Source organism: Novosphingobium sp. BL-S-24 (assembly GCF_055521575.1).
Genome location: NZ_CM145487.1, coordinates 632,035 through 689,705, shown reverse-complemented (window position 1 = coordinate 689,705; position 57,671 = coordinate 632,035). Strand labels below are relative to the sequence as shown.

Here is a 57,671-nt window from a genome sequence, read left to right as displayed (position 1 = left end):
GACGGTGGCGCGTTCATCTGGCCGCAGCATATCGGCTTCGCGCAGGCGAAATGGTTCCTGCTGACCGGCGAGCACATCGAAGCGCCTCGGGCGGTCGAAATGGGTTTGATCAACAAGAGCGTCCCGCTCGATCAACTCGACGACGCTGTCTACGCGCTGGCCGACAAGCTGGCGAACGGGCCCACCCAGGCACTCAACGCGACCAAGCGCAGCATCAACATGTTGCTACGCAAGCAGGTCGAGGGCGTCATCGAAGCCCATCTGGGCCTGGAAATGCTCACGGTATTCACGAAGGATCACAAGACGGCCGTGGCCGCTTTCCTCAACAAGGAAACGCCGACGTTCCAAGGCGAATGATCGTTGGGGGCTTGTTAGCGAGCCCCCACTTCTACTGAACATCATCCGAGGTGGCCGCTTGACCAACAAAAGCATCTTGCCGCGAAATCGCGAGGTGGATCCCGCCTCGCTTGCCGAGCGGGCCGACTGGATCAGGCTGGAGACTATCCGCCTGATCGAGATCGCCAAGAGCGGCCATTACTCGAGTGTTTATTCCTGCGCCGAGATGTTCGCGGCGCTCTATTACCACACACTCCGGCTCGATCCTGCCAATCCACGCTGGCCGGACCGGGACCGATTTCTACTGGGGAAAGGCCATGCCGCGATCGGGCAATATCCGGTCTTAGCAGACCTCGGGTTTTTTCCCGTCGAGTGGCTCGACACCTATACGCGTTTGGGCAGCCCGCTTGGGGACCACCCTGACATGAACAAGGTTCCCGGCTGCGATTTCAGTTCGGGCTCGATCGGCCACAATCTTTCAGTCGGTGTCGGAATGGCGCTCGGCGCGCGCATGCAGAAGCGCGACTTTCTGACCTGGGTGATGCTTGGCGATGGCGAACTGAACGAAGGTCAGGTCTGGGAAGCAGCGATGGCTGCCGGCCATTATCGCTTGTCGAACCTGATCGCGATCGTCGATGCGAACGGCATGGGCCTGGATGGCGACATCGAGGACGTGATGGGCATCGAACCGATCGCGGCCAAGTTCGAAGCTTTCGGCTGGTCAACGGCGGAGATCGATGGCCATGCTGTCTCAGCGGTGGTCGAAGCGTTCGACGTCGCGCAGGACGCCGACCGTCCGCACGTGATCGTCGCGCGGACCAAGAAGGGCAAGGGCGTCGGGTTCATGGAAGTATCGCCGCACTGGCACCTTGGCTATCTGGGGCCCAAGGACAAGGATGTGGCGATCGCGGAGATCAAGGCGAGGATCGGCCGATGATCGAACCACTCGACTCCGCCAGCTGGAACATCGAGACATCGCTCGCGAAGCTTCCGGCGCTCACCATGGGCGACGAGCTTTCTGCGATGGCGGCAGAGCGCGACGCCATTGTCGTGCTGACAGCCGATCTCGCCTCATCCAACGGACTGTCGTTGTTTAGGGACCGCTATCCCGATCGCTTCGTCAACACCGGCATCGCTGAGCAGAACATGATGTCGGTCGCCGCCGGGCTCGCCACGTGCGGCCTGATCCCCTATGTTTCGACTTTCGCTTCCTTTGCCTCACTCCTGTGCGCCGAACAGCTGCGGACGGATATGGCTTATACGAAGATGCCGGTGCGCATCCTCGCGCATCACGCCGGCATTTCGATGGGATTCTACGGGACGTCGCACCATGCCGTGGAGGATCTGGCGATCACCCGTGCGATGGCGCACATGACCGTTGTCAGTGCCGCCGACGGCAACGCCGTGCGCGGCCTGCTTCGCGCGACCATGGATGTGCCTGGCCCTGTCTACATCCGGATCGGCCGGGGGGCGGAGAAGGAAGTCTACAAGACCGTCCCCCGGTTTGAAACCGGCCGCCTCGTTAATCTGCGTGATGGGGATGCCTTGACAGTGATCGCGACAGGCATCGGCGTTAAAGCAGCGCTCGATGCCGCCGACATTTTGGAGGGCGAAGGAGTCTCGATCCGTGTCCTCGACGCCGCCTGGATCAAGCCGATGGATGTCGGCGGAGTACTGGCGGCAGCCAAGGAAACCGGCGGGATACTGGCCGTCGAGGAGCATAACCCCAATGGCGGTCTGGGCAGCGCGATCGCTGAGATCTTGGCTGAGAATGGCTTTGCCACCCGGTTCCGGCGCCATGCATTGCCTGACGATTATGTCCTGGTCGCGCCGCCCACGCACCTTTACCGACATTATGGATTGAGCCCGGACGGCATCGCAGCCGCCGTGCGCGAAATGATAAACGCTTGAGGGAGATGATATATGCAGGACTACAATGGCAAGTGGTTGTCAAACCCGGAACTGATCCACTTCAACGTGGCCGATCGCATCGCTACCATCACGCTTAACCGGCCCGAGAAGCGCAACGCGCTTAGCCCCGCCCTGCTTCAGGAAATGCACGACGCGATGATCGAGGCGGATGACCGCACCGACGTCAACGTCATCGTGCTGCAAGGGGCGGGAAAGGATTTCTGCGCCGGTTATGACTTGGCGGGCGCTTATGCTGGCCGTGCGGCTGACGGCGCCGTAGCGGGCGAGGGCATCCCGTATCGCAGTAAGATCGCCAATTTCGATGACGATGCTTGGAACGTCGAAAGCCAGCAGAAGCTGACCGTCGTCATGTTCGACTTGCACAAGCCGGTTATCGCCAAGGTGCATGGCAACTGTCTGGCTGGAGGCACCGACATCGCCTTTCATTGCGACCTCGTGATCGCATCGGACGACGCGCGTATCGGTTTTCCGGCCACGCGCGCCAATGGCTGCCCGCCCAATCAGATGTGGCTTTATCATATGGGACCGCAGTGGACGAAGCGCCTGCTGTTCACCGGCGACACCCTGTCGGGCAAGGACGCGGCGAAGATCGGCCTGGTGCTGGATTCGGTACCGGCGGAGCAACTGGATAGTTATGTCCTCGAGCAGGCGAGCCGCATCGCCGCCGTCGACGCGGAGTTGCTGTCCAGCCACAAGCGGATCGTGAACATGGGCCTCGAGTTCATGGGCGCAAAGACGCTGCAACGAATGGCGGCTGAGAACGACGCCCGTGCCCATCTTGCAGCTGGTCCGCGCCGGACGCAGTTCAAGGCCGACATGAAGGAGCATGATCTCAAGACCGCGCTCAAGAACCGCGATGCGCCATTCGGCGACGGCAGGATCACGCTTAGCGCGCGGGGATAATGAGCCGTAAGCCCATGGAAGAGGACTTGTGCCCTTCCGCCAATCTGGGCTGGAGAGGTGCGGGGCCACAGCCCCGGCCTTTACGCCGCCCTTTAAAACATAGGAGAGGATCCCGATGACCATCGAAGATTATGCAGCGCCTCCGGAGTTTCGATATGGCCAGGCTTTGATCTTTGGTGGAAGCGGTGGCCTGGGTATCGCCATAGCGCAGGCGATCGCCGCACGTGGATGCGGGGTCGTACTGTCGTACCAGAACGGCCAGGCCGCCGCCGAATCCGCAGCGGAGACGATCCGGCAGAGCGGTGGTGAGGCGGTCGCGCGGCAGGCATTCATAGAAGATGCCAGTTCCGTAGCCGCCTTCGTCGCCGCAGCAGCCGCTGACGGGCCGATCCACACGGTGGTCTCCGCTGCGGGGCCTCATATCTATCTAGAGCCGCTTGTTAAGACCGATCTCAATCGCCTCCGTGATTATGTGCTGGCGGACATCATGGGTTTCGCGACGATCGCGCAGGCGGTGAGTCCGCACCTGCGGGCCAATCGAGGGTCCATTACGGCGCTGGTCACTTGCGGTGTCGAAACGTGGTTGCCGCACGACGTGCTCTCCATCGTTCCCAAGGCTGGCGTCTGGGCGCTGGTGCGTGGGCTTGCCGCCGAGGAAAGCCGCAAGGGTATGCGCGCCAACGCGGTTGGAGTGGGCGTCATGGACGCGGGTATGACGGTGCGCGACAAAGAATCGGGTGCCATGGACGAGCGCTTTGTCGAGAGCGTCACGAACATGACCCCGCTGCGCCGCTTTGGTCGGCGCGAGGACATTGCCGAGGCAGTAGCCTTCCTCGCATCGGACCGCGCGAGCTTCATCACCGGGCAGTTGCTGAACGTCGATGGCGGCCTGGCGAACTGATCGCGAGCGAACTGTCTAGGCGACGAGCCCCAAATCGATCAGGCTTTGTGCGGTTGCAACGACTGCTTCCTGCGTGCTGCGCGGGTGCCAGTCCAGCAATCGCTTCGCCTTATCGGATGTTGTGTCGCGTCGGATGCCAATTTGCGGTGCCATCAGGGGCGGCACCTGCTCATCGGGCATTGTGCCGGTAGGCAGTCGATCCCGGAAACCGGGGAAAGCTTCGCGCAGGATGTCGGCAAGTTCAAGAATGGAAAAGTCGCTGCCGGAAGTCGCGATGAAACGCTCTCCTGCCGCTTGGTCGGACAGCATGGCGCGCACATGCAAGTCCGCCAGGTCGCGAATGTCAACGATACCGAAATAGATACGGGGTACGACAGGCATATAGCCTGCGAGCAAGTACCGGATCAGCGAGATGGAGGTCGACAACGGTTCTCCCAAAACCGGGCCGTAGATACCTACCGGTGCGATCGTGGTGAGTTCCGTCGCGGAATCGTCTTGCGCGATCAGGTCCCACGCCGCGAGTTCGGCCAGCGTTTTCGAATGGGTATAGGGATCGGCCTCCGGAGACGACAGGTTCGTCCAGTCGCGCTCGTCATAGGGACGGCCGTCGACCTTGTGACCGTAACTCACCGCTGCCACGGATGAGGTCAGGACGACTCTTTTTACGCCCGCGGCAATGCTGGCGCGCAAGACGCGCAGCGTGCCATCCCGCGCCGGACGGATAAGATCTTCAGGGTCTTCGGGCTTTTGGGCAGGAAAGGGCGAGGCCACGTGCAACACATAGTCGCAACCCTCCACGACATCGTTCCAGCCAGCATCGGATATCAAATCAGCTTCGAGCAATCGCAGCGAACCTGCGCGTTCGATTCCGGCGCGCTCGAGCATTGCCTCGACATCACCCGCCCGAGCCTGGGAGCGAATAGTGCCACGCACGTCATAGCCCCGCCCAAGCAGATTGGCGATGCAGTGAACGCCGACAAAGCCTGTGGCACCCGTTACAGCAACTGTCGTCAAATTCCGTATCCTTTTCTATTGACTATGCATAATGAAGCTAGGAGGCAAACAGCGCCATGCTTCGTTGGATAAGCCTTACGACCTCGGCTTGTCGGTTCAGGCCTGTTTTTTGTGAAGGATGTTCTTCGAATAGCTGGCACGCTATTCTCCGTGATGCCCATCTTGGCAGCGGCCTCACGTAGCGTCAGCCCCTCGCCAAGCAGAATGGCGAGCCGCGCCTCCGCCGGCGCCAATCCGAACAGCTTGGCAACCATTGCCGGAGAGGCATGAGCGGTGGTGCGCAAGTCGTGAAGGTAGATCATGACGTTGGCAGGAATGGCCATGTCGAAGACATTACGGGCATCGATCGGCATGAGCAGCGCCGCGAGCCGCGAACTCTGCTTGCCCAAGCCCAACACCCGATCCTCGACTGGTAGCGTGTCTACCAGATGCGGTTGAGCGGCAAGCCGCGCCACGAACCTTGCTTGAGTAGAATCGTGAAGAACCAGGCGATCCTGCCTGATGGACACGGCGTCATTGCCCTCAATCAACTCAAGCGCCAGGCGATTGGAGAAGAGCACCCGACTGCTCCGGCTGATCGCCAAGGCACCGAACGACAAGCGATTGAAGATCTTGGCGAAAAGTTCGGGTACCCGTTGGCTCAGGCGAAACCGCGAAAAGAGGGCCACGGCCCTGTCCGCATGAGGTAAAAGCCCGGACAACCAAGCGCTGTCCGCCGGTGCAAGGCCGCGGTGTTCCTTACGCACCCAAGCCAGGTGGGCCTTGGGTCCGTCCTGCCAGCCGATCTTCACGATCTCCACCGTCCCGAGCCCCTCAGGCTTCAGGTGCTCCTGATAGAGAACGCTGTCCGCCAGCTGCCCGCCAGAAATAAAATCTTCCAGGCGATAGACGCGATGAAAGATCATCGACCGATAATTAAAAGGATTGTTCGCGGTAAAGTGCGTAAAATAACGCTCGCTGAAGGCTTGGATGTCGCCTTGAGAAGCCTGGATCTGCAGCGAGTCCTCATCCTCGCCACGCAGTCGAAAGGCGAGGAAAACCGAGTCGACGTCCAAACGGGGGCGGATGATCGCCAGGAAATCCTGCCACGCATCGGCGCGAAGCGGAGCATCGTACAGCGCCTCGATTGCCTTGAGCCCGTCTAGGTCGAGCATGGCCGGATCGGTCGGCGCTTTCGCCATCACTCTTCCCAACGGCGAAATTGCGCCTTTTCTACAGGGAGATATCGACACAGGGCAACCTCCTCTAGGCGGAACATTAGCACGAAAACGGCGCGGCGCTGCAACGTCTAAGTCTGTCCTGCGTCCCGCCCTCTTAATGAGCCAGCCTGCGGAAATCGGCGGCATCCTCGTCGGTGACCCAGCGCATGCAGCGATTGAGTGCCCAGAAGCCGTCGTGAGGAGTGCCGAAGCCGCCCGCCATGGCTTGGCCGAGGTCAGTCACGCGCTGCACTCCTGCATTGGCGAGTCCGTCGCGCAAGGCTGCCTTACGGGCCGAAGGATAAACGCCCACAGTCGCAGTCGCGACAGTGGCGAAGTCAGTCGCTTTCTCAAGCGACGAAATCGGCACGACGTTGACGATCTTTCCTTCAGGATGAAATTCGACCGGTTCGAGCGATCGGATCACGAGACCCGACCCATCATAGCTGCCCCAAACGCGATGTTCCGGCTCCATTTCGCGAAGTGCGCTAATCTCGTCCCGCAGTTCGCCCCCGATCTTCGAACAGAAGGCAGATGTCGTCCGCCGCTCGCGCGCCAGGTTCTGCTGGAGCAACTCACAAAATCGGTCGATCTCGTCAAGCCTGCCCTCGATGAACTGGAAGCGTGAGCATACGCATCCTTCCTGATTATAATGGGTCGCGTCGATTGCCGCCAATTCGGCAGCTTCAGCCAAGGTGGCGGGATTGGCGAAAGCTTCACGCCCGATCAGTGATATGGACGTCTTGGGATCGAAGCTGACCAGTTCCAAGCCGGGGCCGGTGTAGGTCTTGATGCCGCGAATAGCCGCTTCGCCGCCCCAGGCGACCACCTTGTCGAGTATTGTGGCCGGCAGATCCGGCTTTCGACCGATTTATCGCCGCCGCGCCAATACACCGCCGAGAAGGAACGAACCAAAGGATGCCCGGGCGCGACTGCATTCATCGTCCGTAGGATCGCAGGTGCGGTGTACAGATCGTTAGAAGGCATCTTGAGCAGATGGACGCCCTTGGTCAGAGCCGCCTGTGCGATGGTCCCGGCCGCGACGCTGGGGACGTTACCGCCAAGGACGTGCAGCAACCGCGGCGGGTAGGCGCGTAAGCGCAGCGTCCGTCCGTCCGGCCGCTGCACCTCGCGCCAACCGTCGAGCACATCCGTGCCGCCGAGTTCCTGCTTGATCATGAACTCGAGCGAGGTCCGGTCGGTAAATATCTGGACGATGTCTTCATAGCAGTTCTCGACGATGCGCCGCTCCAGCGTGCAAGTCCGCGCCATGTTCTCCAGCGCTTCAGCCATATACCCGTCGGGATCGCTGCGCATCCGCTCACCAGTGGCGACGAGCAGATCGAGAATCTCGGCCGTCGAGACTTCAAAAGCTGGCCCGAGCTCGCGCCGTGACCATACCAGGGTGTCGATATCCAGATGCGGAGTAACGAAGGTACCATCGCCGCTGCCGAAGACGATTTTTGCGCCCTCGACGACCTCGCCCTTGATAATATGCGTGACCTGCGCGGCGCTCTGAGCGGCACCTGAGGCTGGAACGATGATGTTGGTGTTCATTCCGTGATAGCTCCACGGATATAGGACTCGATGGTCCCGGCGCAGCCGATCTTGTCGTCCTCGCCGGGGCCTGTGAAGCGCGAGATGTGGGGCAGGATCACCGGGCCCGGCCGGCCGCAGCTGCAGGTCTCGGCATGATCCATGATGACCTTATCGCCCGAGATGAGGCCGCCCCAGCGAGAGCCGTACGACAGGTCGAGAAATGCGAAACGGCCTTCGGACTTGCCATGTACCGGCTGAACGATCTCTTCGCCGGACCCGTCAAGGATGAACGGCATGATCCACGGCACGATATGATACTTTCCGTGTTCGCACGCGGGATAGCAGGTCGACATCTCGCTCATACCATAGACGTTGAGCACGTGATGGACCGGGCCCAAAAATTTCCATGTCTGTTCTTGGTAGTCGGGCGGAAGGACGAGCCCCTTGGTTCCGCCGCCGGTCGCGATGACCGAACCGGGATGCATCGATCCCTCCCGAATGCCGCGCACGCGTGCGCGTTCGACCAGGCGCCAGAGCATGCCCCATTGCGCCGAGAGCAGCATTGGCTTGTCGAAGTTGTCGATGATCTCGTCGGCGATGGCGTCGAACTCGGCAACGGCTTTGGCCTGCTGCGACAGCACCTCTGCCTCGAACGCGGCAATCTCGCTGGGGCTGACAGTTCCATCGCCGATGCGCTGCCGCATTTCAGCCGCGCGCATAAGCGATTTGACGCTCAGACGATCTTCGGACAAATATTTCACCTGTCCCGGAATGGCGAAGCGTGCGGTCATCCGGTCGGACGTGCACATGATGATGTAATAACCGTCCTTGGGCGTCATCTGGTAATAGCGCATGGCTTCCTGCGGCGACGGCTTGGGCCAGCAGAAGTTGTCATCGATGATACTTTGGTAGACCTCGTAATCGGCGTCGGCGCGGGCGAGGATCGATACCTTGCCGGATGTGCCGCTGCTGGTGAACACCTTGTGCCCTGCATCCCACAGCCGTCCAAGAAAGCCGTCAATATCCTCCACGCCGTCCAAATCGACCGTATCGACGGGCAGGGCGGTCAAGGTGGAGTACCATTTCAGCAAGCGACCCCATTGCCCCTTGCTGATGAAGCTGGCCGGATAGGATTTGTAGACCGAGTGTGCGAAGAGCAGGGGAACGATGTCGTCCTTGCCGCCGATCTCGTCGATCCCGGTATCCTCCGCCCGTCGCTTGAGGACCTGGACCCGCCGACGCTGGGCTGCGAACACTTCACGCGCTGCCTGCAGTTGGAGCTTCGGCAGCTCGTCGCCCGCGGTGAGGAGGAAATCATCTTCGTCCAGCGTTGCCAATAGACGTTGCAGCGTCGGGCTGCGGTTGAATTCCGCTGCTGGATGCATCAAGGCTGGCTTGGCGGCCTGTTGTGGGATGGCGTTCATGACCTCTCCTCGATCGTTTCGGCGCAAGTTCTAGTGTCGGGCAGGCCTTATGGGATATCACCAAATGGTGGTGCTGCGTCGGGCGCGAAATGGCTTATCCGGCTTGATGCGCGTTTCGTGGCCAAGGTCCACAATTCAGTTGTGCTTCGACGGAAAAGATCACTAGCTGAAAGTCAGGGCTCAGCGCTTCGCGTGAGCCGGATGGGAGGAAGAATGGTGCAAAAGATGTTCCCCGATGCCGCGAGCGCGCTTGAGGGGCTACTGACCGACGGCATGACCATTGCCGCGGGTGGTTTCGGCCTGTGCGGCATCCCCGAGACGCTGATCGAGGCCTTGGTTGCTAGCGGTATCAAAGATGTGACGGCGGTTTCCAACAATGCCGGTGTCGATGATTTCGGTCTCGGCAGGCTATTGCGCATGCGTCAGATCCGCAAGATGATCAGTTCCTACGTCGGCGAGAACAAGGAATTCGAACGCCAATATCTGGCCGGCGAACTCGAAATCGAATTTTGCCCGCAGGGGACGCTCGCCGAGCGGATGCGCGCCGGCGGCGCCGGAATCCCAGGCTTCTATACCCGAACGGGGGTCGGTACGCTGATCGCTGAAGGAAAAGAAACGAAGATCTTCGACGACGAGGTCTATGTTCTCGAGCGGGGGATCGTCGCCAACCTTGCGATCGTCAAAGCATGGAAGGGCGACCCCTATGGCAATCTTGTCTACCGAAAGTCCGCCCGCAACTTCAATCCCATGGCGGCAACCTGCGGGCGCGTGACCGTTGCGGAAATAGAAGAACTGGTCGAGCCCGGCAGCCTGGAGCCCGACAGCATCCACACGCCCGGCGTATTCGTGCAGCGGCTCATCCTTGCTACGTCGAACGAGAAACGTATCGAGCAACGCACCTTGCGGAAGGAGGCAGCATGATGCCTTGGACCCGTGATGAGATGGCCGCCCGGGCGGCTAAGGAACTCCAAGACGGATTCTACGTCAACCTGGGAATCGGTATCCCCACGCTTGTCGCGAACCACATCGACCCCTGCATCGACGTCACGCTTCAGTCGGAGAACGGCATTCTGGGTCTTGGTCCATTTCCGACCGAGGCTCAGGTGGATGCCGACATCATCAACGCCGGCAAACAGACGATCACCGAGCTGGACCGGACGAGCTATGTGTCGTCAGCCGACAGCTTCGGCATGATCCGTGGCGGGCATATTCATCTGTCGGTGCTTGGCGCGATGGAGGTGTCCGAACAGGGCGATCTCGCGAACTGGATGGTGCCGGGCAAACTCGTTAAGGGACCCGGCGGAGCGATGGATCTGGTGGCCGGCGTTCGGCGCATCATCGTGTTGATGGATCATGTGGACAAGAACGGTAAGCCAAAGTTCCGTAAGTCCTGCACTCTTCCGCTTACTGGCAGGAATGTCGTCGATATGATCATCACCAATCTGGCGGTGTTTCGGCGCGCCGATCGCCAGAGCGCATTCGAGCTTATCGCGCTGGCGCCTGGCGTAACGGCACAAGCAATACGCGAGTGCACCGAAGCCGATTATCAAGACATGTCGGGACCGACATACTGACGATCGGCTGCGGTGCGGAAGGCGATCAGCCGAGCTTTCGCAATGCCGGTATGACGGGGATTACCGCCGCCATACCGCCATCGACCTCGATCACCGTTCCGTTGATGTACCGCGACTCGTCCGATGAGAGAAACAGGATCGCCGCAGCTTGATCGCGCGGCTCGCCGATGACGGGCGACATGGTGAAATCTTCGTAGATTGCCAAAGCCGCCGCGTCAAAATGCCCCCTGACGCTTGGGCTGAGCGTCAGACCAGGGGCTACGGCATTGCACCGGATGCCCCGCTGCCCCCACTCTGCGGCAATGGATCGGACCAGCGCGTTGACGCCCGCTTTCGTGACGTCATAGGCGGGATGGATGCCGCTTCCGAAGCGATGCGCCATCGACGAAACCATCACAATCGAACCGCCGCCCTGCTCAAGCATATGAGGTATGGTGCAGCGGCTGGCCAGCATCGCACCGGTCAGGTTGACGCGGATGCTTTCATCCCAGACGGCGAGGTCCGTCTCGACGATATTTTTGTCGCACGCGACAAGGTGAACGGCCGCAGCATTGTTGACCAGAATATCAACGCGGCCATGCTTTTCGATCACCGAAGCGATAAGCGCCTCGATTTCATCCTGAGACCCCATATCGGCGACGGCCGACCCGGCGTGGCCACCGTTAGCGCGGATGGCCTGTGCCGTTTTTTCCGCCCCCTTGGCATTGCGATCAGCGACGATGACGTTCGCGCCCTCGGCGGCAAGGGCGTAAGCCGCGGCCTCGCCGATGCCTTGGGCTCCGCCAGTTACCAGGGCGACCTTGTCCTTCACGCGTCCTGTCATGATATCCTGCTCCTTCGCTCATGTTTTTTGTTTTTTAACTAGAGGTTCTATGGGGTGGCAGCCTCCCTGAAGCGTCTCCGATCAGTTGCGATCCGCGAGGATCAACTTCGATGCTCTCCAGCTAGACGCCATGATCGGTCCGTTGGTGTTCGCCGACACCATGGTGGGGAACATGGATCCATCGACCACGCGCAAACGCTCAACGCCGCGCACACGTGCTCGCTCGTCAAGCGGCGCATCGTTGCCGCCCATGGCGATGGTACCACAGGCATGATACCCTGCGTTGCCGCGCGCCTTGAAGGCCTGGATGATCTCCTCGTCACTCTGGACCGCAGCACCCGGTGAGATTTCCTCCGAAATCACCTCGGCCAGTGCCCGCTGTCGCGTAAGTTCGCGCATCATGCGGAACATGCGAACGGTGACTTCGCAATCATACGGATCGCTGAGGTAGTTCGGTCTGATCGTGGCGGGCACCTGAGGGTCCGCCGATTTTATCCGGATGGAGCCCTGGCTTCGCGAACGCAGCGGATAGCCGAACATGTGGAAACTGTGATCACGCAGGACCACCGGCTCGCCCTTTCTGTTGAAGCCGTATCCCCAGGGTGCCATCAGCAGTTCCACGTCGGGACGACTGATACCTGCATCGGTCTTGAGAAATGCACCCACGTCATAGGAGCCGGCGGCCAACATGCCCTTGCCCCGCAGGAAGTAGCGGAGCGCGTTTTTGACGAGGCCGAGCCCCTGCAATTCGCGATTGCCGCTGATCGGTCGATTCAGGCGATAGTGCATCATCAGCAAGCGATGCTCGAGCAGATTCTCGCCGACGCGAGGGCTATTGTGCACCACCGGTATGCCTAGCCCCTTGAGCAGATCCGCATTGCCCACCCCCGATCGTTGCAGGATCGGAGGACTGGCCAAACCGCCAGCGCACAGGATGATCTCACCGGCGGTACGGAAGTCGACATCCTGCCCGTTCTCGGTGGCTTTGAGGCCAACGGCACGTTGCCCCTCGAACAGTATCTTTTCCACCCATACGCCCGAGCGAACCGTCAGGTTCCGGCGGCCCAGCGCCGGCTTGAGAAAAGCCTTCGCCGCGCTTTGACGCCGTCCGCGATAGATGGTCCGGGTCGCGTAGGCAATGCCCTCTTGATCGGGATGGTTGAGGTCCGGGACGCGCGGAACGCCCATGGCGCCCGCCGCCTCGATCACTCTATCGCCGAGTTCGCTGTGGTCGGGCGATACGCTTACCCGGAGTGGACCGGTGGTGCCCCGCCCGCCACCTTCACCCAACTCGTGATTTTCGATCGCAGCGAAGGCATCGCTCATCTGGTCCCAGCCCCAGCCGCGCGCGCCAAGACCCACCCACTCGTTATAATCTTCCGGATGGCCGCGGAAATACATCATCCCGTTGACGGAAGATGAGCCTCCCAACAGCTTGCCGCGGATCCAGGTCTCGGATGGAATGCCGTCGGCCTCCTCAGTCGGCAGGTACCATACGTTCCTGGGGTTCGCGATCAGCTTGCCGAAGCCCTTGGGCATATGCACGAACATGTGTTCGTCCGTGCCGCCCGCTTCCAGCAGAAGCACGGTGCTGCGTCCGTCTGCGGACAGTCGATCGGCCATGACGCAACCCGCCGATCCCGCGCCGACGATGATATAGTCAAATTCCATGCTAACTCCGCCCGCGGCCCTATTTGAGATAGGCGTCAAAGAAGGTGATGGCCGCGCCGATGGACTTTTCGCGTCCGTCAGGCTTGTAGCAATCGAGCTGGTCTATCGGGATCGAGAAGATCTCCTTCGGCTCCCCGGCCCCAGCATAGGCCGTCTGGATCGACTGATTGGGATGATACACGTCATGCCCCGTCAGTTGGACGATGCAATAAGGCCGCGGAGCGATCTTCGCCGCGGTATGAACGGCGCTGAATTCCATCACCCGCTCAAAACTTTCGATTGTCATTACCGGCGCGGTGTGCATGAGCATGTCACCGGTTTTCGCGTACCAACCCATGACATCCTCGATCATCGCGGGATCGGCCGGCATCGGGACAAACCCGTCTTCGCGCTGCTCCGCCGCGGCGAACATGGGCTCTCCACCGTCCCGCTTGCGCGTGCGACGGGCCTCGAGCAGATATTTCCGCACTGCCAGATAATCGGCTTCGCGATTGAGTGAGCGTATCCAATGGTCGCCGTCAAGGATCGGCGCCTGCGCGACACAGGCCTTTACGCGCAAGTCATAGGCCGCGACATGCGTGACGATACCACCGCCAAAGCTGGTGCCCCAGATGCCGATGCGGTTCGGATCGACACCTGGCTGGGTCTCAAGCCAGTCGATAGCCGATTTGAAATCCTCCGTTTCCTGAAAGGGCCACAAGCGCCCGCGAGGTTCGCCTCCACTGCCGCCAAAATGCCGATAGTCGATCGTAAGTACGACATAGCCCGCACGCGCGAAAAGTAGCGATTCCTCGACCAAGCTCGAGCGCGACACGGTAAAACCATGTCCCAAGACAAGGGCAGGGTAGGAGCCGGTGGCATCGAAGTCCGCTGGCAGTACCAGATCGCCTTCGCAGGTCACACCCTCGGACTGGAACTGGATAATACTTGTGCTGGTCATGAAGCTTTCCCTCAATCGAACCGAACGTAGAGTTTCTGTGGCCCGCGCAAGCTGAAACCAGTCACTTCCGGAGCCGGAGACCTATCATCCGCACGAAGCTTGGGCAGCCGGTCGAGCAAGGCATTCAGAGCATTCGCCATTTCCAGGCGTGCAAGATGCTGGCCGATGCAGATATGCGGACCATAGCCGAAAGCCGCATGCGCGCGAGAGGCCCGGCTGATGTCAAACTCGTCGGGTCGATCGAAAGCACCCTCATCGCGATTGGCCGCCGCGAGCATTACCGACATATGATCGCCTGGTCGAATGACCACACCAGCCATCTCCAACTCATGGTGCGGCGTGCGCGCGATCATCGGCACGGGGCAGTTCCAGCGCAGGCCTTCCTCGATCGCCGCCGCGACAAGACGTCTATCCTGCTTCACCCGCTCGAACTGATCGGGATGATTGAGCAGGGCGCACAGCACGGTCGAAAACCCGTTGTAGCTCGTGTCACCCCCAGCGTTCATCAGCTGGCGAAAAAAGCTGATCACCACATCGTCGGGCAGTCGCTCTCCATCGATCTCCGCGGTGGAGATGATCGACATGAAGTCGTGCTCGCGTGGATTGGCACGCCGATCAAGGATGACCGCGGTCAGATATTCTTTCAGCTTGGCGATCGCGTCCATGCCATGCTCATGGTCGAAGGAAATGGCGATCTGACCGAAGGCAAGCCTCTGGAATGTCTCCCGATCATCCATCGGCAGGGCCATCAATTCGTGAATGAAGTGAAAAGGGAAGTAGAGCGTGAATTCCCCGACCAGTTCGGCATGTCCCCGCTCTTCAAAATTGTCGATCAGCTGATTGATCAGGCGGGGGATGATCTCCTGGCCCCACTTCTTTACTCCGCTGGGAGAGAAGGCGGTCTGAAAGAGGCGGCGGAAGCGACTGTGTTCCGGATTGTCCATCGTCGTGACAGAGCGTCCGAAGGCTACACCGAGATTGCTGCTATAGATGGTGTTGGAAAAGTTCGCGGTTTCCTGAAGGGCGCGGGTCACTTCCTTGTGCCCCAAAATGCTGACCTTGCGCGCATGCCGCAGAGTGAGGTCGCCTGGGAGCCCGAAATATTCCCGGACATCTCCGTCATAGACGGGGTTGCTCTGCCGAAGCGCCTTGAGTTGAGGGTAGAAGTCGCGCACACTGCCTTCGCCACCAAGATCCTTCATCGCCGTAAAAGGATTGTAGTGGACGTCGTCATAGTCGCGGATTTGGGGGATTGCGTTCATCTCTCCGGCTCCTCTGTGAGCGTAAATCACTTGCCCGCTTTGTGCTTCGCACAGCGAAACTGGCTTGTATCCCGCAATTAGCCTCTTCAAAATTTCTCCGCAACCACTATGATAGTGGATACTTAATAAGAGAGGATTTTGTGTGGCCACTCAGCTAAAGCCGACTCCGGGCGCGCCGCGCGTGTCGCGCGAGAACTACCTGTCCCGCGACTTCCTCCAGGGTGAAAAAGATCATCTTTGGCCCAAGGTTTGGCAGGTTGCCGGTAGGGTTGAGGAGGTTCCCAATGTTGGCGATTACCTTACCTACGATATCGCCGACGACTCGATTACCGTGGTTCGCACTTCGCCGGAACAGATCAAGGCCTACTTCAACTCATGCCCCCATCGCGGGCGGACGCTCACAGAAGGTTGTGGCCGAGCCAACCAGTTCCGGTGCAAGTATCATGGGTGGACCTTCAACCTCGAGGGGAAGAACGTGTTGGTTCAAGACCGGCACGACTGGGATGAGACACCGCTGCAGGATGACGAGCTCGGCTTGCTGCCAGTACATGTGGACGTATGGGGCGGGTTCATTTGGATCAACATGAGTAAGGATCCCGAGACGCTTGCCGAGTATCTCGAAACCGTACCGCAGTTTCTCGATCCGTTCGAATACGAGAACATGCGTTTCCGCTGGTACCTGGAGCTTAAGCTGCCGTGTAACTGGAAGGTCGCGCTCGAGGCGTTCATGGAGGGCTATCATGTCGCCGCCACCCATCCACAGCTGCTGCCGGTTCAGGGCGATGATTACACACAAAGCTACGCGCATGGGAAGCACGGTCATTTCGGCTATTTCAAGGCTGTTGCGCCGATGGGTGGCCCGTCTCCGCGCCTCAACGAAGAAGTGCCAGCCGATCTTCGTCCTGGCGTAATTGAATTCTTCCGCCAGATGGAAGAGGACTTTGGCGCGATCATGACGGATCGCGATTATGAAGCGTCAAAGAAGATCATTGAAACGGTCGGTGAGGCGGCAACGCCTTACGAAGCGTTCCTGGCGGCGGTCGAGCATGGCCGCGCTGCAGCGGAAGCGGAAGGGGCGGGCTACCCTGCCAACCTGACGTTCGAGAAGATGGCGGCTGCCGGCGCGGACTGGCACATCTTTCCCAACTGCGTCACCTTGCCGTATTTCGATGGTGCCGTTTGGTACCGTGCTCGGCCTAATGGAGACGATCCGGAAAGCTGCATCTTCAACATTTGGTCGCTGAAGCGTTTCGGACCGGGCAAAGAGCCTCCGCTGGAGCGGCAGTATATCGATGATATCGAAGGCAAGGATTTCAAGCTGATCGTCAATCAGGATATCCAGAACATGAAGGCGGTTCAAAAGGGGATGAAGACTCGCGGCTTCCGCGAGGCGCGCCCCAATCCGGTGCAGGAAGTCGAAATCCTGAATTTTCATCAAACACTTGAGCGTTACGTGCTTGGCCAGTCTCGTCCTTAAACTACTCGAACGCGCACAAAAAAGGGGCGACGCCGGCAGGCGCCGCCCCTTTTCTTTTGTCCCGATTACTTCGCGAGCGCGATGACGGCCGCGGCGATACGCTTGGCGTCAGGCGCGTAGGCGGTCTCGAGCGGTTTGGAAAAAGGCACCGGCGAGTAAGGCGCGCCCAGGCGGACAACCGGCTTCTTGAGCTTACCGAACAGGTCGTGGCTTATCGTCGCCGCGATCTCTGCGCCCACACCGAACTGGGTGACGGCCTCATGCGCGACCACGCATCGCCCGGTTTTCGTCACGGACTTGAGGACGGCTTCCCTGTCCCATGGTGAGATGGTGCGCAAATCGATGAGTTCGGCGGACACACCGGCTGCTTCGATCTCCGCGACGGCCGCCATCGCTTCGTTCATGATGCGGGAGTAACTCACGACGGTAACGTCGCTGCCCTCCTTGGCAATTCGCGCCTTGCCGAGTGGGACGACGTGACCAGGCTCGGGCGGAGTTCCGGGCAGCCAGTAATTGGGCAAGTTCTCGATATAAAGAACCGGGTCGGGATCGTTGATGGCCGCGCGCATCAAACCATAGGCATCCATGGGATTGGAAGGCGCGACCACCTTCATGCCGGCCGTATGCGCGAACCAAGCCTCGAGATAATCACAATGCTGTCCACCCGATCCAAAACCCGTACCGGTCATGGTGCGGATAACGATGGGAACATGGGTCTGCCCACCGGACATGTAGCGCAGTTTTGCCGCGTGATTGACGATCATGTCCATGGCGACAGTCGTGAAGTTCATCAGCATGATCTCGGCCACCGGCTTGTAGCCGAGCAGAGAGGAGCCGATGGCCGCACCGATGATGGCTTGCTCTGAGATGGGCGTGGAACGCACGCGGTGATCGCCAAACCTGGTCGATAGCCCGCGGGTCACTCCGACGACGCCGCCTTCCTCCGGATCGGCAACATCCTCGCCCAGAACGAGAACCTTGTCATCAACCTCCATGGCGTCGGCCAGCGCGCTATTGATTGCCTGGAGGATGGTGAAGGGCTTCACCTTGGTCTCGGCAGGCTTTTCTGTGATTGCGGTGTCGCTCATGCGGCCAGTCCTTCGGCATAGACGTCGGTGGTGAGTTCTCGTTCCGGATCGGGGAAGGGCGATGCCAGCGCGAATTGGATCGCCGCCTCGATCTTCGCATCGATTTCGGCTTCCATCGACGCCAAGTCAGTCTCGGTGGCGATGCCTTCCGCGATCAGCCGAGCCCGGAAGTGGGGCACGGGATCAGCTTCGATCGCCGCCTTCTTCTGGGCCTTGTCCATGTAAGCATCCGCATCGCCGAGCACATGGCCATGGAAGCGGAATGTCATCGCTTCGATCAAGGTTGGTCCTCCGCCTCCCCGCGCCCGCTCCACCGCTTCGCGCATCGTGGCGTACATCTCGATGGGGTCGTTGCCGTCGATACGAACGCCCGGCATCGAATAACTACCCGCGCGATCGGCGACGCGTTTCGCAGATGTTGCCTTTTCATAGGCCGTATGTTCGCCATAATGGTTATTCTGACAAAGGAAAATCACGGGCAGCTTCCAGACGGACGCCAGGTTCAGCGATTCATGGAAGGCGCCGATATTCGAAGCGCCATCACCGAATGTCGCCACGGCGACGCGGCCCTCGCCGGCAAGTTGCGCTCCCCAGGCGATGCCGGTCGCGATCGGCATCGATGAACCGACGATACCCGTCGTCACCATGATGCCCTTCTTGGGATAAGTCAGGTGCATTGGCCCGCCCTTGCCCTTGCAAGTGCCATCCATGCGGCCGGCGATTTCGGCCCAAAGATCGTTCAGCGGCATGCCCTTGGCCAGCATGTCGTGGATGCCTCGGTAGATGGTCACCAAGTAGTCGTCGTCGGTAAGTGCGGTCATCGCAGCCGCCGGAATGACTTCCTGCCCGCGATAGCTATAATAGGGCATGACGAGGCGACCGGTCATGATGACCTTGCGACTACGCTCGTCGTTAGCCTTCAACAATGCAACACGCCGGTATATTTCTAGCTGTGTGGCGGCATCTGGATCGTAATCGCTCGTCATGGAGGCTCCATGGATGCAGACCGGACGAAACACCCGGCCTTAAGGGTAATCATCGCAAATCCTGGTTGCCGCGAAACCGCGGTGCAACCCTCAGAGCTGCGAGGCGGGTACTTTGACCGTCATGCCGTCGAGCGCCCTGCTGAGCTTTACTTGGCATGTCAGTCTATTCGTCGGTCGGAAGTCGATCGCGCACTCTAGCATGTCGTTTTCTTCTTCACTTGCCGGATTGGCCAGATCGAAGAAACCTTCCTCAAGGTAGGCATGGCAAGTGGCACAACTGCATACGCCTCCGCAATCAGCGATGATGCCGGATACCCCATTGTCGAGCGCGACGCGCATGAGCGTCTCGCCTTCAGCAGCTTCGATTTCATATTTCGTGCCATCATGTTCGACGAATGTCACTTTGACCACAATATCACCTTGCAATAAGGGCGACGCCTAATTGACGGGCCAAATAATAGGAAGCGTCAGAATACCGGCAACGCTGCCGCTCTGATAACGCACTTTCTTGGTCGGATCGATTTCGAAATCGGGAATGCGCTTCAGCCACTCTTCCAGGAAGATCCTGATTTCGGCACGGGCCAGATTAGCCCCAGGACAGCGATGGATACCTTTGCCGAATGCCATATGATCGCGAGGCGCGCGCTGGAGATCCACTTCCATGGCATTATCCCATCGGCGCTCATCTAGGCCATGAACCATGGTGGGCAGCATGACACGCTCGCCCCGCTTCATCTGCACGCCATGGAATTCCACATCCCGCGTCAAAGACCGCGCGAGGCTGGGAATCGAGTAGCGCCGCAACAGCTCTTCCACGAGACCAGGATTGGTCGTGATGTGTTCCGCGACGTATTTGCGATCAACCGGATGTTCGGCAAGGTGCTTGCAGATCATTGCCATCGTGCCGCCGACCGTGTCGAGGCCCCCGAACATGAGCTGGGTTATATAGCCGACCTGTTCATCATGGGTTAGCGGCCGCCCACCCGCATCCATGGTCACCACGATGCTGATGAGGTCGCTGGCCGGATCAGCGACACGCTTCTTCACCCAACCATCGACGTAGGCGATCATTTCTTTGGTTGCCGCGAACCGGCGCTGCACGTCGGGGTTCTTGATGGAGTCGTGCGCAAGGCTGATGAGGTGACCGCGATCGCTGGATGGCAGATCGACGATCCGCAGGAACACCTCCATCGGCATGATCAGCGAGAATTCGTTGACGAAGTCGCATTCGCCTCGTGCGACCAAACCATCAATGAGATCGATCGTCAGCGATCGGGCCGTGGTCGCCAGTTGAGAGATCGCCTTGGGAGAGAGGGCGATGTTGAGGGGGCGGCGTAACGCACGGTGAAACGGATCGTCGGAGTCGATGGGAAGAAAAGGCGGCAAATCCTTCGGCGAGGGCGGAATGCCCACCCCGCCCATGCCGGACGAGAAAAGCTCGGCGTCAGGCCACACTTCCTCCAGCAGTTCTGCTCGGTTCAGCACCCAATATCCGCCGAACAAAGGCGTGTAGAAAATGGGCGGTTCGGTTTCGATGACCCGGCGCCACGCACGGTGCACGTCGACGCTGGATCCTTCAAAATCGAAGAGATTGAAGTTACGCACCAAGTCAGCCGGAACGTGATCGGGGACCGTTAAATTATCCATTTCCGCTCCCCTTGGCTCTTGGTGGCAATCTGTCAGATCACGCCTTGGCGGCGGGCAGCTGCTGCCACCGCGTTGAATTCCTCGTAGACGGTCATCGGCTCGTGATGATGCGTAAGATCCGCGATCTGGTCATAATGCTCCGCGATGTCTTCGGGCAGGGCAGGCGTTGTGCCTGCAGGCGTAACCCAGCCATCCGATGCACAGATATGGACCTTGGCATAACGACCGCTGTTGGCGCTGAAGATGCCATGGGTTGAGCGGCACTGCTCACTCGCCAGATAAAGGACAAGCGGGGTGTTGAATGAGACCGTGCTTCGACCTTCGCTGATGGAGAAGTCGGCATTCTCCAGCGATTTGACGAACTCAGGTATTTCCTTGAAGCCCTCCGTCATCTCGTCGCCAAGACGAGACGCGGCCGTCGGCATGAGCAAGTTGGACTTTATGCCATACGCCGAGCCCTCGATAGCCACGACGTTGCTGAGACCCATCAGTCCGCCCTTCGCCGCCGCATAGTTCGCCTGCCACGCATGACCGTACATTGCCGATGCTGAGCCGGTGAACACGATACGGCCATAGCCGTTCTGCCGCATGGCGCGATAAGCGGGCTGCACGACATAGAACGCGCCCTTCAGATGCACATCGAGCACCACGTTCAGCTGTTCGTCGGAAATGTCCTCGAACCGGTTGTTGCGCAATATGCCCGCGTTAGCGATGCAAATGTCGACCCTGCCGAAATTGTCGAGGGCCGTTTGCACGATCGCGGCTCCACCTGCACGAGTTGAAACGCTGTCATAATTAGCGACCGCTTTCCCGCCTTCGTCGAGAATCTGTGTCACCACTTCGTCAGCCGGTCGACGCGAGGCTCCCACGCCGCCACCCGAGCCGCCAAGGTCGTTGACCACGACCTGCGCTCCGCGTCGTGCCAGTTCCAGTGCGTAGTCCTTGCCTAAGCCGCCGCCCGCGCCCGTGATGATCGCTACGCGGTTGTCAAAACGGATCGTTTCAGACATCTTTATCCTCTTTTGATCGGCCGTTTTATTCACGGCCTGTATATGCTCTTAGTAGACCGATTTGCGGTCATCGGTAAAGTGCCCACTTACATCTGGTCTGCCGACCCCGACTGCTGCGATATTTTTGGCCTAGACGGGTGGGTATGATCTGTGGCGTTGCGGTTTTGGGTTGGGCGAGGGGGGTCAGGCGCTGCCTTCCAGTTCGACGCCGAACTCCTTGATGTAGTCGGCGAAAGCTTCATGCACTTCGGCTTGGCTCAGGCCGTAGTCGCTCAGCAGATAGCGATGTTTGCCATGCTTGCCCTTGCGATTTTGTGAGACCCAGTCGTCGAGGCGCTGCTCTGTCGCCTGGGTGAACGGCAGGCCGGCATGATCGTAGACCCGCCGTACGCAGCCCAGGGGGTCGCGCTCCAGATCCAGATAATGGATATCCAGGAACCGGCCGTTGGAAGCGGCCGTGCCCCGTCGCATCTTGAGGGCGTGCGAGACGCCCGTGGCGTACATATGCATGAAGGCGCGTGCGTCCTCCTCGCCGATGGAGGTGACGCCGTCGCAATAAAGCGAGCGGTACGCCGTTAGCACGCTGAAGACGGACGCCATCACCTTGGACGGATCGCGATGGTGCTGCACGAGCAGGGCATCGGGATACTCCTCTAGAAGCGTATCCACATGCAGGCTGTGTTCTGGCGCCTTGAGCATCCAGCGCCGCCCTTCCACACCCACCTGCAGCGCCTGTAGGACAATCCTGTGCCACTTGTACGCCTCGCGGAAGTTTCCGGCGACGACCTCTCGGACATAGCTTGGCACGTTGACGAAACCCATGAACCCGGTCGAGACGAAGCTATATTCGAAGGCGAGAAAATCCTCTTCGGGAAGTTCCGGCGCCATGAAATGCATCGCCGCGACTTCGGGGCGGGTCCAGCCTTGGAATTCCAGGTTCTGTTGCATGCTCCGGATCGAAGCCGAGTGATCGATCGCGGGATCGTTCGGCGGCGGGGACGGCAGGTTCAGTTGCCAGTACGCTGGCGAGACATTGCCAGGATCGATGCTGAGAAGCGTGTGAAGGAACGTGGTGCCCGCACGCGGAAAGCCGAACAGAAAGACGGGTTTTTCGATCTTCTGGGCCACGATCTCGGGACGTCGCTTGCGGTCCTCGACCATTTTAAGGCGCTGTTCGAGGCGGAGCATGAGCCAGGATGCGAACCGCTCGCGTCCCAACGCGCTCAGGTCGGCTTCGCGCTCGACCGAGTCGACGAGAACCGCGAAGGGGTGGCGGAATTCGTCGCCGGCCCAGTCATGTAACCCTGTGGATCGCTCCGCATGCGCGATCATTGCCTCGGCCGACAAAGGTCGAATTCCGGTCCTCACATCATGTCCGGTGCTCATATCATGCATTGCCTGCTCCTCCCGAAGTCGTTTTTTTTTGGATGGACTGCGCTCAGAACAATTCGGCGAGGCAGGCCGGGTCATAAGGTTTGAGTTCATCGAGCGCGCCGCGCCGGACAAGCTCGGGCCAGTCGGGGTTGGCGATGATGGCGCGGCCGACGCCCACCACGTCGAAATCCCCGCGATTGAACATCTCCATCAGGCGAGCCAGATTGTCGCCGGTCACTCCAGCAACGTCCTTGACCCGTGCTCCGCGCGATTGCAGCGGCAGGTCCAGCGACACCGAGCCGACCGTCATGGCCGGCTTGCCCGTCAACGCCTTGGCCCAGCCGGCCAGGTTGAGCGGGCTTCCCTCGAACTCCGCGTGCCAGAACCGGCGGGTCGATGCGTCGAACATGTCGACGCCCGCATCGGCGAGCGGCTGCAGGTAACCCGCGAGCTCATCGGGGGTCGTCGCGAGCCGCGCCTCGTAATCGGGTCCTTTCCACTGCGAAAAGCGGAACATGATGACGAACCCCGCGGAGACGCGGCGGCGCATCTCCGCGACGATTTCGGTGCCCAGTCGCGTCCGGTTGAGAACGGAGCCACCATAACCGTCGTCGCGCAGATTGGTTCTGTCCCAGAAGAACTGATCGATCAGATAGCCGTGCGCGCCGTGGATGTTGACCCCGTCGAAACCGGCGCGCTCGGCAAGCTCGGCGGCCCGTCCGAACGCCTCGATCACCTCGTCGAAATCCGCCGGCTCCATCGCGCGTCCCGGCAATTCCTGCTCGGGCAGATAACCGGACGGCCCGATGGACGCCTCGAGAGGATTGTCGGTGGCGGATGCCTTGCGGCCAAGACCGGTATGCCACACCTGCAGGAGGATCGCGGACCCGGCGGCATGGACGGCCGTGGTCACCTCCCGCCACGCCGCGACCGCGGCGTCGCCCTGCATGATCGGACTTTGACTAACCTGCTGAGCAAGGGCATGCGGCGGCGCCACGCCTTCCGTGATGATGAGCCCCGCGCCACCTTCCGCGCGTCGGCGATAATAGTCGACCACCCCTTCGATCGGCAGTCCATCCCGGGTGAAATTGCGGGTCATCGGCGACATGGCGATGCGGTTCTTGAGGCGAAGCTTGCCTAGATCGAGCGGCGAAAACAAGGGACCAACGTCCAGAGGGGCACTTTTGCTTGTCATCGATCCTCCCATGTATGCGCTCATCTTACCCACAAATGCGGCTGGCGTTGTCATGTTGCCTCCCGCTGGGCGATAGCGCACTCCCCGACATCGTCGACCGACTCAGGGCAACTCAACATGGCATAGTGCATCGAGTTGGATATTCGAACGACTTTTCTGAACGCCGTTCCATTTTTCTTGAAAGCCGTGGGTGGTCGAGGCATAAGGGTGGTCACGAACCTACGAGGAAAGCACAAAAATGGCGTCGTCAGCATCTCACAAGGGTAACCTCAAGTCGGTCGTCACCTATGATGGTCCGATCTTTGACGGAGACACTCATATTCATGAGGTCAACTTTGACTTCATGGAACAGTACATGCCTGAGGAGTACAAGAAGGACTGGCTGCTCGCCATGCGGCAGGGCCCCGAGGGCTTTGCAATGTATATCGGCGACCATGTCGTGCCCACCACCGTTGGGGAAACCCGCGAAGATGGACTTATGCCCCCTCCGGGTAAGCTCAAGGAATGGCTTGGCGCGATCGCTACGGGCGAGGAAATCGACTCTCGCATTTTGCCGACGCGCGATATGTACTTGCGTGAAGAGCGCGTCGCGAAGCTTGACGAATTTGGCGTGGAGAGCTCGATCCTCTTTATCGGTCACATCGTTACCGCGCTCGGCAAGCTTGGCATGATGATCGATGACGAAGGCATGGACCCCAAAGGGGCTAGCGCGGTTCTGCATGCGTACAACCGCTATCTGCTCGAGGAATGGAGCTTCAACCACAAGGACCGCATCTATTCGACGCCGATCCTGGCGTTGTGGGATCCGGAATGGGCGCTCCAAGAAGCCAAGTGGCTCGTGGAGAACAATGTGCGCGTCGTCGTGATGCCCATGGGACCGGCACATGGAAAGGCTGCGGCCGATCCGCAGTTCGATCCGATCTGGCAGGTTCTGAACGACGCCCATGTCGTCGTGACCTTCCACGTGTCCGAGGCGAACTTCATGCACCCGCTGGTTCGCTCGCATGGCGAAGAACCGATGGCGCCACGCCGGATGGGCCTTACCGCCTGGCAGTGGATGTTCACCTATTCGGAAATCCCGGTGATGATGACGATGGCGTCCTTCGTTTATCTGAACTTCTTCGAGCGCTTTCCGAACATCAAGATGGCAAGCGTGGAGAATGGCGCCGAGTGGTTGCCGCGGTTCCTCTACAAGATGGACAAAATGCGCGGCATGGCCCGCTCAGGCTACTGGCCGCAGGGCCAGCTCAAGGAGCGCCCGAGCGCGATCTTCAAGCGCCATTGCTTCGTCGTCGCTTATCCCGAAGACGATGTGAAGCGCATCGTCGACGAGATCGGCACGGCCGATTGCCTGATGATGGGTTCGGACTATCCCCATGCGGAAGGCATTCCCACGCCGCGTGAGTTCGCCGCCGAAGCCCTTGGTGGATTGAGCGATGCGGACGTCCGGAAGATCATGTACGAAAATGGTCGTCGGATGCTGCCCCCTTCGTTGGTTTGATCCAACACTTGATCGGCGTCGCTATCCGCGACGCCGGTCCTCTCTTTACCGCGCTTTGCGTTAGACCAGCTAACGGGTGAGCCGTTCCCTAATCTATGGACAGTTCCGATGTGTGACGGTAAAGCCACGCCCTCCCTGCTGCTCGAACGTCAGGACGACGGCATTGCCCTGGTACGGTTTAACCGTCCGGGCACGATGAACGCCATGGACCCCGCGATGGTCGAGCGCTTTCACGCGCTGCTGTCGGAAATAGACCGCGACGAAACGATCCGGGTCGTGGTGCTCACAGGCACCGAGCGTGTTTTTTGCGCCGGGCTCGATTTGAAGTCCCTCGACATGACTCTCGGCGGCGCTCACTTCGGTGCTGTCGCATGGATGAAGCTGAAGGAAGCGTATGCCGGTATGTCGTTGCGGCTGCACGGCTTACGACAACCCGTCGTCGCGGCGATCTGCGGTCCAGCCATTGGCGTGGGATGCGCTTTGGCGCTTGCCTGTGATGTCCGTGTTGCCGGGCAATCGGCCGATCTGAGAGTCGGCGCTGTGAAGATTGGGCTTTCCGCTGGCGAAAGTGGCATCAGCTATCATCTCCCGCGGCTGATCGGGGCTGCCCGCGCATTCGAGATCATGCTGACTGGCAGGCGTGTCGATGCGCAGGAGGCATTGGCGATCGGCCTGGTCTCGCGGGTCGTCGAAGACGAAGCGGCAGTGGGCGCCGCACTGGCGGTGGCGCGCGAGATTGCTTCGAACAGCCCCAATTCTATCAAGCATAGCAAGCAGGTGATGTGGGCCAATCTGGATGCCCAAAGCTTGGCCGCCGCCGTGGAACTGGAAAATCATGTCCAGGTGATCGGCCTGCTGACTGACGACTTCCGCGAGGCGATCGACGCCTTCACACAGAAACGCGCTCCCCGCTTTAGCGGCGCTTAAACATCATCGTGGCGCTTGCGCAGAGAGGCCGGAATGGGAGAGATTATATGAGCCAGAACGTGGTGAAGGTGATCTATCTCGCCCGGCGAAATCCTTCGTTGAGCGTCACCATGTTTCCGGACCGCTGGAGGCAGCATGCGATCCTGGGTGGCTCGATACCGTCGCTGCGTGGCAGTTTCGTACAGGTTGCGCAGTGTCTCAGTCTCTACGACCGCGCGGTCGTCCCGCGCGCGTCACTCGACTACGACGGTGTCAACTTGTTGACGCTGAAGAGCCGTGACGTCGCCGTGGCGATGCACCAGGACGATCTGGTCCTCGATATCATGCTTCCCGACGAACTGCTGACCTTCTCGTCCTACGTCCGTCATTTCTCGCTGCAATGTGTGGAGCATGTCGTCCAGGATGGTGCGATGCAGCCTTATTGCCTTCTCAATTTCCTGAAGCGGGGCCGACATCTTTCGACCGAAGGCTTCGTGGATGCGACAGTTGCGGCGGTGGCCGGAACGATCCCCAACGCTGGACGAACCATCGTCAACCGGGTCGAGGATCGGCCGCCAGGCTATAACTTCGATGTGATCACCGAAAGCTGGTTCGCAAGTGCAGAAGAAGCCGCTTCGGCAACGCGAACAGCCTCGTACAAAGCCTATCTGCGGCAGCGCGAAAGCCTATGCGACGAGAGTCGCAGCGTCGTCATGATGACGCGGATCACGCATAGCTGGCCCACGATCAACACGGCGACCTAGTCGCCAGGAATACGCGGGCCCTAACATCGACAACAACATGTAATCTAGGAGAGAATGACATGAAACGCTTTGAAGACATGGTCGCGATCATCGTGGGCGCGGCGGACAACATGGGCCGGTCGGCTGCTCGCATCCTTGCCGAAGGTGGTGCGAAGGTCGTGGTCACGTACTACAGCAATGCCGCCGGCGTGGCGGATACCGTTCGCATCGTCGAGGAAGCCGGGAGCGAGGTCCTTGCGGTCAAGCTGGACCATGCCGATGAAGGCCAGGTCATTGCCATGGTCGATCAGGTCATCCAGCGCTTCGGCAAGATCAATATCGTCATCAACAACGCGGCGATGATCGCGGCTGACTTCATCGCCAAGGATCGCGATGTCGTCAACATGGACGCGGATTACTGGGATCAAAACCTCAAGTTCAATCTCAAGGGGCCGATGCTTGTCTGCAAACATGTCATCCCGCACATGATCGAAGCGGGCTATGGCTCGATCGTCAATACCGGGTCGGGAGTCGTGTTTCGTGGCGACAGCGTGCGCAACGCTTATTCCGCCGCCAAGATCGGTCTCCACAGCCTGACCATGGACATCGCCGCGTCATATGGAAAGCACAACGTCCGCTGCAATCTCGTTTCGCCGGGGCTCATCATGACGAAAGCCGTGCGGGAGGGCTGTTCAGATGACCTCATAGAGAAGCTGGGTGCGGAAAATCTTGTTCCGTTCATTGGCGAACCCGATGATATTGCCAACGTCACCTGCTTTCTCGCATCGCGGGAAGCGCGTTACGTCACGGGACAGATCCTCGCGGTGGACGGCGGACTGCACGTGCACCAGTGCGTGATGGGTCAGCAATAACCAAAGTGAAGCGGGGGCGCCGCGTTGCCCCCGCCGTTTTGATGTCCCGGCGCCACAAAGGTCTTTAGGATCACGGACCGATTGTGGTGGTAAATCCCGGATCGTGGGACAGCGACTGCCATCGAACCGATCCCAGTGGCCGTTCGAGCAAACGCCGTACGGGAGGCTCTTTGCCAGAAGCGGTTTCCTGTAGCGCCGAAGCGAACGCGCGATATTCGCCCTCTGTCATGCGATTACGCTGGCGCAGATAGTCGTGCCAAGTTGGGCAGTTGAACCGTTCGATCCACACGGCTTCGCTGGCAATGTCGCGTAGCAGCGTCCAATTGTACGCGCCATTTCGTTGGCGGACGCTGCCTACGTCCAGCATGGCGTTGTAAAAGGCGCGAGCATGGTCGGGCGTGACTGTATATTCGACTTCGATAACGATGGGACCGCTCTTTCCGCTGACGGCCAGCGCTGCTTCAGGTTCGGGAAGGGGCTCTCGTCCGCTTTTGTCGACACCGTCGACGCGCATACGCCAGCGGAGGGCCAGCAGTACGCATCCGGCAAAAGCAACGCCGGATATATCGAGGGAACCTGCGGTACCCCCATGCTGTCCCACGGTTCCCCAGATCCAGCTGCCCGTCGCGATTCCGCCAGCCATTGCGGCCATGTACGCGGCAAGGGCACGTCCCGTGACCCATCGCGGTGCCATGGTTTGTATCGCGACGTTGAACGTGGTCAGTATCTGCATCCAGGCGATGCCGATGCCGAACGCCCCCAGAAGGATGCCGTAGGTCGCGGCGCCATCTCCCAGCATGTCGCGCGCGACCAAGGGCATCAACGAGGAAATCGCTCCTCCCGCAATGCCGATGCAGCCGGCGCGAATTATGACCACACGCATAGGTGCCGAGTGAACGATGTACCTGATGCCCGATACGATTGCCCAGCTGATCCGCTCTGGCGGCAGACGGGAAGGCTCGGGAATCCGGCGCCACAGGTACATCGCGAGTAATATGGGCAGGTAGCAGACGGAATTGGCAGCAAAGGCTCCAGTAGCGCCTGCCGCAGCAACGATGAATCCACCGATCGCGGGTCCAAAGCTACGCGCTATGTTATAGCTGATCGAATTGAGCGCGACCGCCGCGGGCACCTGTTCGCTGCCGACGCCTGCCAGGCGGGCCCGAACATGGCGTTTGCTGTTCCCACGCAGAACGAAATCACCAGCAACAGCGTTGGCGTCAGCCATCCCAATGCCGCGACGGTTGCCAGGAGGGATGCGCTGATACAAGCGCATCCTACCATCGCCAGGGCTACCTTGCGCCGGTCGTAGCTGTCCGCGATAGCGCCTGCCGCCATGGAGAAAAGCAGATATGGTAACATCAGCGCCGTTCGAACGAGCGCGACGTCCTGAGGCCGACCGCTCATTTCCGTCATCGCCCACCCCGCTCCCACGCCATTGATAAGCAGGCCAAAGTTCGACAACAGACTTGCCGACCAGATCCGGCGGAAGGTGGCGTGGCGCAAGGGTGCGGCGATAGATGCGGTCAAGATCTTAGGTTCCGGTCCGGTCGCAAAGAGACTCTACGCGCCGATATCCAAACCTCGACTGCCAGGCGAGCGCCAACGGGCTAGAGTGCAACGTAAATTCAACGATTACGATGAAACGCTCGTAGATGGACACTAGGGCCGGTAGATCACGACCAGTTCCCCCTGCAACCAGATGGATTTGTCTTCTTTAGGTGGGATCATCGACCAGATACCTGTGCCGGCCTCTTCCGGGCTCATAATGCCCTGACGGCTCTCTACCTGCCGGGCGATCTGGGGGCCCAGCGGATAGGAATGCGCATCGGCCTTCCGCGCCTTTTCCACTGACGGTGTGTCGATGAAGCCGGGCCGGATTGCCATGATCCAGGTATCGCGATGGCGACGCTTCAATTCGGTCCGGACCGTGCGAACCCACATTTCAACCGCGGCCTTTGCTGCACAGTAGGATGCGTTTCCTTCGAACGGTACGCGAGCGCCGGCTGACGTGATCATGGCAAGGCCGCTTTCATATCCAGGCCCCACCGCACGCAGGAACATATCGCCTAATATCTGCGGAGCGACGCCATTCGCGATCGCTTCGTCCATATAGATATCCGTATCCATATCCGGCTCGCCAACGAACGCGAATTGGGCCTGGTAAAAGGCGTTGTGGATGAAGATCGCGCGCTTGCCACGAAAATCCTTCAGCTCGCGTTGGAAGCTTTCGCCTGCTGCCGTCCAGCTTGCCGGGCGGGTCAAGTCGATCTTTACCGTCTCGTAATCAGGATGCTCCCGACGCGAAATGTTGATGATCCTCGCGTTGGGATAGGGCGCGGTCTTTGCGATCCCCAGCCCGAGGCCTTGGGTCGCCCCACTGATCCAGATGATTGTGTCAGCGTCGGTCATCTTCTCTCCAGTTTTAATTTATCGATCCGAGACAATGGCGTCGATGCATCGTGCCACGACCGGCTCCTGCGACTCTAAGCATAACAGCGCCGGCAAGTACGCACGTCGGCCCCAGCTCGCGGCTACTCGGATACAGCACACTTCGAACAAATCGAATTGCTAGTCAATTCGTCGATCTGCCAACCCAGCTTCACGCACGCCTCACAATTACGCATTACGCCAAGCAGTCCCACGGTGATGCGGCCGTACCAATTCCAGCATCGATTTCGGCGAACGAGTTCGTGGACGACATAAAGATGCCTTGAGGCAAGAGCGCCTCATCTTGCGGGCAAAGGGAGCAAACGTCCGCATGATCATTGCGTCTCCAGCACCCGTTTCGCTATCGAGGTGGCGTTGACAAAAGACACTATCTGCCCAACGGCTGACGTGAAGAGGAGCGCAAAAATGGCGGATGGGTTCGACAGAGGCCAGTTGATGACGGCTGCGGAGCAAGCGACCGGCCTTGACGATTGGGGCGATGACGATTTCCGCAGACCGCTTCAAACCTTGCTCTCCTCGCTGAACGAAGAGGCTCAGCTAAGCGAAATCGGCCGAGCCCGCGCGCGTCAATGGCTGATGACTCGTTTGACGCAGCGGCTTCGCGTGCTTGGCGATCGAGTTCGGATGCCGGCCGTCACTCAGGAAGCCATCGACCGGCCGATCTTCATTCTGGGGCTGCCCCGCGCAGGCACGACGTTCCTGCATTCGCTGATGGGGCAGGACCCCGAGGTACTCGCCCCGCTGCATTGGCAACTCGTCAATCCGTCGCCTCCGCCCAATGATCCGGAGATCGACCACGACGCTGCGATCCGCTGGACGCAGCAGATGCTGGAGTTTCAGGGGTGGCTCGACCCCGAACTGCAGAAGATGCACTTTTCGGACGCATGCCTGCCCGAGGAAGACTTCCTCGCCTTCGAACTCTCCTTCGTATCGATGAGCTTCTATGCCTTCTTCGAGGTGCCAGGCTACGCATCGACCGTCTTCAAAACCGATGATTTCGGCTCGGCTTATCGCTGGCACAAGCGCGTGCTTCAGGCGTTGCAATTCAAGAGCGGCCACAAACGTGTCGTGCTCAAGGCGCCCGAACACACGATGCATCTCGACATGCTGTTCCAGACCTACCCGGACGCCGTGATCGTTCACAATCATCGCGATCCGGCAAAGGTCATGGGCTCGACCATGAGCCTGCTGTCCGCCGTGCGCGCGCGCTATACTGACCGAGAGCAGGCGGCGACCGCCGATGTGGCTAGCAGGTACGTCCGTTCCTACGCGCGGTCCTTCCGCCGCTGCATGGAACTGCGGGACGACTCGCGCTACGCCGATCGGTTCATCGACGTGCATTACCGCGATCTGGAGGCCGATCCCGTCGCGCAAGTCGCACGGGTGTATGCCCATGCCGGCATGGATTTCACGCCTGACGTCGAACGCAGGGTAGCCGCCTGGGCGACGGACAACCGCAAGGGCGCACATGGGAAGCACCGCTATCCCGTCGAGGGTTTCGGCCTTACGCCGGCACAGGTGCACGACACCTTCGCGGAATATATCCGGCGGTTCAACGTGCAACTGGAGACATCGGCATGAGCGAGACGCTGCTTGATGGCTATGTGCCCAGCGCAAAGGAAGCGCGCGCGATCCGGTTGTTTTATTCGGCTGCCGCGCGTAGCGCTGAAGACAGGATTTCCGAACTATTCACGGTCGATGTCAATCACGCGCGAGACCGCCAAGCGAGCCTGGTCGCACAGGCCGCAGCGGAGTTCCTTTATGCCGCCCTTGAATCCGTAGTCCAGGATACGCCCGGAGACCCGGCTATTTTCCGTTCGTTGTGTCATGAACGGCGCTTTGCGGGAGGCGTCACCCTGCCGGGCAGCCGATATGGCATCGATAATCCCGACAACATATATCGTCTTGCCGCGATCGATCCGGCCCTGCGTTACCGATTGACGGGACAGCGGTCGGCCCATCCATCCGCCGACGTCGGATTGACCGTCATGGCGGGGTTTTCGGGAGATGGCAGACTGGCCGACAGCGCCGGGTTCCTCAGCTTGGCCGATCTTGAGGTAGATGAAGGGGGGCGCTTCGAATTGCTGCTGGACAGCGACCCGAGCGATGGACGGGAAGGGCATCTCTCGATCGCGGGAGGACGCGTTCTTCTGTTTCGCGACACGCAGGGAGATTGGACCCGCGAAGAACGCTATGCGCTTCAGCTGCGCTGCCTGACTAAGAATGCGCCATCCAACAGCCGAACCGACGCCGACATCCTCACCGAGGCCGAGCGGCTGGCGATGGCGATGGCTCGCGAATTTCTCGACACGCTCCAGCATCGCTACGTCGAGCACCACCCGGCCAACGTCATCAAGGCGCCGCGCGCCTCTGGTGATCATGGTGGCTTGGTCAGCCAGCACGGCTCTCTCGGCTGGTTCGATCTGCAGGACGACGAGGCCCTGATTGTCGACGTAGATACCATGCGAGCGCGTTATTTCGGCTTCCAGCTCGCCGACATGTGGACGGTCGCTTATGACTATACACGGCGTATGGCCTCGATGAACGGGACGGAAGCAGTGGCCGATGCCGACGGACGGCTGCGTTTCATTGTCTCTTCGCAGGATCCCGGCGTGCATAACTGGTTGGACAGCGGCGGGCACCAGGTTGGATCGATCACACTGCGCTGGCACCATGCCGACCCAGCGGCAGGACCGCGCAAAGAGACGGTCTTAAGCCGTGTCGTCAAGCTTCCCGATCTGCGCGAGGCGCTGCCGCCAAGCACTCGCTTTGTCACTCCGCAAGAGCGTGTTGCCCAGCAGGCACGCCGGGCCACCGGATGGCGCTGCCGGATGGCAGCCGATATCCACGAGAGTAAAGGTCTTCTGCCAGAACGTTAATGCAGGCGGGCAGTCGAAATCAGAAAAACTGCAATCTGTTTGATATCCAGATTTAAGCGAAGGTGACGGCTGACCGTAAGGTGTTCCTGACCAAGCCACAGATCGCCATCGAAGCAATCAACAGAGTTGAGGCTGCCATCTGCAGTTTTGGTATTGCCCTGGCGTATGCCAGATGCAGCATGGGTGTAATCTTACGCCAAGCACACAGAGAGCCCGGTTTGTCGCGGGCATTGGGCATACTGGGCCCTCAAACGATACATCTCGCTGATGTCGATGATTGCCTACTTCTTCCTCTAGTCCCGCAGCCACGACCCACCAGGCCGGCAATCCGACGACCGAAGCTTGAGCTCTTCGCGCGGCCACCGCTCACACGCTGCACGAATTGCAATGCACCTGTCGTCTTCTCGACAGATAACCTGCTCTGGTGGTTCTAAGTGCGCCGTGTATATCGCCCCAGCAGGACATAACAGAACGAGGCCGCGGCAAAGGCAGCCGCACAGGATAGTAGCGCCAGACGGTAATCGCCGAGCCGGTCATAGGCAAAGCCCAGCAGATTTCCAAAAAGCGCGATCAACAAGCCCGAAATGAACACCCCTGCGCCGAAGACAGATGCATAATCCTCAATCTTGCAATAGCTGCCAATCAGATAAGCTTGAAGTTCGATTTCCGCTCCCTGTGCCAGCCCGAGCGCGAGGACGGCAACAGCACCGCCCATAATCGTCAAGTCACCGCCGGCCAGCAACAGACATCCCGCCGCCGGAGCCAGAGTGAAGATGCAGCCCAACAGAGGGGGCTTGAAGCGATCGAGCAACAATCCACTTAGAATTGCGCCGCCCATTGACGATAAGCCTGCCAAACCGATCAGTCCCGCCGCGTGCCTGCTCTCGATACCAGCGCCTGTCAAAATGGGCAGGATCTGCTGCAGCAGGGCAAAACCTGGCGCAAACGTAAGAGCGGCGGAAAGCCATATCAGCACGATTTGCGGCTTGCGGGCCATGACGAGCCAGTAGCCCATCCCGGGCGGAATATCCCTTTCGAGAGGGTTCCTGCCTTCTTTGTAAAGAGGTGGGTCTCTAGGCACGAAAAACCAGATGACTGGCAGTGCGACGAACAGAATCAATGCCGCTAGTAGCATCATGCCAGCCCGCCAACCGGAGCTGGCGATTACCGCCAAAAGGATCGATGGCATTACCGCCCCGGCAAGTCCCAGGCCAAGACGGTTTAACGACAGTGCCTTGCCGCGTGACTTGTCAAATGCTGCGCTGGTTACGCGGGTAAAGACCATTCCGGACGTGCCGACACCGACAACCATCGTCCAAAGGTAAAGAGCATAAAATAGAGGCAGTGAGCCGTTCATTGCCGCCAGGCCCAGATAGCCGATCGCCGTCCCGACCATCGCTAGAATGATGATGCGACGAACGCCCACATGGTCGGTTAACCGGCCTAGAAACGGGGCGGCAACGGCTATGGCTATATTGCTATTGAACGCAAACGCAACCTGCGTGCGCGACCATCCGAATGTATCCTGCCAAGGCTGGATAAACAGGCTGGATACACCACCCCAAAGGCCGATGCAGCAGCCTGTGCCCACAACCGCTGCTACAAGCGGTCGCCATCCCGAACGCCATTCGCTTCGTGGTAGATCGGAGCTTTCGAGTTCGACCATCACGAGCATGGCCGCCAAGACGCTCGAGAAGAACAGTTTTGTATTGGGACCCTTCGTTGAGTTGGGGTCATCAACTCGCCGCGAGGCGGGGCCGAGTTAGTTGCCGTCCCGCTGCAAGCAAAGCCACTGCCACCATGGCCACACCGAACGCCAAGAACACTCCTAAGAGACCCGCCAGCCCCCGGACCCAAGCGGCTACGAAAGGGAATGCTAGCTGAGCGCCGAACATCACACCGTTGGCGATGCCGATTGCCCGGGCGGCCTGGACGGGCGTATTGAACGCTACCGCCGCCGCATTCAGGTTGGGTCCGAGCAAGGCGACCATCGCGCTCATGCCCGCCACTGCGGCCGTGAAGACGACAACGCTGCCGGTTGAGCCGGCGATCAGCAGCATCCCGCCCATGAGCGCGGCTGCAGCCACGAAGACCCCCCATGATGCCGATCGACTTGTGTACCCTGCCGTATGCTGCCGAAGCTAGAACAGCGGCTGCGGCTCCGATTGTGAGCGGGATGGATGCTAGACGAGTATCGGTCACGCCAAGAGAGGCCAGGTATATCGGTCCATAAAAGGGCGAGAGCATCATGCTCATGCCGGACAGGCCCGCGATGATTAGCGGCCCGACTGTCGGCATGTTCAGGAACGGCTCGCTTGGTGCAGTGGCCTGATCCCCAACGCCGGCGTCGCTTCGGCCCAGCACTGTCGGTATGGCCAAGGCCAGCGGCACCACGAACAAAGCGGACAGATGCACGAGAAACGCGAGTCGCCATCCGTAATGCCCGAGTAAGTCAACCACGGGAAAGAGGACGACCGCAGCGAGACCGCCAACGACCGCGAACCATCTAAACAAGTTCGCGCGGGTGGCTTCGAGCTGCGCGCCGATACCGGCAAGCGCTTCGGTGAAGATGGCCGATGTCGCCAGACCTACGATAACCCGCGAGCCCACGATCAGCCACAGATTGTCGAGAACCACAGGCAGAGTGCCGGAGAGGAGGAGCGCTGGCATCACAACGCGTCGACAGCCTATCCGTCCTAAGAGGGCACCCCAGAACGGCGCACCGACCGCGAAAGCGAAACCCGCCACTGCGCCGATCATTTGGGTCAGCAACACAGCGTGCGCTGTTTGGGCGAAGGTGCGGCCGATCTGTGGCAGGACCAGTCCGGGGGAGAAGAGTTCGATCGTGACGAACAGGCCACAAGCCAGCAATGCCGCCATTGCCATGCGCCCGACTGCCCCTTGCACTGCAAGACGTCTCGTGTCCGTCATTCGCCCGGCCTCTTGTAAGTGTCGCATTCCATCATCGCTATAGTGAAACATGCCTCCAGCATCGCATTTCAAGCATCGGGACCACCGAGACGCACGGCATAGGCACCTGGTGTGCTCAAGACCGTCCCTTTCGTTCTTTCGTTGAACCTACGCTATCCGCGGCATCCGGCAGGCTCAAGGCAAATTCTGCATGGCGTTCAAGAAACACAGCGAAGCGCCCCGCATAAAGATGCAGACTGACGCCGGGCACCGGCAAACATCCGTATGCAGCCGCATAGGAGCTTGCAGTTAGAGAGAGATGTGCGGATACTTGTCACTAGTGCAGATGAACACGGACTTGTCAGGCGGTAGCCGAACAGCTTGCCGCGCTAGGACACAGAGATGGCATCGCTATCCTGCGAAAACCAAGTGCAGTTAGCATAGTGGAAAATTGAGGGCAGCTAGCCCCCATCGTAGTTTTTTAGCAGCACATAATTTCTTTGCATGAAGCTCCCAAATGGGAGGTTAATGCCGACATGATGTTGTTGATTAGTACTTAAGCCAAAAAAAGTCGGAGAGGGAAAATGACAACACTCACGCATCTTGATCGGCTTGAAGCCTAAGCGATCCATGATTCTTCGCGAGGTTGTCGCCGAAGCTGAGAAGCCGGTGATGATGTACTCGTTGGGCAAGGACAGCGCGGTGATGCTGCACCTTGCGCGCAAGGCGTTCTATCCCTCCCCACCGCCGTGCCCGCTGCTCCATGTCGACACGACCTTGAAGTTCCAGGAGATGTACAAGCTGCGCGACAAGATGGCGCGCGACAGCGGCATGGAACTGATCGTCTACCAGAACCCCGAAGCCAAGGAGAAGGGCATCAACCCCTTCGACCACGGCGCGCTCCACACCGACATGTGGAAGACCGAAGGGCTCAAGCAGGCGCTCGACAAGTACGGCTTCGACGCTGCGTTCGGCGGTGCCCACCGCGACGAGGAGAAGAGCCGCGCCAAGGAGCGCATCTTCTCGTTCCGCACCACGTCGCACGGCTGGGACCCCAAGAACCAGCGCCCCGAGCTGTGGAACCTCTACAACGCGCGCAAGGCGAAGGGGGAGTCGATCCGCGTGTTCCCGATCTCGAACTGGACCGAGCTCGACATCTGGCAGTACATTCACCTCAACGACATCCCTATTGTGCCGCTCTACTTCGCGGACAAACACCCGACGGTGGAGCATGACGGCATGCTGCTGATAGTCGATGACGACCGCTTCCCGCTGCGCGAGGGCGAAGTGCCGGTCGAGCGCTCGATCCGCTTCCGCACGCTGGGCTGCTACCCGCTGACCGGCGCGGTGGAGAGCACCGCCTAGACCCTGCCCGAGGTGATCCAGGAGACGCTCTGACCACAACCTCGGAACGCCAGGGGCGCGCCATCGACAAGGATGCTGGCGGCGCCGGCATGGAAGTGAAGAAGCAGCAGGGGTATTTTTGAGGCTGGGCCTCAAACACCTTCGTAACTGAACAACAATTCTCGCGAACAACGAGCCTCGGAACACCACACCTCGTCGTTCCCGCGAAAGCGAGAATCCATCTCCAGGTCTTTCCTGTGACGTAACGTCAGGAGATGAATCCCCGCTTTCGCGGGGATGACGAAGGAAGGGTGGAGAGGGTGACGCGAAAAGGGAGAACTCCCATGGCTGACCAAGACACTAAAGACGCCGTCTACGTCACCGACAGCCTGATCTCCGAGGACATCGACTTCGCGCTGCTGGTCGACGGTCTGGCCGCCGAGCGCAAGCAGGGCATCACCATCGACGTCGCCTATCGCTTCTTCAACACCGAGAAGCGCAAGTGCATCGTCGCCGACTGCCCGGGCCACGAGCAGTACACCCGCAACATGGTCACCGGCGCCTCGACCGCCGACCTCGCGGTGATCCTGATCGACGCGCGCAAGGGAGTGCTGGTGCAGAGCGCCAGCACTCGTACCTGTGCCACCTGATCGGCATCAAGAACATCGTCCTGGCCGTGAACAAGATGGACCTGGTCGATTACGATCACGCCGTGTTTGACGGCATCTTCAAGGATTATACCGAGTTCGCGCACTCGATCGGGATCGACACGTTCACCGCGCTGCCGATTTCGGGATTCAAGGGTGACAACATCACCACGAAGTCGGAGAATACACCCTCGTACTCCGGCCCGACGCTGATCGAGCATCTCGAGACGGTCGAAGTGCTCAGCTCGGTCGATGCCGACAAGCCGTTTCGCCTGCCGGTGCAGTGGGTCAATCGCCCCAACCTCGACTTCCGCAGCTTCTCGGGCCTGATCGCAAGGGGTTCGGTAAAGCCGGGTGACAAGATCCGCGTGCTGCCTTCGGGCAAGACCAGCACCATTACGCGCATCGTCACCATGCCTGGCGCGAACAGTGTCGAGGGCGATGGCGATCTCGAAGAAGCCACAGCCGACCAGTCGATCACCGTCACCTTCGCCGACAAGATCGATTGCTCGCGCGGCTCGGTGATCTCCACCGCCGACAATCCGCCGCAGACCGCCGACCAGTTCGAAGCGACCTTTGTGTGGCTGGCCGACGAGGCAATGACCGCAGGGCGCGCCTACTGGCTCAAGCTGGGGACGCAGCAGGTCTCGGCCAAGGGTGCGCTCGATAAGCTGATCGAGATCATCGAAAAGCCTGTGAGGCGGCTCCGGCTTTTCATTCCGACAGCGCCTCAGGCAATCGACATATTCCGGTCCGAGGTTATGACGAGGGATGAGGTCGAGGGTCTTTTCGTCGTTGATGTCGATACCTTCGGTGAAATGAATCCGGCGATGGGAGTCGCGTATTTCGCTTTTTACTTCACCCATATTGCGCAGTTTCACGTTGCCCGACCTGACTAAGCTTTTGACGAAGGAGCTGCGTCTGGTGCCTGAGGGTATATCCGATGAAGCCAAGGGCGTGGAGACGATCCGGCTTCTGCTCCGGAACCTGACCACTATCACCCACTATCTTTTCGAGCTGAGAAGCCTGTATGGATTCGGGCATGGTCGTGACGGACGTCACCGTGGCCTTGAGCCGCGTCATGCCCGTCTGGCCGTTGGCGCTGCGGTGGCCTTCATCGATTTCGTCTCGGAGACCTATCACTCGCGCATCCTCACTGGCGATGAGACGGAGACCGATCGCCGGACGCGTGCACGCCCCTAAACGCAGGTTCTGGGTAGGATTGGAGCGCGGAACTTCCACCATCTGCACTCCCGCATGATGCAGGCGGTCATGACAGCTCATACATCAGACTCCAATTCCGGCTTCACCTCGCGGTGTCCCAGGGAAAGGTGTGCTCGTATGCCTTCGCGGGGTTCTTCCCGATGGCGGCAGCGATATCCGGAAGGGCGGCGAACGTCCGCTCAGCTCCTCGACCTTGGCGACGGCATAGGTAATCGGATTGTTGCCTTCGGAGGTCGCTATTCGGTTTGCTATGGGGAGCAGCCGCTTTCATCGGAGGTTGGCGGCAATTCAGAGAATGGCGTAATTTGGCCGATAGCGTTGAAAAAGTCCGGGATTGTCGTTCGCTGATATTGAAGTGAGGCTGGGCGCCCGCCTCATGCGGGACTAGTTGCTGGATAGATCGGTACGAGCTTTGCCAGTTTACGGAGGTTTTGTGCCGTGGCTGCCAGGAGGAACTCGTCTTTTGCACCATTTGGTCCTCGCAGGCGCAAGCGATCGAGCTTGAGGATGCGTTTGAGGTGGGCGAACAGCATCTCAACCTTTTTCCGTTCGCGGCGGGAGGTGACATAGGCGTCGGTTTTGGACAAATCTCTTGCCAGATCCCGTGCCCCCTCGTGGATTGATCGGATCACTTTTCGGTTGGGCTGACCTGGGCAGCATTGCAGCTTGAGAGCGCAGGCATCGCAGTCATGTTTACTGGCGCGGTAGCGGATGAACCCGTCCTGATCGACGTCAGGCGGTGGGATCGCATAGTTCTTGCGGCGCGGGAACAACTCTTTGCCGCCGGGACATACATAAAGATCATTTTGATGGTCGTAGCGGAACTCAGTGCGTTGGTAGCTTCCAGTCCGGCGGCCCGCATGATCGAAAATGGGAATATGCGGTTCGATGCCACGCTCATGGACAAGCCAGGCGATATTGGCGGCATCGCCATAACCAGTATCGGCGGCCAGGCGCCGTGGCCAAATGCCAAAGCGCTCCTGCGTCCTATCGATCATCGTTCGCTGCGCCGTCACCTCGGCGGGGCGAATGGCGGTGGTGGCTTCAACATCAACAATTACGGCGTTTTCTAAATCGATGAGATAATTGGTGCTGTAAGCGAAGAAGGCTTGTCCGCCATGAGCGCTTGTCCAGCGCGCTGCAGGATCGGCAGGTGACAGATATTTGGGCGTGACGGGCGATGCCGCGCCGAACGCTGCCGCATCGAGCACCTCCAGATACTCCCGGGCTGCATGGTTGCCGATGTCCGGGGGCAAGCCTTCCTCGCCGGGCACACCTCGCTGGCGGTTCGCGTCGGCCTTGATCAGGCTGGCGTCGACGGCAAAGCCCTCGCCACCGACCAATCCCTCCTCGATACAGCGCGTGACCGTCATCTCAAACAGGTTCCGCAACAGATCGCTATCCCGAAAGCGGCCGTGGCGGTTCTTGGAGAACGTCGAATGATCCGGCACCGCTCCGTCAAGGCCGAGGCGGCAAAACCAGCGATAGGCAAGATTAAGATGCACTTCCTCGCACAGGCGCCGCTCTGACCGGATGCCAAGGCAATAGCCAATGAGCAGCATCCGGATCATGAGGTCGGGATCGATCGAAGGGCGGCCAGTCTCGCTATAAAATGGTCGCAGTTTCTCCCGGATACCGTTCGGGTCCACAAAGCGTTCTACGGCCCGCAGCAGGTGACTTTGCGGCACATGGTCCTCTAGGCTGAAGCTGTAAAACAGCGCCTCTTGCATCACCGTTCGAGCACCCATCATCAGCCTGTCTCCCAACGACAGGCCCAGTGAATCAGGACTTTGCCACTACTGCAAGGCTGAGTTTTTCAACACTATCGGCCGCCAGCTGCCGTAACCAGACCGTCCGCACCTGGGATCGGGATATGGAGTCTGAATGACCACATTGGGTTGATGGCCAACCGGCTACTAATCCATTATTCCTGTCACCAACAATACCGTTCCTTCCGCGCCCACTATGCGCACCTTGGTGCCGACCGCCGCATCTTCGCCATGTGCGGACCAGACGCTGTCGCCGACTTTGACTCGGCCTTCGCCGGCCTCGATCGCTTCGACGACGAGCACTGTGTTGCCCACGAGACGGGCAGTACGGTCGTTGAGCGCCGGGTCGCTGCTGGGGACGGGATGGTCGATATACCAGCGCCGGCCGCCCCAGACGCTAGCCAAGCACAGTAGCCCAAAGATCAATATCTGCGCAGGAATGCCTATCGGAAGGAGGAGAGCCGCAAGGCCAGTGACTGCGGCCGCGAGAGCGATCCAGATGAGGAACACACCAGGCATCGCAATTTCCAACATGCCAAGCAGGGCGGCGAAGATCAGCCACCACCAATGATCCTGAAGCGCGTCGAGGAAGGCGGTCATATATGGAGTCCGGGTTCTGACATCATTCCTGGCTATGCCCAAACGGCGAGCGACGGCTTGGTTGGGTGGAGGAAGCTCCGTTGTTGTTGCCCGAGCCTTCTGTCAGCGCATCCTTTGCCAGTTGGCCGATGCCGCCCAGCGTGCCGATGAGTTGCGTCGCCTCCACCGGGAACAGGATGGTCTTCGCGTTAGGGCTGGTCGCGAACTGGCTGACAGCTTCGGTATATTTCTGAGCGATGAAGTAATTGAGCGCCTGCGAATTGCCGGCCGCGATCGCTTCGGAGACCATCTGAGTTGCCTTTGCCTCGGCCTCCGCCTCACGCTCGCGCGCTTCGGCATCGCGGAACGCGGCTTCGCGTCGACCTTCGGCTTCCAGGATCTGACTCTGCTTCTGACCCTCCGCCCGGAGGATTTCAGCTGCGCGCGCTCCTTCGGCGTCGAGGATATTGGCCCGCTTCTCGCGCTCCGCCTTCATCTGACGCCCCATGGCGTTGACGATGTCAGCGGGCGGGCGAATGTCTTTTAGCTCCACGCGGGTGATCTTGACGCCCCAACTGCCCGTGGCGTGATCGACCACCGAGAGAAGACGGGCATTGATCTCGTCGCGCTTCGAAAGGGTCTCGTCGAGGTCCATTGATCCCATGACGGTGCGCAGGTTGGTCGTAGCAAGCTGCATGATCGCAACATAAAGTTCGGACACTTCGTAAGCAGCCTTGGCGGCGTCCAGAACCTGGAAAAACACCACGCCGTCGACCGACACCATGGCATTGTCTTTCGTGATGATCTCTTGGCCTGGAATGTCGACCACCTGCTCCATCATGTTGATTTTGCGACCTACGGCGTAAAAGAAGGCAGGGTAAAAATTGAGGCCGGGGCGGGCGACTTCGGTGAAGCGGCCGAAGCGCTCGATCGTGTATTGATACCCCTGTCGTACCACCTTAACACTGACAGCAAGGTAGAGGAGGACAAGGGCGGTGAGCGTTAGCGCGAATGTCGTAAGCATGATATCGTTGGTCCCCCGATAGGTTGCCGATTATGCCCGACGATGGTCGATTAGCAAAGCATTGGTCTAACGCTATGTTGCGGTCCAACGAAAGGGCGATGCGTAAGGATTGCACCGGGACGCAAAAATCCAGATGCTAAGCGACCGCAAAGCATCAACACCGGGAATTAGGATCTGGGACATTTCTGTCGTTCAAGGAAATGGCGATACCAGCAGCTTTCGATTGCGATGCGGCCATTCAGACGGCACATATTAAAGTGCGCGGTCAAATTTCATAGCGCGCTCGACCTTCGCAAATTCTCGATAGCCTTGATCTGATTACACGTCCTGCGCGCAGCGAAAGCCGATGTGCGAAGTGGACGCGTCTGAGGTTTGTGGATGCCTGGCGGAAGGGCGGTATTGATGGCAATAGCTTTCCGCGTACAGATGGGATCCCCCTTTCAGCACTTTCGTGGCGAAGGCCGCCTTAGGTGCATGGCCGGGCGAACAGCAGCGCTTAGCCACAGGGGCGGGCTGCCGGCGGAGTAGTCATCAGCGGTCCATTCCCACACGTTGCCGATCATGTCGGACAGGCCGAAGCCGTTCGCAGAGAAGCTGCCGGCAGGGGAAGTCCCAGGTCCAGTAATTGGGCATCGTCCAGCCTTCCAGTACCAGGTATGAATGGTTGCGGCTAATGAAGTTTCATCTGGCAGGAGACAAGCCGCGGATCGGCGTCGGCACCTACCCCACGTTCTACAAGGCAAACGCCGTGCAGCTGATGAGCTACTCGGCCTTCTACAAAGCGAAGGAGAAGCCAAAGCTCACCGACGAAGCGGCTATCGGTAAGGAAGAGTTCGTCCTTCGCTGGATGGCTTCGCGGACCGGTTTGCTTCAGCAAAGGTGCGCTGATTGGAGAGTTTCGGGTCATGATGGCGCGAGGCCAATCGGCACAGAGTTGGGCGCGATCTAGCTGCGACAGCTTGAAAATGCTCGCTCTGGCACTGATGCGCAACAAACAGGTGGCTATTGGTGCGCGCAAGGTCAGCTAACGGGAACCCGCGTCCCCGCGCCAATGTCCGAGTTGGGGCGTCTGCCGTCAGGCAGCTTTTTTCGCGCCTGCCACCACTACGCAGGACACGATCTGTACCCAACCGGCAGCCGTCAAACGGGCGAAGGGCCAGCTCCAACATCAGCGGACGTTGAAACGGCTGCACCGGAACGGCCCAAGTTGGTCGCGAACCGCCGGTAAGCGGACAGTCCGGAGCTTTGAGTGCGAAATTGGTGCCTGAACGGCGACCAAGGCGCGATTGCTTCCGATTGACGCTACGCATTGGGAAGCGTTAATCGTCACGGTCCGCGCTGGCGGGATGCTCCGACGGGAAGCGCAGTGGATGCTGGCTGATCGGCCTATCACGCCGAATGGTTCAGGGATACGCTTGAGCAAAAGGGCATCGAGCCCTCGTTTCTAGGCCGATAGGCCCTTTCTATGCGCTTCAAATACGATGAGGGGCGCCACCGAATCGAAGTTATGGTCGGCCGTTTCTGGGACTGAAGCCACTTGGCGACGCGATACTATCGCTCCCCTGCTGTCTGTTTCTCGCCACTCGCTTTGGCCGCAATCTATCCTCTTTTGGCGGTTATCGGTGACGCCTGGGTCAATGCTCGGAGTCACTTATTGCGAGGCAAATCAACTTTAGGGGCATTTGGTCAGGCGGAGCAGGCCATTGAAAGTCTCCGCTGTCAGTCGTTGCACGACAGACAGAAAATGCTTCATGTGTCATGGGTGCCATCTTAAGAAAGGCTTAGGATGGGCCTTCGCCCGAGTTCTGAACTGAAATGTCTTGCATTTTAAGATACAGCTAACCGGTCGCGGGATAATTAATCCGCAGAACGGATAAGTGAACCACAAGACTGTTCGGTACCGTAGGCGTTTTGTCACATAACAGTTCGATTGTATGAGACCGGCTGCTCGCCCAACTCTCATCATGCATAGGCTGAACGAGCGTGCTTCGTTCTTGGGAAGTAGCCATTTGCAACTGGGTGCTCGTGATATGAGCATTGTCGATGGCTAGTACGCCTTTCGTGCTTGAGGCGGTGACGCAGAAAGGAGATGTCGCAATGTTTGCTTCGACGGCAATGGTCAGATTGCAGCGGCGGTGTGATTTCCTGGTATTCAACAATCTGCCTCAGTACTGTGTTGCCAAGCGCGTGTTCGGCACGCTGGCTGACATCAATGTAAGGTTGATAGAAGTATGAAGCGTTTAGCTCTAGCACTTGTTGCGCTTTTTTCGCTCGGCAATGCTCCTCATGAAAATCCGATAGGTGCTTCTCCAGCCATGCGCGAGCTCATTCCGGTAAAAATATGGCCAGGGATTCCTCCTCTTGATCCTGATTGGCCGGGTGCGGTTCCTAGCCCGGTTGTCGAGCGAACCGAAGCCGAGCCGGACAATCGCTGGTCAGAAAGAATGTGGAACATTACTACTCCGACGTATCAGCCATTTCTGCCTGCTGCTGGAACGGCCAATGGTGCAGCCGTTATCGTCGCTCCGGGCGGCGGTTTTTATTCGCTTTCGATCGAAAAGGATGGACGCGCTGTTGCACGCTGGCTTGCCGATCGCGGGATTGCAGCCTTCGTTTTGCGCTATCGTACAATGCAGCGCCTTCCAAATGAAAGCGAGCTGGCAATGCGCGCACGGATCAATGCTAACCGCCGTTTCAGCGATGCGCAAAAGGGGGATCCTGCCGTGGCTGATGGCATTCAAGCACTGAAGGTCATTAGGGCGCGTGCAGGTGAATACGGAATTGATCCACTTCGTGTCGGCGTGGTCGGCTTTTCCGCAGGTGGGCACGTTGCGGGAATGATGGCGCTGCAAGCCGATCCAAAGGTACGCCCCAACTTTGCCGGCTTGATCTATGGCATGCCATTTGCGGAAACACTGCCCGCTTTACCAACTGCGAACTTGCCCTATCCCCCCGGTACGCCTGTCGAACCGTGGTTGCGCCCGGCGGCTACCCCCGCACCCGGACGCCTACCACCCTTTTTTATGGCAATGGCGCAGGACGATTATGCCGTCGGCAAAGGCTTCCGACAGTTTTACGACACGCTTTTTAATGCCGAATATCGACCTGAAATGCACCTTTACGCTAAGGGAGGTCATAGCTTTGGAATGGAGCCCCATGGGGATACTACCGACCTGTGGATCGAACAATTTTACGCATGGATCCGGTCCGAGGGCCTGCTTAGCAAAGTTCGGGGGAAGTGAAAGCGACGGTACTTGCTGTCTGATTGTTTGTCTGAGACAGCAATCTCGGGAGGGCTATCCCGGGTAGGATGTATCGCAGCGATGCTATAACGATAGAATACCGTTTCGATATGCCTCCATCGCCCTCGCAACGTTGCACTATGGTAATACAAGCGGCGGGTGCTTTGTTTCATTTTAGAGGGGTGTGCAGAACAATCCGACTGTCGAACACTAAAAATCGCTAGAATCGCCTCTCCCATTGATGAGGCATGATAATCTGAATGTGGGAGGCGCTCGTGAAATTTTTATTGGTGTTGAGCTGCGCAGCTTTGGCCTTAGCCGGCGAAGAGGTTGCGATAGCGACAGACATGTCTCCTGACGCGGCGGAAACGCTTTATGATCAGCGCTTCGACCGCGTTTTCAACCCGCCACCCGGTACGACATCGGACAGCTACGCCCCCCTTGCTCCGGTGGCGGGCGCCACACATTGGAAGGCTCTGCCCCGCGAAACGTCTGCAAGTGTGGAGGGAATGGCCGAAGCGCGGGCTTATGCCGCGGCAAACAACAGCTCGGCGTTCATGGTCTGGCACAGAGGCAAGTTGATCGAGCAAAGCTTCTTCGAAGGCGTGCGCGAAAATACACCGATCGTGTCCAAGTCTCTCGCCAAACCTTTAAGTGTGATCGCAGTCGGTCGGGCAATAGCGCTTGGCAAGATCAAATCGCTTGATCAGCCGATGGCGGACTTCCTAACGGAATGGCGTGGCACTCCGAAGGCGGTGATTACCATTCGGCAAGTACTGGGGATGCGATCTGGCCTTCTCCCACAAAGCGCTACGACTGACCCCGCGAACATTCTGAACCGATCGTACCTGCACCCGTTTCATGATCGCATCATCATCGAAGAGTATCCGCTGACCCGGACGCCTGGCAGCCGTTATGATTATTCCAACGCGAATGGCGAGCTGGTAGCGCCCCTGATAGCGCGAGCCACAGGCGTTCCCTATGAAACATGGATAGGCCGCGAAGTTCTATCCCCGATCGGTGCTCGCGGTGGGCAAATCTGGAAGAACCGGCCTGGGGGCACTGCACACTCTGGCTGTTGTGTTCTATTGCCTGCCGAAACCTATCTCCGCTTGGGTATATTGCTTGCCCAGAATGGAAAATGGAATGGCAAGCAGCTCATTTCGGCCGGCTTCGTCAAAGCCATGACCACCGGCACGCCCGAATATCCGCAGGCTGGCCTGGGCGTTTATTTGGCTGAGCCATACGTTGAGCGCCGTGGCCCGGCCAATCCCGACTTGCCGGTAGATAAGACGCTGCAATCACAGCCTTACAAAGCGGCCGACCTTTTCATGTTCGATGGAAACGCAAACCAAGTCGTCTACATCATTCCCTCGCAGCAGATGGTTATTTTACGGGTCGGACGTAATCCGCCACGCAAGCCCGAGTGGGATAATAGCAAGTTGCCGAACCTGCTCCTGAATGGCGCCAAGAGCCCTGAACGTTGACAACCTGAGGCGCTGAGGGGCTCGGTGACCGTAGAGCGATCATAGCCGTTGCGCATAATCATACAGCTTTTGCGGTAACGTAGCTCGTATTCGCTGCGGCCATATCGCAGACGCCAATGAGGGAGAATGGTCGGAGCTTCTACGCGGCTGTTGGTGTGAATTATGTGGGCGATGATTTTCCAACTCAGAACACTCCGTCTAACGAACATTTCAAGGGGGTACAGCGTTGAAAAAATATCAGGATCTTCGAATTGCGAAGGCATCGTTACTGGCCATAGTCTGCGCGGCGGCGGCACCACAGGTTACTCATGCGCAGGACAGTGCACCAACCACGCAGGACGCCGTTGACGGCAGCGAAACAGCACCTGGGGAAATTGTCGTCACCGCTCGGTTGCGTAAAGAAAGCGTGCAGACTGTGCCAATCTCGATCGTGGCGCTGACGGCGACCGATCTGGCTGAGCGTAACATCAGTAACTTGAACGATCTGTCGAACAATACTCCGGGCGTTGCGATCACCAGTATCGCCGGCGGTACTCTCACTAATATTTATATTCGTGGTCAGGCGCCTGCCAACACCACCAATGACCTTAACGTCGAATCGAATGTCGGCGTCTTCATCGACGGCATATATCAAACTAGCCGTAACACGATCGACATCATCTCGGTGCTCGATGTTGGGCAAATCGAGATCGCTAAGGGGCCGCAAAGTGCGTTATTCGGACGCTCGACTTTCGCTGGCGCCATGTCGATTTCCACTCGTCAACCTTCCGACCGACTGGAAGCAAATGTCCAGGGAACAGTCGGCATGTATGAGGACTATCGCATTCGAGGGTCGGTCTCGATACCGATTAGCGACACCCTGTCCCTCCGTGTAGGCGGCGGCTATCTGACATACGACGGTTTCGGGAAAAATTCGGCCGATCGGAACGACCGGCTTGGCGGGACCGAGAAGTATGCGGGAACAGCGTCGCTCGAATATCGCCCTACAGACAAATTTACGGCTCGGCTCTCGGGCTTCTTCGCGCACTCAGCTTCCGAAGCATCAGCCGCCACCGGCTTGCCGCTCAGCGCGTTCAACTGCGGCGCGTTAAACGCTGCAACCGGACTCCGGACGGTATACTGCGGTCAACTGCGGGCTAACAAAACGAGTTCGATTTCTGCGGATATCCCCGACACAGTGGCTAAATCGCGGCAGGTCTCTTTGAATATGAGCTGGCGTCGCAGTGGTATCGTTGCCACCAGTGTCACAGGCTTCACTGAGGCAGAGAACCGCAGCTATAATGACTATGATTTGTTAGCAGACGGTGCGTTGCTTGGCGTTTGCACGGCTGGCGCAAGTTGCTTCCCAGCCGGTGTTTATACCAGATCCCAAAGAGCCAATCTCGTAACCTCTGGGCGAGAGCGCGTTCGCACCTTCAGCCAGGAAGTTCGAATCCAGTCGGACAGCCCGTCCCCGTTCCAGTGGATCTTCGGCGGTAGCTATTTCAACTCGCGCATCCCGCTGGCCGCGCTAGGTCTTTCGGCCGATCGCACCGGCTTAGCCCCCAACGAGCGTTTTGTGCAGATCCCTCAGGTGGGTACACCCCCGCTTACAGGTGTCGGGGCTTACGATTTCAGCACCAATCCATTCCTGTCCACCGGGCCGCGTGATACCGTATTCGCTAACTATTCGGATGCCAGTACCAAGACGTTCTCGATATTCGGTTCGCTTAGCTATCGATTGGGAGCGTTGCGCCTTGGCGCCGAAGGCCGCTACAATACCGACCGAAAGGTCGCACAGGTATTCTCAGTCAGCAATCCGCTTAGCGCTCCTGGTATCAATCAGCCGATCAACGGAACGAACGTTCCGGCAGCTGGCGTTTTCCCGGTCAACGGCCCATTGTTTGCACGGTCGTTTTCGAGCTTCGCTCCGCGCTTCACCGTGGACCTGCAGGCTACGTCTGACATTTTCCTCTACGCGACGGCGGCCAAGGGCGTTCGCTCAGGCGGGTTCAACACGGCGAATCCAGTCGGACCGACCGGCATCCTCGCTGATGAGGTAGCCTACGAGGAAGAGACCAACTGGACTTATGAAGGCGGGATCAAGAGCCAATGGTTCGATCGCGCGCTCCTGGTGAACGCCTCCGTTTTCCATACGGACTGGACCAACGCACAAGTGTCCGCCTTCACGCTCAATCCCACCACGGTCAACCCGACGCGGATCGTTCGAAATGCGGGCAATATCAAATCGACAGGTTTTGAAGTTCAAAGCGAGTTGAAACTGGCTGAATACTTTAAAGTCGGCGGAAGTCTTGTGTATTCGAACCCCAAGTTTCAAAAGGGAGCGTATGACGCTTCGATCGTAGGGCAATGCGTGATCGGCACTGGCAGCGCCGCTGTTGCGGCACCGGGCTGTCCTCCGGTCATCCTGGTTACGACGCCCGCCGGTACGCGTGCAGTCACTTCGCTGGAAGGCAACCGGCCTACGCGTTCGGTCAAGCTCTCATGGAACCTCCATGGCGCAGTTGAAGTGCCGCTAAATGAGGAGTGGAGATTTTTCTCTCGCGTTGATGTAAGCCACACCGGCGAGGCGCCTGCCAATCTTGCGAACACCAACTTTTTTGGCGAGCGTACGCTTACCAGTGCGCGGATCGCGGTCGAGAACGACCGGTTCAGTGTCGCTCTGTGGGGTAACAACATCTTTGATGTTCACTACACCGCGAACGCCATCGGTCAGCCCCGTGCTGGCATTCCCTTTGTGTTCTCCGTGCCAGAAATCTATCTGGGCGAAGGACGGAGGGTTGGTATGACTGTGGGTGCCAAGTTCTGACCATCGACGGGCCAGGGAGCGGGAAGCGGCGCCCTGGCCTCGAAGGTTAATCAAAATATTGATACCTCAATAAGAAACCTACCGACGTACAATTCCTATCCGAACTAGATAATCAGAATGGGTGCTAGCATTTAGCTAGCGCTTATTTTTATGAGCGTCGATAGACCCTTCGCACCCGCTCGCTTTGCAGGCCCGAACCAGAAAACATTACAAAAACCCTTAGTCGTTCAGGTTTTCAATGGTCGATGAACTTCTTGCAGAAGTTACCAAGTTTCGCGATTACCCTTTGGTCATGTGCGGATGGAAATTTGGCTATGTCCATTTCGCTAATCACTAAACAATCCGTAGTTCGGATAGTGACGGAAGGAGGGATGACTTAGCGTGCATCCGGAAGGCTAACTCCTTCGATTAGCCATTCTCAGGAGATGCTCTTTGAACAACGGGATGACTCGGCGGCAAGGCTTGGGCCTGGCTGGCGCTGCAATCGGAATCGCCGCCGTGCCCGCCGTGGCCGCTGGCACAAAGAGCACGTTTGTGACCAAGTTAGACTTTAAAGATCCAAAGTGGAATCGTGACACTTTCGCGAGGCTCGACGGGGATCTCGATTTTGCCAAAGAGAAGTGTGGCTGGATCAAAGGCAAAGCCTATGGCGTGCGCGAAAACGAGCGCGTCCGACCACTTTTCAGCGTGGAAGGCTTCAGCTTCGCTCGTCTCAAGAAGCTGGAAGATGGCAGCTATCGCAAGTTGCTGCGCGAGGTCGTATTTTATCGCGACATCGATACCGGCGAAATCCTGAAATCGTGGAGAAATCCCTATACCGGCGAAGACGTGAGGGTCGTGCCCATCGCCAACGATCCGTTTAACTTCACCATCAGCGAATATGCGCCGGAGCCGCCGACTTATGGCGGGCTCAACAAGGATAAGCCGCCGCGCAAACCATTCCTGCTGGATTGGAACGAGGATCGTGATGGCAACATAATTCTCAATACCGCCATTGATCTCTTTTACCCCAACGCACTCGATCCGAAGAAATGGGTCCGTGAGTCATCCGGGCCGATGAACCGCGTTTCGGAGTATTTCACGTACTACATGAAGCGCGCCGACGTGTTAAACGCCAGGCTCACCCACATTCCGCATGTCGGCGCCTGGTCGCGGATCACGCCCTGGCTACCGTGGATGCTGATGGGACAGGCGCCAGGACATATCAGCTATGTAACATCGTACGGTTCGGAGCCACTTGGTGAGAAGGGCTTGTCACCCGACATTGTGGCTGCGGCGCGCGCGATGGACGAAAAGTGGTTGCATGCCCCAACCGAGGACTACGGTCCTTCGTACTCCAGCCTTGAGAACTATGCCCGGTTCGAGACGCCGGCAATCGTTCCGCCAGGTTGGACACCACCTCAGCCGCCACGCACTCCGAAAATTTGATCTGGCGTTTACATTGCGGTCTGGCTTGCCGCCATCTGATATCCATAGGGGAATACATGGTAGGAATGGGCCGCCGAGAGGCGTTGGGACTTTTTGGCGGTGGCATGCTAGCGGGAGGCGTTGGCTTGCGGCCGGCTCTGGCCGCACCGAGGAATAGGTTGGACGTTAATAGCGCTAGCGAAAGGCTACATAGCTACATCAGGATGCGTGGCGCGCTCGATGAGCGATTGGTGATCAGCTACATCAGCGGATCGTATTTCGGTGTTGTCGATGCCGAGGTTACTCCGCTGTGGGATGTAATCGGAGCAACATTCGCTCGTTACCGCCATCGCACTGATGGAGGATATGACTGTTTTACCGGCGAGATCGCACATTTCCTGGACCCGAAGACGGGAGAGGCGCCGGGCAAGTTCTACAATCCCTATACCAAAAAGATGGTGACGGATCCACAAACCAACCTTCCACCCACCCGCTTTGCCATTCTGCCCGATCTTACGTTCAAGTTCGCACATATGCCGCCCGGGATGGTGTCTGACCATTACGTGCGCGATCCCGAAGTGCGCGGCGACGACATTTGGTTCAACGAAGTGACCCGAACGACGATGCCGGTACCGGGTGTTACCAAGCCGTTTCATTATGGTGAGGCAGTGACAATGCACGCTAGCGTCAGTGATCTGATGGGATCGGACATGAAACGTGTACCGACCGAATGCAACTTCACTAACTTTGTCGATTGGCGTCCGTGGATGGAAATGGCGGGCCATCCTGGCCATCTGACAGCCGTGGGGTCCGGACGGTTTGGTGTTCAGATGAGCGATTTGCCTGAGAGATGGACCAGAGCTACTCGCGCAAAGTATCCTCATATCTTAGACAACCCAGCTGCGCTTCTCAATAGCGTCTACAAGGCATCTTGACGTTTTTTGACCCGGTGAGGCGACGCCCGAATATTTTAGCGCGTTTGCCATATGCTGCCATCATGTGGGCCATTTGCCTCGGTCGAGTATCCTATAAGCTGTCAGGGCCGGGAGGAGAGGGTCGGCGGTCCGCGAAGTCCGTGCCAGCATCTTTGCTGAACGATACTGCAAATTTGCTGTGCAGATGACAGGTCGTGGCTTTAATGCGGGAGCAGTAGCAACCGGCGCGATGCTATCGGTGGGAACTGCCCGCGCCCAGGCTCGCAAGGGCAAGGGTTGCGACGTGATCGTGCTGGGTGCTGGCATGTCCGGCCTTAGCCCAGCCGCATTCAAAAGGGCAGACACAGTGAGCTACTCGATGAATTTGATTCAATATTCAGGATTGGTGCCAATGCCGTTCTCAATGCCCGCTGGTGAGTTACCTCACGCCTCTTTCATGATGTGCATACGATGATCTCGAAGCCCACAATGCGCTTCGCAGGGAGTACCGCGATAGTTACTGGCGCAACTGGCGGCCTCGGCCGGGTGATTTGTTCGGCGTTGGCAGGCGAAGGTGCACGTGTGATTGCAGCTGACCTTGCAAATGCCCCAGCGGTTGAGCTTGCGGCCAATTTGGGGAGCGGTGCCATCCCAGCCGTTCTCGACGTCACGGACGAAGCCGACTGGATTAGAGTGTTTGCCGATGCAGAGGCGGAGTGTGGCAACGTCGACATCCTGATAAACAACGCGGGCTTCTTCAAGCCCAACATTCCGTTCGAGGAAATGTCGATCGACTTGTGGCGTAGGCATTTCGCGGTCAACGCCGACGGCTCTTTCTTGGGTTGCCGGGAAGCTATCCGTCACATGAAGCGTCACGGCGGAGGAACTGTAGTAAACGTGGGGTCCGGGATGTCGATCAAGGCGATCCCGACGGCCGCTGCATATTGTGGGTCGAAGGCAGCCCTGCTGATGACGACCCGTACCGCCGCCGCCGCCGGTGGGCCTTACAATATACGTGTGAATGCAGTGCTTCCGGGCGCCGTTAAGACGACGATGCTGATGGGGAACCTGTCGGATAACCAGGAACCGGAAGAATTTCTCCAGCAGATGGCCAGCTTCTCGCCGATGAATCGCTTGGCGACGGCGGAAGACATCGCCCATGGGATACTGATGTTGGCTGACCCGGGCAGTAGCGCGATCACCGGGGCATACCTTCCGATAGATTGCGGCACCATGCCCGGGGCTTGAGCTTATTTGCTTTCATTACCAATTCTCGTTGGTCGGATAGACCGCGCACCCGAATGCAAGCAACAATCCGCAGCATGTAAATATCGTCTGCAACAATTTTATTCGTATGGCAGGGTGAGCTACGATGAAGACAAATAACATGAAAGTTTTTTTGTTAACTGGATCTACCCTGGCATCCTTAGCTCTTACGCCAGTCGCTTACGGTCAGGGCACGACGAGCGACGCGATAGGATCAAGTGAAGGCCTTGGCGATATTGTTGTCACAGCGAGCCGTACAGAGCAGTCGATCCAGCGCGCTCCTGTCGCTGTAAGCGCATTCTCGGGCGAAGCACTCGATCGGCTTCAGGTGCGTAACGCTCGAGACATCAGCCAGATCGCTCCCAATGTGCAGATCGTCGGCGTCACAGGTGGCTCTGCGGGGATTACACCGTTTATCCGCGGAGGCGGAGTAACCGATGGCGCGAATGTCACGTCCGAGCCGGAAGTCGGCATTTATATCGACGATGTCTACCAGCCTCGCGCTGCAGCTTCTTTCATCGAGGCACTTGATATTGAGCGAGTCGAAGTGCTTCGCGGGCCGCAAGGCACTCTTTATGGCCGGAACAGTTCAGCCGGCGCCCTCAAGTTCATTACCCGGGTACCAGGGAGTGACTTCGGTGGTAAAGCGGAATTAGGCATCGGTTCGTGGAACGAGGTGTATGGCAAGGCCTCGTTCAGCGGCCCAGTTACCGAAGATGGCAAGCTGCGCGCCGGCTTCTCGGGGATCGTTCGCGATCGTGATGGCGGGCGTCAATACAACGTCACGCTTGGCAAGAAAGTAGGCGCAGAAGAATTTCAGGGTTTTCAAGGCGATCTTTATTACGCTGGCGATACCATTACCGCGCGGCTCAAAGGGTTTTACTCACACTACACCAGCGATGGCCTTTACCCGGTCTCCATCGATCCGACCAATGCCGATGAGGGCTATAAGGCCGTGCGCCCATGGTCGGGCTCGTATCGTAAGGTGCTGTCGCCGACACCGTCTTTTACCCGATCACGGCAATACGGCACAAGCCTCAACGTAAAGGCCGACATCACTGACTCCATCTCGATTAGTTCGATTACCGGATGGTCGCGTCTCAAGGATGATTGGGCCACCGACTTCAGCGGTGGAGTCCCCGCGTCCTTCGCCATCGGTGCACCGACCGATACTCCGCTCGCGCTTTTCAATCGCACAAGCCTCAGCACCAACGAATCGTTTAGCCAGGAAGTACAGTTGCAGGGTTCGTCTTTCGACGGCTTTCTGACGTACGTGGCCGGCGTATATTACTTCCACGAAACCGGTGATCAGCAGATCGATAGCAGCATCTTTTTCACCCCTTCGTCCAATCGCCTTGGCATCAAGACCAACAGTTATGCTGCATTCGGCCAGATAGGCCTGCATCCGTTTGAGGGAATAACCGTCACTTTGGGCGGTCGATACATGGAAGACCACAAGTCCCTCAATGCGTTTATCACCGGTTTGCCTGTGGTCCGCAGCGATAAGTTCAAGGACTTCCTGCCGAAGGTTGGCGTCGATTATCAGATCACGCCTGAAATCATGGCTTATGCATCATACAGCGAAGGCTACAAGGCCGGTGGTTACAACGGCCTTGCTGACAGCGCTCTCGCTTTAAATTCGCCTTTCGCCCCACAGAAGGTCAAGGCTTACGAGGTTGGTATTAAGACTGGCTTCCTGGAAGGACGCGGCCGCCTCAACATATCGGCTTTCATCAACGACTATAGCAGTATTCAGCAACAACTCGTCAGTTCAACCGGCGAATTCCTGACACAGAACTACGCCGCCAAGCACAAGGGGATCGAAGCGGAACTGAGCTTCCGTCCTATCCGGCCGCTAACGCTTTGGGCGAACGGCGTCTATAACGATGGAAAATACAAGCAGGGCAGCGGCACCCTGGCTGATAGCCCTTATGTCGGCAATGACATGACCAATGTATTCAAGTATCAAATCACGGGCGGTGCCGATCTCGACATCGAAGTAGGGCCTGGCAATTTCCTGCTAGGCGGCAACGTGAACGTGCGCGCCGATTATTTCGCTACGCCAGACAACCTGTTTATTGGTCATGTCCCCTCGACCACGCTTGTCGATGCATATGTCGGCTATCGCGTGAAGTCATGGACATTGCGCCTGCAAGGCAAGAACCTGACTGACGAACGTTATTGGACCACCGGATTTGGCTTCGCAAGCATATGGCCTCGCTTCATGGCTGAGCCCCGCACTTGGCGACTGTCACTTGCGACAACTTTCTGAAGCTCCCAAAATGGCTTGATTGGGAAAAGAGCGGCCGCTGCCGCTCTTTTCATACTGAGACCCGTTCGCTTTGCCGTCATGCCGCCGTCGCAGGATATCACGAAGAAGACGACAGCATCTTCTTATCAACCATCTTGGTATGCATGAAGGTCGAGAAAATCGGCAATAGCGTTGGCCCAAGCCAAGGGCTGCTGATCGCATATGTCGATACCTCCGCCCTCTATCTCAAACCAGTCAAAGTCAGGACGTAGTCGGTATGCTGCCTGAGCATAGGGGTGTGTGACATCGCCGGTGTTGGTCAAAAGCAATGTTGGCTGGGTGATTTTTTTTAACGGTTCTTCGTGACGATACGTGAAAGCGGCATTGTGCCCATACCAATAGGCACCTTTGTGATAAGCCGCCATAGCCTGAACGACATACTCGCTAATCCGATCCGGCCCGATGCTGCCATTCGAGAGCATTTCGCGGATCTTGGCAACCTCTACGAAATGGGCCCCTTTGGGTTTAGCAGCAAATTCCTTTTCCTTATCTACGAGATTAATAAAGCCAGCCCGTCTTTCGTCTTCGCTGATGATCATCGGGCCGGCCAACACCACGGCGTCAATTCGCTCCGCGTGCGAAAGTGCAACTTCCGTAGCGATCAGCGCACCGGTATGATGGCCCGCTACTGCTGCTCGCTGAATGCCAAGTGCGTCTAACACCGGCATGATAGCGCGCGAATAATCGGCGATAGTGGGCGGATGGATCGTTTGATCGGATTGCCCGAACCCGGGAATGTCGATTGCGATTGGACGAAGGTCGCGGGCAATTAGCGGTCCTATGACGTGGTCAAACTGGCCGGAATCCATAATTGCCTGGTGCAGCAGGATCAGCGGCCTACCCCGCCTAGCATATTTAAAATGAATTTGGCCGAATGGGCCATCAGCATAGCTGCGTTTCATCGTCATGATATAATCTCGCCAGGTGGAGGGGGGATTTCGAGCGCTGGGACGGTGATCTTCAAACCGGCTGGCTTGGTTTGTGGTTCGTCAGCAGGCACTCGAGGAAGCTCCAAAGAAAGATAAATTCTACAATTGGTCGAAGATCAGGTCGTATCCGACCCGATATATGGGGAAATTTATCGAACTTAT

Annotated in this window: 48 protein-coding genes and 5 pseudogenes (1 of these 53 running past the window's edge); 26 read left to right on the top strand and 27 right to left on the bottom strand. The window is 58.7% G+C overall.

Annotation, left to right across the window (positions count from 1 at the left end):
- The 5 genes from ACZ1JM_RS03100 to ACZ1JM_RS03080 form a co-directional block, all read left to right on the top strand.
- Positions 1 to 357 carry the final stretch of an enoyl-CoA hydratase/isomerase family protein gene (locus ACZ1JM_RS03100; RefSeq protein WP_465131678.1) on the top strand. The gene continues 447 nt to the left of window position 1, outside the view, so 357 of the gene's 804 nt are visible here — the last part of the coding sequence; its start codon lies off the left edge, out of view; it ends in the stop codon at positions 355 to 357.
- 58 nt (positions 358 to 415) lie between these two features.
- Positions 416 to 1,273, top strand: a complete 858-nt coding sequence (locus tag ACZ1JM_RS03095) for a transketolase (RefSeq protein ID WP_465131677.1) — start codon at positions 416 to 418, stop codon at positions 1,271 to 1,273.
- Positions 1,270 to 2,247, top strand: coding sequence for a transketolase family protein (locus tag ACZ1JM_RS03090; protein WP_465131676.1), 978 nt, complete (start codon positions 1,270 to 1,272; stop codon positions 2,245 to 2,247). The genes ACZ1JM_RS03095 and ACZ1JM_RS03090 overlap by 4 nt, the downstream gene beginning before the upstream one ends.
- Before the next feature lie 12 nt (positions 2,248 to 2,259).
- On the top strand, positions 2,260 to 3,171 hold the full coding sequence (locus ACZ1JM_RS03085) for a crotonase/enoyl-CoA hydratase family protein (protein ID WP_465131675.1): 912 nt from the start codon (positions 2,260 to 2,262) through the stop codon (positions 3,169 to 3,171).
- A gap of 115 nt (positions 3,172 to 3,286) precedes the next feature.
- Positions 3,287 to 4,072 (top strand): SDR family NAD(P)-dependent oxidoreductase, encoded by a 786-nt coding sequence (locus ACZ1JM_RS03080; RefSeq protein ID WP_465131674.1) that lies wholly within the window; start codon positions 3,287 to 3,289, stop codon positions 4,070 to 4,072.
- A gap of 15 nt (positions 4,073 to 4,087) precedes the next feature.
- Here ACZ1JM_RS03080 and ACZ1JM_RS03075 read toward each other — a convergent pair whose 3' ends face one another.
- From ACZ1JM_RS03075 to ACZ1JM_RS03055, 5 genes are all read right to left on the bottom strand, one after another.
- Positions 4,088 to 5,086, bottom strand: a complete 999-nt coding sequence (locus tag ACZ1JM_RS03075) for an SDR family oxidoreductase (RefSeq protein ID WP_465131673.1) — start codon at positions 5,084 to 5,086, stop codon at positions 4,088 to 4,090.
- The gene (locus ACZ1JM_RS03070; RefSeq protein WP_465131672.1) at positions 5,083 to 6,267 is read right to left on the bottom strand and encodes a helix-turn-helix transcriptional regulator; all 1,185 of its coding nucleotides are present in this window, start codon (positions 6,265 to 6,267) and stop codon (positions 5,083 to 5,085) included. The genes ACZ1JM_RS03075 and ACZ1JM_RS03070 overlap by 4 nt, the downstream gene beginning before the upstream one ends.
- Before the next feature lie 133 nt (positions 6,268 to 6,400).
- Complete coding sequence (locus ACZ1JM_RS03065; RefSeq protein WP_465131671.1) at positions 6,401 to 7,114, bottom strand: acyl-CoA reductase; 714 nt, start codon at positions 7,112 to 7,114, stop codon at positions 6,401 to 6,403.
- Entirely contained in the window at positions 7,012 to 7,842 is an 831-nt protein-coding gene (locus ACZ1JM_RS03060; protein WP_465131670.1) for an acyl-CoA reductase, read from the bottom strand. Before ACZ1JM_RS03060 ends, ACZ1JM_RS03065 begins: the two co-directional genes overlap by 103 nt.
- Entirely contained in the window at positions 7,839 to 9,248 is a 1,410-nt protein-coding gene (locus ACZ1JM_RS03055) for a hypothetical protein (protein ID WP_465131669.1), read from the bottom strand. Before ACZ1JM_RS03055 ends, ACZ1JM_RS03060 begins: the two co-directional genes overlap by 4 nt.
- 213 nt (positions 9,249 to 9,461) lie before the next feature.
- Between ACZ1JM_RS03055 and ACZ1JM_RS03050 the strand changes: the two genes are divergently transcribed.
- Together ACZ1JM_RS03050 and ACZ1JM_RS03045 are read left to right on the top strand one after the other, a co-directional pair.
- A complete protein-coding gene (locus tag ACZ1JM_RS03050) occupies positions 9,462 to 10,169 on the top strand; it encodes a CoA transferase subunit A (RefSeq protein ID WP_465131668.1) in 708 nt (235 codons plus the stop codon).
- Entirely contained in the window at positions 10,169 to 10,822 is a 654-nt protein-coding gene (locus ACZ1JM_RS03045) for a 3-oxoacid CoA-transferase subunit B (RefSeq protein ID WP_465132565.1), read from the top strand. Before ACZ1JM_RS03050 ends, ACZ1JM_RS03045 begins: the two co-directional genes overlap by 1 nt.
- A gap of 25 nt (positions 10,823 to 10,847) precedes the next feature.
- On the opposite strand, the gene ACZ1JM_RS03040 is transcribed toward ACZ1JM_RS03045, so the two are convergent.
- From ACZ1JM_RS03040 to ACZ1JM_RS03025, 4 genes are all read right to left on the bottom strand, one after another.
- Entirely contained in the window at positions 10,848 to 11,645 is a 798-nt protein-coding gene (locus ACZ1JM_RS03040; RefSeq protein ID WP_465131667.1) for an SDR family NAD(P)-dependent oxidoreductase, read from the bottom strand.
- An 81-nt stretch (positions 11,646 to 11,726) separates the two neighbouring features.
- The gene (locus ACZ1JM_RS03035; RefSeq protein ID WP_465131666.1) at positions 11,727 to 13,316 is read right to left on the bottom strand and encodes a GMC family oxidoreductase; all 1,590 of its coding nucleotides are present in this window, start codon (positions 13,314 to 13,316) and stop codon (positions 11,727 to 11,729) included.
- A gap of 19 nt (positions 13,317 to 13,335) precedes the next feature.
- Positions 13,336 to 14,256, bottom strand: a complete 921-nt coding sequence (locus ACZ1JM_RS03030; protein ID WP_465131665.1) for an alpha/beta hydrolase — start codon at positions 14,254 to 14,256, stop codon at positions 13,336 to 13,338.
- Between the two features lie 11 nt (positions 14,257 to 14,267).
- Positions 14,268 to 15,518, bottom strand: a complete 1,251-nt coding sequence (locus ACZ1JM_RS03025) for a cytochrome P450 (protein WP_465131664.1) — start codon at positions 15,516 to 15,518, stop codon at positions 14,268 to 14,270.
- A 142-nt stretch (positions 15,519 to 15,660) separates the two neighbouring features.
- Here ACZ1JM_RS03025 and ACZ1JM_RS03020 point away from each other — a divergent pair, with 142 nt between their 5' ends.
- Entirely contained in the window at positions 15,661 to 16,995 is a 1,335-nt protein-coding gene (locus ACZ1JM_RS03020; protein WP_465131663.1) for an aromatic ring-hydroxylating oxygenase subunit alpha, read from the top strand.
- A gap of 65 nt (positions 16,996 to 17,060) precedes the next feature.
- Here the strand turns inward: ACZ1JM_RS03020 and ACZ1JM_RS03015 are convergent, their stop codons facing one another.
- From ACZ1JM_RS03015 to ACZ1JM_RS02985, 7 genes are all read right to left on the bottom strand, one after another.
- Positions 17,061 to 18,083 carry an alpha-ketoacid dehydrogenase subunit beta gene (locus ACZ1JM_RS03015; RefSeq protein WP_465131662.1) on the bottom strand — a complete coding sequence of 341 codons (1,023 nt, stop codon included), beginning with the start codon at positions 18,081 to 18,083 and terminating at the stop codon, positions 17,061 to 17,063.
- Positions 18,080 to 19,069 (bottom strand): thiamine pyrophosphate-dependent dehydrogenase E1 component subunit alpha, encoded by a 990-nt coding sequence (locus ACZ1JM_RS03010; RefSeq protein WP_465131661.1) that lies wholly within the window; start codon positions 19,067 to 19,069, stop codon positions 18,080 to 18,082. Before ACZ1JM_RS03010 ends, ACZ1JM_RS03015 begins: the two co-directional genes overlap by 4 nt.
- A gap of 90 nt (positions 19,070 to 19,159) precedes the next feature.
- Positions 19,160 to 19,495 carry a 2Fe-2S iron-sulfur cluster-binding protein gene (locus ACZ1JM_RS03005; RefSeq protein ID WP_465131660.1) on the bottom strand — a complete coding sequence of 112 codons (336 nt, stop codon included), beginning with the start codon at positions 19,493 to 19,495 and terminating at the stop codon, positions 19,160 to 19,162.
- 12 nt (positions 19,496 to 19,507) lie between these two features.
- Positions 19,508 to 20,716: a cytochrome P450 gene (locus ACZ1JM_RS03000; protein WP_465131659.1), complete on the bottom strand. Its 1,209-nt coding sequence runs from the start codon at positions 20,714 to 20,716 to the stop codon at positions 19,508 to 19,510.
- Between the two features lie 32 nt (positions 20,717 to 20,748).
- Positions 20,749 to 21,726: an SDR family NAD(P)-dependent oxidoreductase gene (locus tag ACZ1JM_RS02995; RefSeq protein ID WP_465131658.1), complete on the bottom strand. Its 978-nt coding sequence runs from the start codon at positions 21,724 to 21,726 to the stop codon at positions 20,749 to 20,751.
- 183 nt (positions 21,727 to 21,909) lie between these two features.
- Positions 21,910 to 23,121, bottom strand: a complete 1,212-nt coding sequence (locus ACZ1JM_RS02990) for a sulfotransferase family protein (RefSeq protein WP_465131657.1) — start codon at positions 23,119 to 23,121, stop codon at positions 21,910 to 21,912.
- Positions 23,122 to 23,164: 43 nt separating this feature from the next.
- Positions 23,165 to 24,259, bottom strand: coding sequence for an oxidoreductase (locus tag ACZ1JM_RS02985; protein WP_465131656.1), 1,095 nt, complete (start codon positions 24,257 to 24,259; stop codon positions 23,165 to 23,167).
- A gap of 274 nt (positions 24,260 to 24,533) precedes the next feature.
- On the opposite strand from ACZ1JM_RS02985, the gene ACZ1JM_RS02980 reads away from it, so the two are divergent.
- The 4 genes from ACZ1JM_RS02980 to ACZ1JM_RS02965 all read left to right on the top strand — a co-directional run bounded on the left by ACZ1JM_RS02980 (position 24,534) and on the right by ACZ1JM_RS02965 (position 28,317).
- A complete protein-coding gene (locus ACZ1JM_RS02980) occupies positions 24,534 to 25,796 on the top strand; it encodes an amidohydrolase family protein (RefSeq protein WP_465131655.1) in 1,263 nt (420 codons plus the stop codon).
- Between the two features lie 108 nt (positions 25,797 to 25,904).
- Positions 25,905 to 26,723, top strand: coding sequence for an enoyl-CoA hydratase/isomerase family protein (locus tag ACZ1JM_RS02975; protein ID WP_465131654.1), 819 nt, complete (start codon positions 25,905 to 25,907; stop codon positions 26,721 to 26,723).
- Between the two features lie 47 nt (positions 26,724 to 26,770).
- A complete protein-coding gene (locus ACZ1JM_RS02970; protein ID WP_465131653.1) occupies positions 26,771 to 27,466 on the top strand; it encodes an EthD domain-containing protein in 696 nt (231 codons plus the stop codon).
- 59 nt (positions 27,467 to 27,525) lie between these two features.
- Positions 27,526 to 28,317: an SDR family NAD(P)-dependent oxidoreductase gene (locus tag ACZ1JM_RS02965; RefSeq protein ID WP_465131652.1), complete on the top strand. Its 792-nt coding sequence runs from the start codon at positions 27,526 to 27,528 to the stop codon at positions 28,315 to 28,317.
- 70 nt (positions 28,318 to 28,387) lie between these two features.
- Here the strand turns inward: ACZ1JM_RS02965 and ACZ1JM_RS02960 are convergent, their stop codons facing one another.
- The 3 genes and pseudogenes from ACZ1JM_RS02960 to ACZ1JM_RS02950 form a co-directional block, all read right to left on the bottom strand.
- Positions 28,388 to 29,050: an MFS transporter gene (locus ACZ1JM_RS02960; protein WP_465132564.1), complete on the bottom strand. Its 663-nt coding sequence runs from the start codon at positions 29,048 to 29,050 to the stop codon at positions 28,388 to 28,390.
- Between the two features lie 45 nt (positions 29,051 to 29,095).
- Positions 29,096 to 29,781: pseudogene (locus ACZ1JM_RS02955) on the bottom strand (MFS transporter); the annotation flags it as partial.
- Between the two features lie 198 nt (positions 29,782 to 29,979).
- Positions 29,980 to 30,729 carry an SDR family NAD(P)-dependent oxidoreductase gene (locus ACZ1JM_RS02950; RefSeq protein WP_465131651.1) on the bottom strand — a complete coding sequence of 250 codons (750 nt, stop codon included), beginning with the start codon at positions 30,727 to 30,729 and terminating at the stop codon, positions 29,980 to 29,982.
- Between the two features lie 444 nt (positions 30,730 to 31,173).
- Here ACZ1JM_RS02950 and ACZ1JM_RS02945 point away from each other — a divergent pair, with 444 nt between their 5' ends.
- Positions 31,174 to 32,349, top strand: a complete 1,176-nt coding sequence (locus tag ACZ1JM_RS02945) for a sulfotransferase family protein (protein ID WP_465131650.1) — start codon at positions 31,174 to 31,176, stop codon at positions 32,347 to 32,349.
- Complete coding sequence (locus tag ACZ1JM_RS02940; RefSeq protein ID WP_465131649.1) at positions 32,346 to 33,647, top strand: hypothetical protein; 1,302 nt, start codon at positions 32,346 to 32,348, stop codon at positions 33,645 to 33,647. The genes ACZ1JM_RS02945 and ACZ1JM_RS02940 overlap by 4 nt, the downstream gene beginning before the upstream one ends.
- Positions 33,648 to 34,077: 430 nt before the next feature.
- Here ACZ1JM_RS02940 and ACZ1JM_RS02935 read toward each other — a convergent pair whose 3' ends face one another.
- The 3 genes and pseudogenes from ACZ1JM_RS02935 to ACZ1JM_RS02925 all read right to left on the bottom strand — a co-directional run.
- Positions 34,078 to 35,322, bottom strand: a complete 1,245-nt coding sequence (locus ACZ1JM_RS02935; protein WP_465132563.1) for an MFS transporter — start codon at positions 35,320 to 35,322, stop codon at positions 34,078 to 34,080.
- A 61-nt stretch (positions 35,323 to 35,383) separates the two neighbouring features.
- The gene (locus ACZ1JM_RS02930; protein WP_465132590.1) at positions 35,384 to 35,734 is read right to left on the bottom strand and encodes a hypothetical protein; all 351 of its coding nucleotides are present in this window, start codon (positions 35,732 to 35,734) and stop codon (positions 35,384 to 35,386) included.
- A 28-nt stretch (positions 35,735 to 35,762) separates the two neighbouring features.
- Positions 35,763 to 36,527 (bottom strand): annotated as a pseudogene (locus ACZ1JM_RS02925) (MFS transporter); the annotation flags it as partial.
- A gap of 614 nt (positions 36,528 to 37,141) precedes the next feature.
- Between ACZ1JM_RS02925 and cysD the strand changes: the two are divergent.
- The 3 genes and pseudogenes from cysD to ACZ1JM_RS02910 all read left to right on the top strand — a co-directional run bounded on the left by cysD (position 37,142) and on the right by ACZ1JM_RS02910 (position 39,751).
- Positions 37,142 to 38,044: pseudogene (cysD, locus tag ACZ1JM_RS02920) on the top strand (sulfate adenylyltransferase subunit CysD).
- Positions 38,045 to 38,245: 201 nt separating this feature from the next.
- A pseudogene (locus tag ACZ1JM_RS02915) lies at positions 38,246 to 39,201 on the top strand (sulfate adenylyltransferase subunit 1); the annotation flags it as partial.
- Between the two features lie 271 nt (positions 39,202 to 39,472).
- Positions 39,473 to 39,751, top strand: a complete 279-nt coding sequence (locus ACZ1JM_RS02910; RefSeq protein ID WP_465131648.1) for an abortive infection family protein — start codon at positions 39,473 to 39,475, stop codon at positions 39,749 to 39,751.
- 395 nt (positions 39,752 to 40,146) lie between these two features.
- Here ACZ1JM_RS02910 and ACZ1JM_RS02905 read toward each other — a convergent pair whose 3' ends face one another.
- The 4 genes and pseudogenes from ACZ1JM_RS02905 to ACZ1JM_RS02890 form a co-directional block, all read right to left on the bottom strand.
- Positions 40,147 to 41,523 (bottom strand): transposase, encoded by a 1,377-nt coding sequence (locus ACZ1JM_RS02905; protein WP_465131647.1) that lies wholly within the window; start codon positions 41,521 to 41,523, stop codon positions 40,147 to 40,149.
- 165 nt (positions 41,524 to 41,688) lie between these two features.
- Positions 41,689 to 42,141, bottom strand: a complete 453-nt coding sequence (locus ACZ1JM_RS02900) for an NfeD family protein (RefSeq protein WP_465131646.1) — start codon at positions 42,139 to 42,141, stop codon at positions 41,689 to 41,691.
- A gap of 22 nt (positions 42,142 to 42,163) precedes the next feature.
- Positions 42,164 to 43,144 carry an SPFH domain-containing protein gene (locus tag ACZ1JM_RS02895; RefSeq protein WP_465131645.1) on the bottom strand — a complete coding sequence of 327 codons (981 nt, stop codon included), beginning with the start codon at positions 43,142 to 43,144 and terminating at the stop codon, positions 42,164 to 42,166.
- Between the two features lie 318 nt (positions 43,145 to 43,462).
- A pseudogene (locus tag ACZ1JM_RS02890) lies at positions 43,463 to 43,755 on the bottom strand (formylglycine-generating enzyme family protein); the annotation flags it as partial.
- Between the two features lie 14 nt (positions 43,756 to 43,769).
- Here ACZ1JM_RS02890 and ACZ1JM_RS02885 point away from each other — a divergent pair.
- The 9 genes from ACZ1JM_RS02885 (at position 43,770) to ACZ1JM_RS02845 (ending at position 56,541) form a co-directional block, all read left to right on the top strand.
- Positions 43,770 to 44,093, top strand: coding sequence for a hypothetical protein (locus ACZ1JM_RS02885; protein WP_465132589.1), 324 nt, complete (start codon positions 43,770 to 43,772; stop codon positions 44,091 to 44,093).
- 1,094 nt (positions 44,094 to 45,187) lie between these two features.
- On the top strand, positions 45,188 to 45,379 hold the full coding sequence (locus tag ACZ1JM_RS02880) for a hypothetical protein (RefSeq protein WP_465131644.1): 192 nt from the start codon (positions 45,188 to 45,190) through the stop codon (positions 45,377 to 45,379).
- Entirely contained in the window at positions 45,376 to 46,386 is a 1,011-nt protein-coding gene (locus ACZ1JM_RS02875; protein ID WP_465131643.1) for an alpha/beta hydrolase, read from the top strand. The genes ACZ1JM_RS02880 and ACZ1JM_RS02875 overlap by 4 nt, the downstream gene beginning before the upstream one ends.
- Before the next feature lie 260 nt (positions 46,387 to 46,646).
- On the top strand, positions 46,647 to 47,873 hold the full coding sequence (locus ACZ1JM_RS02870) for a serine hydrolase domain-containing protein (RefSeq protein WP_465131642.1): 1,227 nt from the start codon (positions 46,647 to 46,649) through the stop codon (positions 47,871 to 47,873).
- A 226-nt stretch (positions 47,874 to 48,099) separates the two neighbouring features.
- On the top strand, positions 48,100 to 50,682 hold the full coding sequence (locus ACZ1JM_RS02865) for a TonB-dependent receptor (protein WP_465131641.1): 2,583 nt from the start codon (positions 48,100 to 48,102) through the stop codon (positions 50,680 to 50,682).
- Positions 50,683 to 51,114: 432 nt separating this feature from the next.
- Complete coding sequence (locus ACZ1JM_RS02860) at positions 51,115 to 52,110, top strand: DUF1838 family protein (RefSeq protein ID WP_465131640.1); 996 nt, start codon at positions 51,115 to 51,117, stop codon at positions 52,108 to 52,110.
- 203 nt (positions 52,111 to 52,313) lie between these two features.
- Positions 52,314 to 53,024, top strand: a complete 711-nt coding sequence (locus ACZ1JM_RS02855) for a DUF1838 family protein (RefSeq protein ID WP_465131639.1) — start codon at positions 52,314 to 52,316, stop codon at positions 53,022 to 53,024.
- A 450-nt stretch (positions 53,025 to 53,474) separates the two neighbouring features.
- Positions 53,475 to 54,251 (top strand): SDR family NAD(P)-dependent oxidoreductase, encoded by a 777-nt coding sequence (locus tag ACZ1JM_RS02850; protein WP_465131638.1) that lies wholly within the window; start codon positions 53,475 to 53,477, stop codon positions 54,249 to 54,251.
- A 124-nt stretch (positions 54,252 to 54,375) separates the two neighbouring features.
- Positions 54,376 to 56,541, top strand: a complete 2,166-nt coding sequence (locus ACZ1JM_RS02845; protein ID WP_465131637.1) for a TonB-dependent receptor — start codon at positions 54,376 to 54,378, stop codon at positions 56,539 to 56,541.
- 125 nt (positions 56,542 to 56,666) lie between these two features.
- On the opposite strand, the gene ACZ1JM_RS02840 is transcribed toward ACZ1JM_RS02845, so the two are convergent.
- A complete protein-coding gene (locus tag ACZ1JM_RS02840; RefSeq protein WP_465131636.1) occupies positions 56,667 to 57,482 on the bottom strand; it encodes an alpha/beta fold hydrolase in 816 nt (271 codons plus the stop codon).
- Positions 57,483 to 57,671: the final 189 nt, after the last annotated feature.

Excerpts from the sequence above, each read along its gene's own strand:
- ACZ1JM_RS03090 (WP_465131676.1), top strand. The coding sequence starts at position 1,270 with ATGATCGAACCACTCGACTCCGCCAGCTGGAACATCGAGACATCGCTC.
- ACZ1JM_RS03085 (WP_465131675.1), top strand. The coding sequence starts at position 2,260 with ATGCAGGACTACAATGGCAAGTGGTTGTCAAACCCGGAACTGATCCAC.
- ACZ1JM_RS03080 (WP_465131674.1), top strand. The coding sequence starts at position 3,287 with ATGACCATCGAAGATTATGCAGCGCCTCCGGAGTTTCGATATGGCCAG.
- ACZ1JM_RS03070 (WP_465131672.1), bottom strand. The coding sequence starts at position 6,267 with ATGGCGAAAGCGCCGACCGATCCGGCCATGCTCGACCTAGACGGGCTC.
- ACZ1JM_RS03060 (WP_465131670.1), bottom strand. The coding sequence starts at position 7,842 with ATGAACACCAACATCATCGTTCCAGCCTCAGGTGCCGCTCAGAGCGCC.
- ACZ1JM_RS03055 (WP_465131669.1), bottom strand. The coding sequence starts at position 9,248 with ATGAACGCCATCCCACAACAGGCCGCCAAGCCAGCCTTGATGCATCCA.
- ACZ1JM_RS03050 (WP_465131668.1), top strand. The coding sequence starts at position 9,462 with ATGGTGCAAAAGATGTTCCCCGATGCCGCGAGCGCGCTTGAGGGGCTA.
- ACZ1JM_RS03045 (WP_465132565.1), top strand. The coding sequence starts at position 10,169 with ATGCCTTGGACCCGTGATGAGATGGCCGCCCGGGCGGCTAAGGAACTC.
- ACZ1JM_RS03040 (WP_465131667.1), bottom strand. The coding sequence starts at position 11,645 with ATGACAGGACGCGTGAAGGACAAGGTCGCCCTGGTAACTGGCGGAGCC.
- ACZ1JM_RS03035 (WP_465131666.1), bottom strand. The coding sequence starts at position 13,316 with ATGGAATTTGACTATATCATCGTCGGCGCGGGATCGGCGGGTTGCGTC.
- ACZ1JM_RS03030 (WP_465131665.1), bottom strand. The coding sequence starts at position 14,256 with ATGACCAGCACAAGTATTATCCAGTTCCAGTCCGAGGGTGTGACCTGC.
- ACZ1JM_RS03025 (WP_465131664.1), bottom strand. The coding sequence starts at position 15,518 with ATGAACGCAATCCCCCAAATCCGCGACTATGACGACGTCCACTACAAT.
- ACZ1JM_RS03015 (WP_465131662.1), bottom strand. The coding sequence starts at position 18,083 with ATGAGCGACACCGCAATCACAGAAAAGCCTGCCGAGACCAAGGTGAAG.
- ACZ1JM_RS03010 (WP_465131661.1), bottom strand. The coding sequence starts at position 19,069 with ATGACGAGCGATTACGATCCAGATGCCGCCACACAGCTAGAAATATAC.
- ACZ1JM_RS03000 (WP_465131659.1), bottom strand. The coding sequence starts at position 20,716 with ATGGATAATTTAACGGTCCCCGATCACGTTCCGGCTGACTTGGTGCGT.
- ACZ1JM_RS02995 (WP_465131658.1), bottom strand. The coding sequence starts at position 21,726 with ATGTCTGAAACGATCCGTTTTGACAACCGCGTAGCGATCATCACGGGC.
- ACZ1JM_RS02990 (WP_465131657.1), bottom strand. The coding sequence starts at position 23,121 with ATGCATGATATGAGCACCGGACATGATGTGAGGACCGGAATTCGACCT.
- ACZ1JM_RS02980 (WP_465131655.1), top strand. The coding sequence starts at position 24,534 with ATGGCGTCGTCAGCATCTCACAAGGGTAACCTCAAGTCGGTCGTCACC.
- ACZ1JM_RS02975 (WP_465131654.1), top strand. The coding sequence starts at position 25,905 with ATGTGTGACGGTAAAGCCACGCCCTCCCTGCTGCTCGAACGTCAGGAC.
- ACZ1JM_RS02970 (WP_465131653.1), top strand. The coding sequence starts at position 26,771 with ATGAGCCAGAACGTGGTGAAGGTGATCTATCTCGCCCGGCGAAATCCT.
- ACZ1JM_RS02965 (WP_465131652.1), top strand. The coding sequence starts at position 27,526 with ATGAAACGCTTTGAAGACATGGTCGCGATCATCGTGGGCGCGGCGGAC.
- ACZ1JM_RS02960 (WP_465132564.1), bottom strand. The coding sequence starts at position 29,050 with ATGCAGATACTGACCACGTTCAACGTCGCGATACAAACCATGGCACCG.
- ACZ1JM_RS02950 (WP_465131651.1), bottom strand. The coding sequence starts at position 30,729 with ATGACCGACGCTGACACAATCATCTGGATCAGTGGGGCGACCCAAGGC.
- ACZ1JM_RS02945 (WP_465131650.1), top strand. The coding sequence starts at position 31,174 with ATGGCGGATGGGTTCGACAGAGGCCAGTTGATGACGGCTGCGGAGCAA.
- ACZ1JM_RS02940 (WP_465131649.1), top strand. The coding sequence starts at position 32,346 with ATGAGCGAGACGCTGCTTGATGGCTATGTGCCCAGCGCAAAGGAAGCG.
- ACZ1JM_RS02935 (WP_465132563.1), bottom strand. The coding sequence starts at position 35,322 with ATGCTCGTGATGGTCGAACTCGAAAGCTCCGATCTACCACGAAGCGAA.
- ACZ1JM_RS02905 (WP_465131647.1), bottom strand. The coding sequence starts at position 41,523 with ATGATGGGTGCTCGAACGGTGATGCAAGAGGCGCTGTTTTACAGCTTC.
- ACZ1JM_RS02900 (WP_465131646.1), bottom strand. The coding sequence starts at position 42,141 with ATGACCGCCTTCCTCGACGCGCTTCAGGATCATTGGTGGTGGCTGATC.
- ACZ1JM_RS02895 (WP_465131645.1), bottom strand. The coding sequence starts at position 43,144 with ATGCTTACGACATTCGCGCTAACGCTCACCGCCCTTGTCCTCCTCTAC.
- ACZ1JM_RS02880 (WP_465131644.1), top strand. The coding sequence starts at position 45,188 with ATGGCTAGTACGCCTTTCGTGCTTGAGGCGGTGACGCAGAAAGGAGAT.
- ACZ1JM_RS02875 (WP_465131643.1), top strand. The coding sequence starts at position 45,376 with ATGAAGCGTTTAGCTCTAGCACTTGTTGCGCTTTTTTCGCTCGGCAAT.
- ACZ1JM_RS02870 (WP_465131642.1), top strand. The coding sequence starts at position 46,647 with ATGTGGGAGGCGCTCGTGAAATTTTTATTGGTGTTGAGCTGCGCAGCT.
- ACZ1JM_RS02855 (WP_465131639.1), top strand. The coding sequence starts at position 52,314 with ATGCGTGGCGCGCTCGATGAGCGATTGGTGATCAGCTACATCAGCGGA.
- ACZ1JM_RS02850 (WP_465131638.1), top strand. The coding sequence starts at position 53,475 with ATGATCTCGAAGCCCACAATGCGCTTCGCAGGGAGTACCGCGATAGTT.
- ACZ1JM_RS02845 (WP_465131637.1), top strand. The coding sequence starts at position 54,376 with ATGAAGACAAATAACATGAAAGTTTTTTTGTTAACTGGATCTACCCTG.
- ACZ1JM_RS02840 (WP_465131636.1), bottom strand. The coding sequence starts at position 57,482 with ATGAAACGCAGCTATGCTGATGGCCCATTCGGCCAAATTCATTTTAAA.